This window comes from Microcoleus sp. CAWBG640 (assembly GCF_020883015.1).
GTDB classification, from domain to species: domain Bacteria; phylum Cyanobacteriota; class Cyanobacteriia; order Cyanobacteriales; family Microcoleaceae; genus Microcoleus; species Microcoleus anatoxicus.
Genome location: NZ_JAHRFC010000027.1, coordinates 1 through 57,671, shown reverse-complemented (window position 1 = coordinate 57,671; position 57,671 = coordinate 1). Strand labels below are relative to the sequence as shown.

The window sequence follows — 57,671 nt, the reverse complement described above, 5'->3', positions numbered from 1 at the left end:
CTGAAGTTTCCCTCTCGATGTAAGGAAGAAAATCGGGATTGGCTATTTGGTAAAGAAGACACACAGGGAGAATGGGAACGCCGGAAAGTCAAACAGCCAGAGGTTTCTAAATTGCGCCCAATTCAAGATCCAATAACCCCTTTAGGTTTGGCGAAGGATGCTAATAATCGAGGCTTAAATTTAAAAACAGCAGGGCAATTAATTGAAGCTAGAAAACACTTCGATCTAGCTATTAAAATTAATCCCGATAATGCAGCAACTTACTACAATCAGGCATTGATGTATGAAGAAGCGGGAATAGTCGATCGCGCTATTCAACTATATCAGGAGGCGGCATTCCTAGGATTTGCTGCTGCTTATTGCAATTTGGCCCGTTTGTACATTATTGAATATAAAGATTTTCATAAATCTGTTGAAAAAATCGGACACGGTTTAAAGCTGGTGGAAACCGAGAAAGTTAAGCATGACAAAATAGTCAAAGCAGGGTTGTTAACTTATCTTGCTTGGGCTTGGAAGGAACAAGGACGCTATGAAGAAGCTTTGGTTAAGTTGCAAGAGGCTGTTAAACTAGATAGCGTTCGGGGTTTAACTTATGGCATTATGGCTCAAGTGCAAGAAAATCTGGGGAATGATGCAGAAGTTGTGAAAGCTTGGAAAAAAGTTCTGGAATATGCTAAGTCGGATGAGCGAGATGAAGATGTTTACATTGGTAAGGCTCGTCAGCGTCTGAAGCAAATAAATGGTTGTAATTAAAGGTAAAGTGCGATCGCAGCGCGATCGCACTCTGACTAAAGAAACCGGGTTTTTGATTAAATTTGCGGGCTGCAAACTGTAGATTTTCTTAGGAAAACCCGGTTTCCGATACCCCATGGGGTCTATGAGTAATTAATCAAGGACATGGGTATTCATTGCCATCTCGATCGATACAAATTCGGGGTATCATGTTATTCGTGGCTGACCCAAAGGCGATGCGGGCGATGGAAGCACCTGAAACTGCCGCTAGTACCAGACTTATGTTGGCGAATGCGATCGAGCAGATGAGGAGGGGTGAAATCAATACTTTGCAATTCATACTCTTGTCTCCAACTCCACTAGATTTATGATCGCTAGCGTATTTGGACACCCCTATGACACTCAATATTACTCATTTATGACAAAAATCATGACTCCTGATGAACTGAAAGAAAAAATCGAAAAAAAGTGGTACTTTGACAAATTATTAGCCGCTTTGAATCAAGCTAAAAGTGTGGTGATGAGCGTAGATAAAGGAATGAGTACCAACAGAGTTTTAACCCTAGAAGAAGTCAAGTATTTATATGGGTTACTCGACCGCAAGACTCCTAGTGAGATAGCTAAAATATACGGTAAAAATAATATTGCCACAGTCAAAAATCAACTAACTCCTTTATATCGTTATCTCAAAAAACTGCTAAATTATAGCGATGCAGAAGACATTAGAAACATTAATATTCATGAGGAACTAGCCAATAAAAATTTTAGAATAAACCCATCTCAGCCACCAAGCCAAACCGATCGAATTTGGTGGCGCATTACTATAGATATTGACAATCCCGACAATTTGCAATTACAAGCAATTGTCCAGCGCCTCGGCTCCGTTGTAGAAAAACCTTTGATAGTACAGAAAATAGACCAAGGCAGTACCTTGATGGCTTTTGAAAGCGATCGCTCTGAATACGATCGCATAGAACAACTTTACAGATCGGGTCGCCTGGGCGAATTATTAAAAGTGACCGTTAGCGATTTAGGGCAAATTACGCAGGATTCGATGCTAATTTATGTGAGACAAATGTATGAAAATATTTTTGGTGAAGGCTATCAGCCCGTAGGCTTGGTATTAACTCGCAGTCAACGCAACCGATCGCGAGGGCCGAACCAAGAAAACTTAGAATCTGTAGAAAGAGCAAAACTGATTAATTTGGGAGCCAATCAATCCGTTAATTTGACGGTTGAACTGACACCAAAAGACGAAGAAATTGACACTAAAATATGGATTTATCCATCAGGAGATGCAGTTTACCTACCAGTTGATTTACAAATAACCGTGTTAGATGAATTGGGCAATCCCATTCCTCAATTGCACAAACAAACTGGCAGTACAGATAACGCTGTTTTACTCACCTTTAGCCTGGAGCCTGGAGAACGATTTAGTGTTAAACTCCATCTGGGAGATGCCAGCGTCACAGAAACTTTTTAATATAGGACTTACTTAAAAAAACCCGGTTTCTCTGAAAAATCGTGGATATATCCGAGAGATATTGAGACAGAAACCGGGTTTTTGGCCCCGCGTGCGTCCAAGTTCAAAACTGTAACAATTAAAAATACCCGCGCCACCTATGAAAAAACAAGTCATCCTCACCATCATGGAAGGAAGCTTTCAGCAAGGATTTCCGCTTAACTTGGAAATTCGAGAAGATTTAACGCCATTTAGCTTAATCTGGGGAGATGTTGGCAGACTCCCAGCCCTAGGTGATATTGAGATTCTTGATTCCTTGAGGGAGTGGCAGTCAAATTTTAAAAGGAATAATGACGACAGCATACCGCGCATCAAAGTTCAAGGGGAAGGAGCGAAAGTATTTAACAATATCGCCGCACAAAATCTGGCATCCAACATCAATCAATGGCTCAATTCCAACGAAAAATCCTGGAGAAAAATACTCGATGGATTGCAGCAGCACTTGCAGCCCAACGATGAGATTCGAGTTATTTTGCAAACAGACGATGCTAACTTGCGGAGACTACCTTGGCCGGCCTGGAATTTATTTTCTGAAACTTATCATAATTCCGAAATTTCTCTGAGTACCTTAACCGTTAAACCGCCAAGCTTTAAACCATCTGAATGTCGGAAATCAGCGGTGAGAATTTTAGCTGTTTTTGGCAATAATGACGGCATTAATATTAGTTTTGACCGTCAAGTATTGGATCGTTTAGCCGAACGTGGTGCTGAAATTACACCTTTAAACAAGCCCAAAAAAGCCGAATTGTTGGAGTGTTTGCGGGATGAAAAGGGATGGCACATTTTCTTTTTTGCAGGTCACAGTTCAACCCTGCCAGACGGTCAAATTGGTGAGTTTGAGATCGGCGATTCTGAGAGTATAAGTATTGACGATTTAAAAAATGCCATGAAAATTGCGATCGCCAAAGGGTTGCAGTTAGCAATTTTCAACTCCTGCGACGGCTTGGGGATAGCCAACCAGCTAGCAAAATTGTACTTGCCCCAAAGTATTGTCATGCGGGAAGTAGTAGCAGACGAAGCGGCACAAAAATTTTTACAGGATTTTCTCACAGCATTTGCCAATAACCAATCTTTGTACACATCAGTGCGGGAAGCGAGGCGAAAGTTGGAAGATGCTAAAAATAAAGAATTGCCTGGTATTAGCTGGCTACCAGTAATTTGTCAAAACCCCGCTGTGGAACCGCTAAGGTGGAAACAGTTGCTTAATTGGAAATGCCTGCACACTCTCACCGATCATTCAGATGTTGTTAAATCAGTCGCGATTAGTTCAAAGGAAAACATCATTGCTAGCAGCAGTTTAGACAAAACCATCAAACTTTGGAACCTGTGTACAGGAGAATTACTCCACACCTTCACCGGACATAGCAGTGCCGTAATTGCGGTTGCTTTCAGCCCCGATGGAAAAACCCTGGCTAGTGCCAGCAATCACGAGTTATTTGACGGCAGCATCAAGTTGTGGGATGTGGCAAATAAGACATTTAAACAAAGTCTGGGAAATGCCTTGGTAGCCCTGCGGACAAGCTGTTTAGCTTTCAGTCCCGATGAACAAACCCTCGCTAACGGTCACATTGGTACTACACTTATTGGCGCTACAATTGATATTTGGAATCTCAAAAAAAGTAAAATTGAAAAAACTCTCTGGGGACACGTTTGGGAAGTTAATTCCCTAGCCTTTAGCCAAGATGGACGTATTTTAGTTAGTGGTGGTTTAGATGGTGCTGTTAAAATCTGGAATTGCTACAAAGAAGAGTTGCTGCACACTCTCAATCGCCCAGTAGACTTTTTCGGTGCCTTAGCTTCCTGGTTCGATTCTTCTGTGGGAATAATTTGTTGTGTTGCGATTAGCCCGGATGGTAAAACAGTTGCAGCTAGCGGTTTACAACAGCCAATTCAACTGTGGAATACTGAAAATGGGAGACTGCTGCGTACCTTCACAGAACACTCAGATAGTGTTTATACTCTTGCCTTTAGCCCCGATGGTGAAACTCTCGCCAGCGGGGGTGGTGACAACAGGATTCGGATTTGGAATTTTCACACAGGAGAGTTATTGGAAACTCTGGAACATCTTGGCCCAGTCCAGTCTGTTGTTTTCAGTTGTGATGGCAAAACTTTGGTCAGTGGGAGTGCGGATACTACTGTCAAAATTTGGCGAGTTCCTGTTTAAGTCAGGAATTACCTACTCCAACCAAGAAACCGGGTTTTTTACCGCATCAGTCGTCTATAATCTAGTATTTTCGTAAAAAACCCGGTTTCTGGTCCATAGGCGATTTCTAACCGCAAGTCAGCTAAAAAATCTCCCCAACAATCATCCCCGCCAATATGACAAACCCTACCCAAACATTTTGGCGAAAAATCTGACCATAAACAGGTCTAGGAAGATCCGCATTTCGTAGTTGACTGTACTGCAAAAACCACAAAACCGCAGCCCCCAAAACAGCCAACCAAAAACCCATATGCAACTGTAAATTAATCCCCATTGCCACTAATAAACCCACTGTAGCTAAAAAGAAAAAACCCACAGCATTAGCGGCATTATCCCCAAAAAATAGCGCACTGGAATTCACACCTAAACGCAAATCATCTTCCCGATCGCTCATGGCATAAACGGTATCAAATCCCAAGGTCCATAGCACCACAGCACCCCACAGCAACCAAGTAGCTAATTCTAGTTTCCCAACCGTCGCACTCCAACTAATTAAAACGGCAAATCCCCAGGCTATTGATAATACTAATTGCGGGACTGGAAAGAATCTTTTTGCTAGGGGATAGCAGATAATTACTGGTACGGCGGCGACGCACAACCAGAAACTTAAGGGATTTAGATAAAAGGCGAGAATGGCCGCACAAACAAAGGAAATTAAAGCAACTCCGATCGCAGTTTGCACTTTCAGGGCGCGGGATGCTAGGGGGCGCGATCGCGTTCTTTCGACTTGGGGGTCAATATCCCGATCCCACAAGTCGTTGATGACGCATCCCGCCGCACTGGTGGCTAAGGTGCCAAGCACAATCACACCCACCAAGGTTGCGGGTGGCCTCCCGTGGGCTGCTAAAAATACCGCCCAGAGGGCTGGAATCATTAAAATTAGGCGTCCTGCTGGCTTGTCCCATCTCAAAAGCCTCACGATGGCTAGCAGTGTGGATTCGGTTGGGCGATCGGACTCGGTAAGCATTTCTATTTTAGATTGGAGATTTTTAATTTTTAATTTTATCAAAATTTAGGTGCCGATCGCCCAAGCTCAAGGCTGCGTCCAATGGAAAACCGGGAATCTCGAATAGGTGAAAGTCTGTAAATTCGTGAAATAATGAAAAATATCTGTCAACTCTGATACACTCCTATGGTTAATTCACTTGCTTCTGCGGAGTCAAATCGCATTATTGCTGCTATTGATATGGGTACTAACTCCTTTCATATGGTGGTGGCGCGCATCGATGCGAAATTGCCGGCTTTTACGATTATTGCTAGAGAAAAAGATACGGTGCGCTTGGGTGATTGTGAAACAAAAACAGGGTGTTTGAAGTCTGAGGTGATGGAAAGGGCGATCGCCACTTTGCGCCGTTTTCAAGGTATTGCCAAAACCTTCAATGCGGAACAAATAATCGCTGTGGCTACCAGTGCGGTTCGAGAAGCCCCTAATGGTCGAGATTTTCTCAAACAAGTTGCGGACGAACTAGACCTTTATGTTAGCTTGATTTCCGGCCAGGAAGAAGCGCGGAGAATTTATCTCGGTGTTCTTTCGGGAATGGAATTTAACAATCAATCCCAGGTAATTATTGACATAGGGGGCGGTTCTACTGAATTAATTTTAGGAGATAGTGCAGAACCTCGGTGTCTCACCAGTACCAAAATTGGTGCGGTTCGCCTCACTGGAGAATTTGTCAAAACTGACCCGATTAGCAGGGAAGAGTTTGCCTATTTGCAAGCTTATATTCGGATTGCGCTGGAAAGACCGATCGACGAATTGCGTGCCCAATTCAATGCTGGTGAAACTCTCCGTTTAATTGGTACTGCTGGCACCATCGAAACTTTAGCTGCAATTAACGCTCGCGAAAAGTTGGGAACCGTACCAAGTCCGCTGGCTGGCTATCAATTAAGTTTAAAGGATTTGCGCGATTTAGTCAATCGTTTTCGCAAACTTTCCTATGCCGAAAGGTTGGCAATTCCGGGAATGTCCGACAAGCGGGCAGAAATTATTCTGGCGGGCGCTTTGATTTTGCAGGAAGCGATGACGCTATTAGGGATGGAATTTCTCACGGTTTGCGATCGCTCTTTGAGAGAAGGGGTAATAGTTGACTGGATGCTGTCTCACGGTTTGATAGAAAACCGCTTGCGTTACCAAGGTTCAATCCGCCAGCGCAGCATTTTACACATGGCCCAAAAATATCAAGTTAATTTAGAATATAGCGAAAGAACCGCAGAATTTGCGCTCAATTTGTTCGACCAAACCCAAGGAATTTTGCATAATTGGGGAACCGAAGAACGGGAATTGTTGTGGGCGGCAGCAATTTTACACAACTGCGGTTTGTATGTCAGCCATTCGGCTCACCACAAGCATTCTTATTATTTAATTCGGAATGGGGAGTTGTTGGGTTACACTGAAACTGAGATTGAAATTATTGCTAATTTAGCGCGCTATCACCGCAAAAGTTCTCCGAAAAAGAAACATGAAACTTTTATGATTCTCCCCAGAAAGTATCGGATATTAGTTGGCAATTTACATCCTTTTTTGCGGTTAGCAGTCGCTTTAGATAGGAGACAAATTGGAGCAGTTGCTAACTTGAAGTGCGAGGTGAGACCGGAAGTGAGAGAGTTTCATTTACAACTAACACCGAAAAATAATGATGATGATTGCGCTCTTGAACTGTGGAGTTTAGATTACAAAAAACCTGCTTTTGAAGATGAGTACAATCTCAAATTAGTGGCAAGTTTAGAGCCAAATCTTGTGGTAGTTTAAGACCGGCTTCCTCAGCGCAGTAGAATCCCTGAGCCTAGTCGAATCCCTGAACGTAGTCGAAGGGGTTTGTTTATTCCGCTATAATTGAGCGATCGCGAATTTCAGCATAAAATACAACAATGTCAAATCCCTTACTTTCCCTCAACTACGAACCCGCCATCGAATCCCTCGGTGGCGACTATTTTGATGAAGTCCCGGCGGCCGATTTTCCCCAGCACATCCTCCGCTTTCGCAATGACCAATTATTGCCGAAATTGGGTTTAGATCCAGCACAAGTAACCGACGAACATTTCACCCAAGCATTCGGGGAATTTCACTGCGTCCGTCCCTTCCTCGCACTCCGCTACCACGGCTATCAATTTAACGAATACAATCCCAATTTAGGCGATGGTAGAGGCTTTTTGTACGGTCAAGTTCGCGGTACTGATGGCAGACTTTATGACTTTGGTACCAAAGGTTCTGGCCGCACACCTTATTCCCGGTCTGCTGATGGTAGACTTACTCTCAAAGGGGGAGTTCGGGAAGTTTTAGCGGCAGAAACTTTGCATAGGTTAGGAGTGCGGACATCTCGCTGTTTTAGTTTAGTTGAAACCGGAGAATCTTTGTGGCGGGGTGATGAACCTTCTCCAACGCGCTCGTCTGTCATGATACGTTTTAGTCATTCTCACATCCGGTTCGGTACTTTTGAAAGATTGCATTACATCCGTCGCCCGGATTTAATTACAAAACTTTTAGATTTTGTGATTGAATATTACTATCCTGAATTGCATTTAGCAGCCAGCACTGATGGTCTTGATCCAGGGGAAAAGTATGCACTTTTCTATGCTGAATTAGTCAAGAAGGTAGCCGAATTAGTTGCTCAGTGGATGGCGGCGGGATTTTGTCATGCTGTGCTCAATACTGATAATATGTCGATTACTGGAGAAAGTTTTGACTATGGACCTTTTGCTTTTATCCCGACTTATAATCCTAAGTTTACCGCGGCTTATTTTGACTATTATGGTCTTTATTGTTACGGGAATCAACCGTTTATTTGCCAGGGGAATTTAGAGAAACTTCAGAAACCGCTAGTTTGTGCGATCGCTCAAACCGATCTGGATGCTGCTTTGGCAAAGTTTGGCGATTATTATAATGCAGCTTATCGACAGTTGATGCTCAATAAATTGGGATTTGAGGAATTGCCGGAGGCTGATGCTGATGAGTTGTTGCAACTGACAATTAAATTGCTGGCGGAGTCTCAAGTCGATTATCAAGGTTTCTTTTTTGAGTTGCGAAAACAGTTCGCTCCCACTTGGCGAGATGATGCGAGTCAAATTTTTAGTGAAGCGGAACCGACGGATTTAATAGCACATTGGCGGCAGTTTTATTGTCACGTTTTGCAAACTTTGTCCTCCGACGATCTGGATCGAATGGCGGAAAGGTTACGCAGGTGCAATCCCGAACAATCGCTGTTGAGACCGACGATTGAGGCGGTGTGGGAGCAAATAGCTATTGAGGATAATTGGCAACCTTTTTATGAGTTGGTTAAGCGAATTCAAGACTCGTAAAGGGAATTGGGCGTTGTTGACGGTTGATCTCAATTCCGGTTGTATCGGAATGATTTAACCGCGAAGGCGCGAAGTACGCGAAGGAAGAGAAGAGAGAGTTTAATACAGGACGATGAAGAGAGGATTTGGTATGACTGTTGATTGTTTGCTCACCACCATGGGAGCATCCCGATTTTGTAATGGCTATAGCATGACCGCAGATAATTTATTAGTGATAACCAGAGATTTACAGCCGTCATGCTTCGCCCCTAGGAATATATTTGCACTCATTGAGATGCACCCACCACAATCAACAGACAACTAACTATCGTCCACTGACTATTTGAGTTTTTCTATCTCAAATTGTGCGTCTTTGTAACCGCCGGTAAGTCCTTGATCGAGAAAGATTTTTCCGGCTTTTTCATAGTCACTAATCGCTCCTGCTTTGTCTCCTAAAGAGCGACGCACAGCGCCTCTACCGTAGTAAGCCGCAGCATAATTGGGGTTGATCCGAATTGCTTGCACATAATCGGCGATCGCACTATTGTAATTATTTAACTGTTGGTAAATCTTGGCTCGATTGGCGTAAGCTTCAGCATCGTTGGGATTGATGCCAATGGCTGAGGTAAAATCCGCGATCGCCCCCTGTGGGTCTGCCCCTCCGTTGCGAGCTAAACCCCGATTACTAAAAGCATTATAATCATTGGGATTCATTTTCACCGCTTGAGAGCAATCCTCAATTGCTTTGGGATAATCTTTTAAGTTTAAATAAGCAATGCAGCGATTGTTATAAGGAACCGCATCCTCATCGCTCAGCGCAATGGCCTGAGTGCAATCGTCAATGGCGGCTTGATGAGCCGCCAAATTTAACTGGGTGCTGCACCGATTAGCATAAGCATCTGCATTCTTGGGATCGATCGCAATTACCTGAGAATAATCGGCAAAAGCTCCCTTATAATCTCCCAAATGAAAGCGAGCTCTCCCCCTACTGTACAAAGCTTTAGTATCTTGAGAATCGAGCTTAATTGCTTCTGTATAATCCCCAATGGCTCCCTGCAAATCTCCCCCCGCAGCGCGAGCTAATCCCCGCGAATGATAACCTTTAGCCAGTTGGGGCTGCAACCGAATCACCTCACTCAAATCTTGAATCGCCGTTTTGTAATCTTGTAAGTCCAAATAAACCACACCTCGCTCATAATAAGCATCAACATCGTTAGGTTTGAGACTCAAAACCTTAGTGTAATCCTCAAGAGCGCCTCGCTTGTCGTTAAAATCGTAGCGAGCTAACCCTCGGTTAAAATAAGCCTGAAAGTAATTAGGATCTAGAGCGATCGTCTGAGAATAATCAGCAATGGATTCCTGATACTTTTTCAAATCATAATTGGCATTAGCTCGCCGATACAAAGTCTCAGGATTGTTAGGATTGAATTTAAGTGACTGGTTAAAAGCCTCTACTGCCCCAGCAGCATCTCGATCGCGAGACTTGGCCACCCCCTGTTCGTAATATTCCCTAGCTTTCACAGGATTGGGACGATTCCAGTAATTGAACAGCAATATTAAACCTATTAGGGTCCCCAACCCAGCGAAAGCCAGCAACCAAAACCTGCTTCCCAAATTGAAAAAGGAGTTACCATAAGACCAGAATCTCGACTGAGACAGGCTGTTTTTTTGAGAATTATTTGCAGCATCGTGGCGATGTCTGATCTTGCTCAAAGCCTCCAAAACTTCCTCAGCAGATTGATAGCGCTTGCCAAATTGATGACAGACCATTTTGTCAATGATATTAGCCAAATTGTTAGAACATTGAGAGCGGTTGCGCCAGACAATTTCTCCGGTATGAGAAGGGCTTGGATCTTGCAATTTTGGCAAGTCAGTACCGGGCAATCCGGTAATAGCTTGGATAGCCATCATCCCGACTGCATAGATATCGCTGCTAAATTGTGGGTTGCCTTGAAATTGTTCGATCGGCATATAAGCCGGAGTCCCTGTCGCAATGGTTCTCGGAAATTCTGTATCATAGTCACTCAGATGAGTTGTAACTTCTTTTACCGAGCCGAAGTCAATTAAAACCAATTTTCCATCGGGTTTACGGCGGATTAAATTGGATGGATTGACATCGCGGTGAATCACTCCCTGAGAGTGGACAAAAACGAGAATTTCTAAGACTTCTTCTAGGAGGGATATCACTCGTTCTTCCGGCCAGTATTGACCAGCTACGATTTCCCTGTTTAGTGCTTGTCCCGGCACAAATTCTTCCACTAAATAGAACTGATTGCTGTCTTCAAAATATGCTAGTAAAAAGGGAATTTGATCGTGTTTTCCTAATTTTTCTAGAATTTCTGCTTCTTGTTTAAATAATCGATAAGCAGTTTTGAGAACTGTGGAAGTATTGCTGGGTGGTCGCAGTTGTTTGACTACACATTGAGGGTGGTTGGGGCGGCGAGTATCGACAGCTAAATATGTTTGTCCAAAAGCCCCAGAGCTCAGCACTTGGACTACGCGGTAACGTCCGTCTAGAAGTTGACCAACCATGTTCATATTGGTAAGGAGTAATGAAACAATTTTAGATTTGGGATTTGGGATTTGGGATTGGGAATTTGGGATTTTAAATTTATGGCTAATTTAAATCTAAAATCCCCGATCGGATAGGAATTGGTAAGGACTACAGTTAACAGTTAACTGATGAAGCATTTAGTTAAGTTGGTTAATTTGTGCTTGCGCGTCTTGAAAACCATCGCCTCTTCCTTGTTCTAGAAACAGCGTTGCAGCTTTCTGAAAATCTGCGATCGCCCCATTACGGTCTTTGAGTTGGCCACGGACGAGACCTCGACTGTAGAAAGCTGTAGCATTGTTGGGGTTGAGTTTCACTGACTGTGCAAAATCTGCAACCGCTAAATTATAGTTTTTCAGTTCCGAGTAAATATTACCGCGATTGCTATAAGCAACTGAATCACTGGGATTGAGCCGAATTGATTCGGTAAAATCGCTGATGGCACCGGCCTTGTCTCCCGAAGCGTTACGAGCCAATCCTCGATTGCTGTATGCTTTGGAATTTTTCTTGTTGAGTTCGATGGTTGAACTGCAATCTTCAGCGGCTTTCTGAAATTGTTTTAAATTCAGGTGAGCAATGCAGCGGTTATTATAAGCAGCTTCGTCTTTTGGATCGATGGTAATTGCTTGGGTACAATCTTCAATCGCTTTATCGTAGGTTGCTAAATTCAAGTAAGCGCTGCATCGGTTGGTATAAGCATCAGCTCGATCGGGCGCTAATTCGATCGCCTTAGTGTAATCTGTCATTGCTCCTTGATAATCTCCCACATTAAATCTCGATCGACCCCGACCATAATAAACACCAGCATCTGTGGGGCTAATTTGAATCGCTTGGGTAAAATCTGCCATCGCTCCTGTTTTGTCCCCAGCAGCCGATCGAGCCAAACCCCTGTTGCTATAAGCTTTAGTATCATTGGGATTCAAGCGAATTGCTTGGGTATAGTCTTCAATTGCCGCCGGATAGTCCGACAAATCGTAGTAAGCCAAAGCCCTTTGATAAAAAGCATCGGCATCAGTGGAATTCAGCCGGACTGCTTGGGTAAAATCTTCTAGAGCACCCTGCTTATTGCCTAGTTCCCGGCGGGTCAAACCTCGATTGTAGATGGCTTTACTGTGGCTGGGATTGAGTTTAATGGCTTGAGTATAATCCTCTATTGCTTGCTCCCGCGCCCCAAGGTCATAGCGAGCGTTAGCCCGCTTGTAGAAAGCTTCGGCATCGCTGGAATTCAGGGCCAGGGCTTGGGTATAATCAGCGATCGCACCTGTTTTGTCACCTTGCAGTGCCTTTTGTTGACCCTGGGCGAACAATTCCTGTGACCTCGCGGGATCTTGAGTCTGCCAATAGTAAATGAGTCCTGCTGTCAAGATTAAAGCGGAAAATGTTCCAGCAATACTGAGCAGGATGATTTGACTCGGCTTCAGAGGCGGTTGACTCATAGCTGGAGTAATGGTGGTTGGTAGCGGTGGCTCAACCTTGATTTTTCGTCTGATTTTTTTGAAGTCGGCTAAAACTTCTGCGGCACCCTGATAGCGTTCCTCAAAGTCGGAGCGCACCATTTTCTCAATAATATCTGCTAAAGCTACAGAACAATTTGCCCGATCGCCACCATTTATTTTCTGTTTCTGATTTTGTAAGGAAGCTAGTTCAAGATTTGAAAGTCCTGTGACAGCAACCAGAGCGATCGTACCTAGAGCATAGATATCGCTATTGTAGCGAGGGTTGCCTTCCCATTGTTCCATAGGTGTATATACTCTCTTGGCAACCATGGACTGTTTTTTCGCAACAGACCATTTAATTGAATTCGAGGAAGTTGGTAATGACAAATAACAATTAGCAATTTCCGGGTTCAGTTCCCCGTCTAAACGAAAGTCAGTTAACACCCATTTCCCATCAGACTGACGCCTAATCAGATTATCTGGTTCAATTCTGCCATGAATGAAGCCGTTCTCATGTATAAACACCAAAACTTCTAATACTTCCTCAAGCAAACCAATTACTTTTTTTTGAGTCCAAGGTTGACCTGGGATTAGTTCCGTGCTTAAAGGTTCCCCAGCAATTAATTCTTCAATTAAGTATAAACTTCGATTTTCGGCAACATAAGCCGATAATTCGGGGATTTGGTGGTTTTCCCCCAATTTTTCAAATTTTTCGGCGTTTCTTTGAAATATAGTTTGGACTGATTCAGGAATCTGCGAACTCTTACCGGGAAGTCGCATTTTTCTAACCAGGCATTGCGGAGAACCCCGACGGTGAGTATCTGCTGCCAAATAGGTGGTTCCCACCTCACTTGAGTCTGTGACTTTAATGATGCGGTAACGTCTGTCTAGAAGTTGACCAATCATGATATGCCCTCATCCCTGTTAATGATTGAATTTTCGCATAAAATCAGGAGAGTTAGTCGATGACTATAACATTAAAATTAGCATCAGTCTGCTCCCCGTAGCCCTTAGACATCTCCTAAAAACACAGTCAACAATATGAAGAAATAAGAAGCAAGAATATCCCTGGGGAAATGCAATAATAAACTTGTCGGATGCCTCAGACTTTCAATACAGTAATTAAAAATGGCTGAATCGTTAACAAAAGGAGGAACGATCGCTGCGATCGCCACTGCCATCGTCCCCCAACAAGGTAGCGTCGGCATTGTGCGAGTTTCCGGCTCCCAAGCTCTCAAAATTGCCCAAACTTTGTTTCGCAGTCCAGGAAAGCAAATTTGGGACTCTCACCGAATTATTTATGGCTATATCCACCACCCCCAAACTCAAGAATTAGTCGATGAAGCTTTACTATTAATTATGAAAGCACCGCGTTCTTTTACCCGCGAAGATGTGGTAGAATTTCACTGTCACGGCGGGATTATGGCCGTGCAGCAAGTCTTGCAATTGTGTTTGGAAAACGGAGCTAGATTGGCGCAACCGGGAGAGTTTTCCCTGCGAGCTTTTTTGAACGGAAGACTAGATTTAACTCAAGCTGAAAGCATCGCTGATTTGGTGGGAGCCCAATCTCCGGCTGCTGCCCAAAGTGCTTTGGCCCGGTTGCAAGGAAAATTGGCTAAGCCAATTCGTCAATTGAGAACAATTTGTTTAGATGTGTTAGCGGAAATTGAAGCCAGAATAGATTTTGAGGAAGATTTGCCGCCTTTAAACGAGGCTCAAATAGTGTTAGAAATAACTCAGGTTTTGGAGCAATTGTCAACTATTTTGGCCACAGCCGATCGCGGAGAGTTGTTGAGAAGCGGTTTGAAAGTGGCGATCGTCGGCCGCCCAAATGTGGGAAAATCCAGTTTATTGAATGCGTGGAGTAGGAGCGATCGGGCGATCGTCACTGACTTGCCCGGTACAACGCGGGATGTGGTAGAATCCCAGTTAGTTGTCGGCCCAATTCCAGTGCAGGTGCTAGACACTGCGGGAATTCGGGAAACGGAAGACAAAGTAGAAAAGATCGGAGTTGAGCGATCGCGCGCCGCAGCAAAGCAAGCCGATCTAGTATTATTGACAATAGACGCACAATCGGGATGGACAGAACAAGATTCAGAAATTTACGAACAAGTAAAACACCGCCAACTAATCATCATCATCAACAAAATCGACCTAGTAAAAACCACCCCAAAACTACCATTTTCCTCTGAAAATCACCGAATAGTCACCACCGCCGCCGCCCTAGATCGAGGCATAGAAGACTTAGAAACCGCCATCTTAGATGCCGTAAATTGCGACAACTTGCAAGCAGAAAACCTAGACTTAGCAATTAATCAGCGGCAAGCAGCCGTCATCACCAAAGCCAAATTTTGTATAGAACAATGCTTAGTTACGATTAGCGATAAATTGCCGTTAGATTTCTGGACAATAGACTTGCGTGGTGCAATTCAAGCCCTAGGAGAAGTTACGGGAGACGAGGTGACAGAATCAGTATTGGATAGAATCTTTAGTAGATTTTGTATTGGGAAATAAGGAACTCGGCGGTTGAAACCGCGACTATACAAACAAAGTCTGCCTCCGCAGACTAAGAAATCGAGAAAATAGGTAAATAGGTCATTGTTTTGCGACATACCAAAGTTTATTTGCACCTACCTACTTAGTTTTGGCAAATTCACCAAATATGGAAACACATTTTACCCTGACTATTTTCCAAGTCAGGGTTATTTTTTGATACCTATTTTTTCAAAACAAATATAGGACTTATACCAATTTAATGTGAAGTTGCACATATTTCGATCCCCCTAAATCCCCCTTAAGAAGGGGGACTTTGATCGGAATCTTGTCCCCCCCTTATTAAGGGGGGCTAGGGGGGATCGGATTCTATGCAGCTTCATAAAAAATTGGTATACGCGAAGGCCCAGAAACCGGGTTTTTTACCAAAATACTTCGTTCCAAACCATAAATTAAATGAAAAACCCGGTTTCTTTGTCGGAGTTTATAAATCTTATATATTCACCGTCAATTATTCGCGTCTACTCTAGATGGTGTTTATTTATGTGCAGCTACTTAACAACCAAAAAACAATCAAGATCGAGGCCTACCCAAAGTAGTAATATAAACCACTGCTTCATCAGCGGGAATTCCCAAAACCTCATTTACCTTATCATCAAAAAATCCGGCAATCCCACTCACACCCAAACGCAATTGAATCGCCGCCAAATTCAGCCGCTGGCCCAAATGACCTGCATCCATGTGCAAATAACGGTAAACGCGATCGCCATATTTAGCCACCGCCTTCTTTAAATCCGCCGTATGAAACAACAAAACCGCCGCATCTCTTCCTAATTCTTGGCCCAAGCACAAATAGTGCAACTCCCTACGGAAATTCTTAAACCTAATTTGTCGCAACTCTTGAGCTTTCGGAGCATAATAATAACAGCCTTCTTCCAGACCATTCACGGCAGATACTGCTACAAAAGTCTCGATTAAACTCAAATCGAAATAGTCAGGATAACCATCTAATCCTTGGTCTGTGTAGTGGTGTGGCTGATAAGTAAAATCCAGCAGGGCTAGCAGTTCTGCTAAGCTCAAGGAAGCACCTGTATAGGAACGAGTAGAACGCCGTTTCAGAATTGTATTCTCTAAATTATCTAAGTGAAATCCCCAACTAATCGAAGGAGTCACCGTCGATACTTTAGTACAAAATGGGAAGTTATATTTATCTTCTATTCCCTCTTCAATTTCATTCAATTTCCAGCCATCCGTACCTGTCGTATCTGAATCCAACTGTGTAGCTTGATGGAGGTATTCTAGCAGTTGACCTTCGGGAATGTGCGGGTAATTTGTGGTGCTTCTTCCAGGTAAAGCTGTTCTGAATCTTGGTAAGTTTTGGTTGATATCTAGCAAGTCCGCTACAGCAACTACACAGATTGCTCCTTCTTGCTTGGAGTCGATGTAAAGCAATTGATTGATGGCTTCATCTGCGAATCCTCCAATCAGGTGAGGTCGGTAATCATTGAGTGCCGCAGCTAATTCGATGTTGCTCAATAAATGACCTGTGTCTAGGAAAATTCGTCTATAAGCTCGGTCTTCGTAGCGCCAAGAAGAACGGAAAAAGACATTCGTAATTGCAAGTGCCAATTTGGTATCTTCTAAGGCTGGCGACCAAAAACAAGCCGCTTGCAGAGCCAGCCAAACTTCGCTATCCCAAAAGTGGACTAGGGAATGAGTTCTCGCTTGATAATTGTAAAGTCCGGCTGGCAAATACTTAGTGCCACGGGAGATTAAATAAACCTCTGCGGGGTAAAGCCCCCCAGCCGACGGTGCCGATCGCAAATACAGCGGGCTCCCATCCATGGTGGACACTTTGGCCGTTAAACCGTAGCTGCACAACAGGAAGTTGGACAATCGATACCACCAACTGCTATCAGAATCTGCCGGGGACTCCTGTGAAGTCTCTTTGAGATAGGGCTTGAGGTCAAAATATGCTCCTATTTTATATTCTTTGAAAGGAACAGGTTGCTCTTCCCAGTCTAGCTGTCTGCTTTTGGCAGCAATGGTTTCAGGGTCATATTTTGTCCGTTGGTGGTAGTGCTGAGCAATGGATACTGGAGTTTCTGGCATAGTCAGAGTCGGAGCCTCTTTGGTTGCTAATTTGATCTTGACATTACAAACTACTTACTAGCAGCGTATAAATGGACAAATATAAAAAAAATCTTAGAAAAAAAGCGATCGTTGTTACACAAGCTTAACATAAAGAAATCAATAAGTATAAATACGCATAAACAAATCCATTAATTATTCTAATGGATGGGCAGCACTGGCTGTAGTCATAAAGGGGTAAAAATGCAAAAGCTAAGCGCTAAGGAATTGCTAGCTCAGTATTCTGAGGGAAAGCGAAACTTTGACGCCGTAGATTTAAGTGAAAATGACTTGTTTGAAGCCGATTTGCAAGAAATCAATCTTTCTGGCGGCAACTTGAGGAAAAGTTATTTACCCTACGGAAATCTGACTCAAGCTAATCTTTCTCAAACTCAGTTTCAAGATGCTGAATTGGGTGACACTCAACTTTATCAAGCCAATTTGTCTGAAGCGAACTTGTCCGGTGCTAATTTGTCAAGAGCTAATTTGCGTCACGCGAATTTGCAAGGTGCGAATTTACAGAAAGCTAATTTGCAAGGTGCGGATTTGTACAATGCAGATTTGAGTTATGCTGATTTGAGAAATGCTGATTTAAGCAGAACTAATTTGGAAAATGCCAAATTCACTAAAGCTCAATTAGCTGGGTGTAATTTATTTCGATCGCGTTTGGGAGATTTATCTGATGCTGAGTGCGATCGCACTACCATTGGCCCAGAAGGATATTAACCTGTTTGAGGTAACAAGGGCGATCGGGGGTGCATCTGTATTTGGCAAATATATTCGTAGGGGCGAAGCATGACCGCTGTAAATCTCTGGTTATCACTAATAAATTCTCTGGGGTCATGCTATAGCCATTACAAAATCGGGATGCTCCTGGCGATGGGGGCGATGGGGGCGATCGCTCTAAATTTCATAGATTTCTAATGGTAAATTATCGGGGTCCCGAAAAAAGGTAAACTGCTTTCCTGTAATCTCGTCGATGCGAATTTCTTCCACATCGATATTGTGAGATTTTAAATCAGCAATAGATTGTTTGATATCCTCAACTGCAAAAGCTAAATGCCTTAAACCGCAAGCTTCAGGATTGTTGACCCTTGCAGGAGGATGAGAAAAGGAAAAAAGCTCGATCGCCCCGCCGTTTCCCAATTGCAAATCTAGCTTGTAGGAATTTCTCTCGGCTCGGAAGGTTTCTTGGATGATGGAACACCCCAATACTTCTACATAAAATTTCTTAGAGGCTTCGTAATCAGAGCAAATAATCGCCACATGATGTATACCCGTGATTTTCATAGTTAAAAAATTAGCCGATCGCCTGTTTAAGATACCACAGCATTTACCATTATATTTGACCTTAACAACCTGCGACGTAACCGCTCCCAAATTAAGAGCGATCGCCTTTTATTTTCTCTACTATAAATTTTAATCCATAAATTTTTATATAAATAGGTACGAATTTTGATAAGATTAAAGGTTTGCAGTCAATTACAATATTTTTACCGCAGGAGACAACTACTATGGCCCGTATGTATTACGACACCGACGCTAACCTAGACCTATTAGCCAACAAAACCATTGCGATTGTCGGTTATGGCTCCCAAGGACACGCCCACGCCCTCAACCTCAAAGACAGTGGCATGAACGTGATTGTCGGCTTGTATCCCGGTAGCAAATCGGCAGCCAAAGCAACGGCAGCCGGTTTAACGGTTCACCCCGTAGACAAAGCAGCAGCAGCCGCTGACTTCATCATGATTTTGTTGCCAGATGAAGTACAAAAAACCGTTTACAAAGAACACATTGAACCCCATCTTTCCGCCGGAAAAGTTCTCGCCTTTGCCCACGGTTTTAACATTCACTTCGGTCAAGTTGTGCCCCCAGCCGATGTAGACGTAGTAATGGTTGCTCCCAAAGGCCCCGGACACTTGGTGCGACGGACTTACGAACAGGGAGAAGGTGTTCCTAGCTTGTTTGCAATCTATCAAGATGCTTCTGGTCAAGCGCGCGATCGGGCAATGGCCTATGCTAAAGGTATCGGCGGCACCAGAGCAGGCATCCTCGAAACCACCTTCCGCGAAGAAACCGAAACCGATCTTTTTGGCGAACAAGTAGTTTTGTGCGGCGGTTTAAGCGCCCTGATCAAAGCTGGATTTGAAACCTTAGTTGACGCCGGATACCAACCAGAATTAGCTTATTTTGAATGCTTGCATGAAGTCAAACTGATTGTTGACTTAGTAGTGGAAGGAGGACTTGCCAAAATGCGCGATAGCATCTCCAACACCGCAGAATACGGCGACTTGACTCGTGGTCCCCGCATCGTCACCGATCAAACCCGCGCTGAAATGCGGAAAATTCTCAGCGAAATTCAATCTGGCCAATTTGCCCGCGAATTCGTTCTGGAAAACCAAGCTGGCAAACCAGGATTTACTTCTATGCGCCGTCAGGAAGCAGAACATCCTATCGAAGAAGTCGGCAAAGATTTGCGCGCCATGTTTAGCTGGTTGAAAAAGCACTAAAATGTGAAAGATTAGGGGCATCAGTTATAGGTTGTTAGTTAGTTATTCTGGGTTATTTGTTATCTATCGTTTGTGATTAGTTAGTTATTATAATAACAAATAACTAATAACCAATAACAACTAACCAATAACTAATAACCTATAACCTAGCCCCAATCCCTCTGCTCCCTAGCTCCGTAAGGATGTCTCACTGAATCCCAGTTAATATAAATCCTGTTTTGTCCTCAACGGTTGGGACTAGGGCTTTTTTGCAGTTGATCGATATCCCGTTGTCTTTGCTGGTTGAAATCCTTGGGTTTGAGCCATGATGGCCACAACCCGACTACGAATTTTCGACTTGTCACGCTGGCATCCCTTGCGGGTTTGGGGAGAAAAGTCCAACTGTCACCGTAGATGATAAACAGTGCTGTTACCAATAGTAACAGCGGGATGAAGTTTCTTTTAGCCATAGCAATTTTGGAGTAGACTTTTTCAAAGTGCTTGATATATATATTTTGCCCTTTAACAGCCAGAAAATATCACTAGGGTGTGCCTGCCCAGTTAAAAATTATGTTTTCTAAGTTAAAACTGAGAAACTCGATCCTGATTGGATACCTTTTACCAATTATTTCTTTGATAGTATTAAGCCTATTTACTTATAAGATGGCAATGCGGAGAGAAAACTTGTCAGCAACTGTCAGGCGTTCTCAAAATACTATTATCAGCGCCGAACGTTTAAATAGTGGCTTCTCTAGAATGCTCAGAAATGTGAGGGGAGCCGTGCTGTTTCCCGAAGATCCAAGCTACATAACCAGCTATGAAGCTGGATGGAATATTTATTTAACTTCCTCATCCGAATTACAAAATATTCTGACTAATCCTCATGAAAAAGAGGAATTTGAACGCATAAAATCGGAAATAACAAAGCTTGATATTAATTCTAGAAAAGTGTTTGATTTGTTAAAAACAGGTAATAATTTATCTGCTAAAAATCTCACAAGTTCCCTGAGATCAAAAGAAATTGAATCAGCACAAGAACGGCTGCTGGCAGAACAACAAGCCTTGTTAGACGCAGCGTACAAAGCAGAACAAGACGAGACTACGTGGCTGTTTACTATCATTGTCATCGGTACTGCTTTGTCTGCATTGACTTCTTTGAGGCTGGGTTTTGTCATCGCCTCTAAAATTGTCAGAATTATCGATCTAACAGCCGTGGCGATCGCCGATTCTGCGGTGGAAATTGTCGCTACAGTCGAACAGCAAGAAGCCATTGCTAGTCAGCAGTCAGCCGCAGTCAATGAAACCAGTGTGACAATGGAAGAGTTGGGGGCATCCTCCAAAACTACGGCAGGGCAAGCAGAATCAGCAGTAAATGGAGCACTTAAAGCATTAAATTTAGCTGAAGGAGGAACCGAAGCAGTAATCCGTACTTTAGAAGGAATGACTCTATTAAAAGAAAAAGTAGAAGCGATCGCAGCCCAAATTCTACAATTAAACGCCCAAACTAAACAAATTGCAAATATCGCATATTTAGTCAGCGAATTTGCCAGCCAAACGAATATGCTAGCCCTAAATGCAGCAGTAGAAGCCGTCCGCGCCGGCGAAAACGGTAGAGGTTTTGCAGTGATTGCAGGAGAAATTAGATTGTTAGCCGATCGCAGCAAAGAATCAGCCGAAAACATCAACAACCTCGTCACGGATATTCAAAAAGCGATCAATACTACAGCGAAAGTAACATCAGAAGGCACGCAAACCGTAGATGAAGGAATGCAGCTAGCTCAAGGTACAGCCAAAGCCTTCAGCGATGTAGCAAATGCCATCAACAACATTGCAGTTAGCACTCAACAAATTTCTTTGACTGCACAGCAACAAGCATTAGCAGTGGAGCAAGTAGTGGAAGCCATGAGACAAATTAATCAAGGTTCTACACAAACCAACAGTGGGGTTGCTCACACCAAATTTACCACTCAAAATCTTAACCAAGCGGCGCAAAATCTCAAACAGTATTTTTAGTTATTGGTTATTGGTTATATCAAATCCGGTAGCATCGTCCTGTATTCATCTCTCTTCTCTTCCTCTGTGTTCTCTGCGCTCTCTGTGGTTAAATCCTGACTATGCAACCGGAAATGATATTATTTATTATTTGTTATTTGTTGTTGGTTGTTGGTTATTAGTTATAGCGGTTCTCAAGCTTTGTTAGGTAAACTTCTACTACCCTTCGACTCAGGAGCGAAGGGCAGCAGAATTTCCCTAGGCCCTACTTATTCTGCTCCATAAAACTTTTTACAATTGCATTAGCTTCCGGGGGAATCTCTGTCACCAGTCGCACCGGAAGTGCTGGTGTAGAAGCAAATTGGGCATAATCTGGTGTTAAAAAAACTGCATACTTATCAGCATCCGCCGTCATTTGAGCAGCCATCGCCAAACTTACAGCTTTAATATAGTTGCGAATACTAACAGCTTTTTCCCCGACTACTTCATCACCGGTAATCACTGTACTCGGCTTACCAACTTGATCTAAAGTTGTACTGGGGTCTTTCACACTTAAATGCGTTGCGCCTACAAACCCAACTAGCCATTTGGGAGAGGGGATTTGGGGAAATCCGACAATTTGTTCGACTAACGCCGGAGTGGTTTTATCGGCAGAAGCAGCAACTATTAATGTGGGAATTTCTATCTTACTTAAACCTGTTTCTCCAAATAACAAAGAAGTCGTAGGATTCATGGCGATCGCCCTTTTAATTCTGGGATCGCGCAATTGATAACGTTCCTCTGGTAATCCGGCGGCCGCGCACTGAATGCCTTCGCCCAAACTTAAAGTAATCAAATCCGCCTGACACCGCTGTTTAAGACGGCCCAATTGCATCTCGGCACCGGCCAAGGACAAAGCAGTTGCGCCACCGAAGGAATATCCAATTACCATGGATTTGTCGATCGCAATTTTTCCCTGCAAATTAACATCTGTTTTGTTCAATTTTGCCAATTCATCGAGGACAAAACTGATATCCTTGGGACGGTTCAAAAACTCTTGAGGAGCTATCAACCGCGATTGACCAACAATCGCAGCATTAGTGTTGGCTTCATTGCTTCCGGGATGTTCCAAAGCTGCTACCACATAGCCGTGAGACGCCAAATGTTCGGCTAAATAGCGCAAATCTGTACGCACAGAACCCAAACCGTGAGAAAACACGATCGTCGGCTTGTCGGCTGTGGCGGCCTTCGACCAATAAACATCAACGGGAATACGCCGATCGCGCGCGGTATCATTTAAATCTAGCTTAAGTACCTGCACTGCATTCGGGCCGGCTTGGCTAGCATCAAAGGGCAGATTCAGCGCTGCTTTATTGGCTCCTAACTGAGGTGCGATCGCCGCCATAAACCGTTGAGTTTGCCAGAAACCAGTATTCAAATTGGCCAACACCGCAAAAGCGCGATCGAGATCCACTACTACCCGTCGCCCCGGATAATTTTCAATAAAACTCAATACCGACAAACCTTCAGGCTTATTTGCTCCCAAAACTAAGGCCGCTCGTAGTGCTTCGACACCCGCACCGTCGCGCCTAGGTATGACAGTGGTGAGATCTGCGAGAATCGCAGTACCAACGCGAGTATTCAGCAAGCTGCTGAGCCCCACGATATTCAGGGGAATTTTGGCTTTGAGAGCTCCAAAGATTTGACTCCGTTGTTCCGAGGAGAGGAGATTGGCGTAACTTTGAAGGCCATCCGGGACTTTTCCGGTTTCCACGAGCGATCGCAAATCCGCCACCGATATGGAAGATTCTAAAAAACCTTTGCGAACCACAACCGTTTGGGCCGCTTGTGCGGGGGCAAAAGTGCCACTGAAAGTGCTCATGGCGATAATGCTAATCATACTTGCCAGGGACGACAACCACTTACATCCTAATTTGTTGCTCATTTTTACTCGCTCGTAATTGTTAATAATATATCCACAATCAGAATACTCTCAAAACTTTTCTGATTCTGGCAAAAGATCGCTTTTGCTCGATCGAACCCGAGAGCGCCACCCCTGCAACTGTAGCAATCGTAAAATGAATTTTTTCCTTACACTCACATAAAATTTATACTTATTATACTTAAGTAATACTTTTTGAGATATACTCTTGGCTGCTACTTTCAATATAAGTTATAGTTGATACTCCCAGCTTACTTAGGCTGTTTGACTTAGGTAAGATAACAAGCTCGATCGTACTCATCTCACAGTCACCACTTTAACAGCTATGCAAATACTTCCGGGCTACCGCATCAGCGCCTCAATTTCTGAAGGCTTCAATACCAGCGTCTACCGCGGCATTAGAAACTCAGACGAACAACCAGTAATCATCAAAATTCTCAAGGCAGAATTTCCCACCCTAGAACAAATTACCCGCTTAAAACACGAATATAAAATCACTCAAAATTTGCACATTGAAGGTATAGTCAAAGCCTACAGCCTCGAAACATATCAAAACCGAATAGCTCTGATTTTAGAAGACTTTGGCGGAGATGTCCTCAGCCATTCAACAAAACTTAATTTACCAGCCTTTCTAAAGATCGCCGTTCAACTAGCATCAACACTCAAATCGCTGCACAGAAACAGCATCATTCACAAAGACATAAAACCATCCAATATTATCATCAATTCAGCCACAGGAACCGTCAAGATTACCGACTTCAGCGTTGCTTCCCGCCTCAGAAAAGAAAACCCGCAACTCAACAACATCAACTTAGTAGAAGGTACTGTCGCTTATATGTCTCCCGAACAAACCGGGAGAATGAATCGCACCTTAGATTATCGCACAGACTTTTATTCCCTAGGTGTCACATTTTACGAAATGCTGACAGGTAAATTACCTTTTAACAACAGCGATATTTTAGAAATTGTGCACTGTCACATCGCCAAACAAGCCATACCGCCCGAAAAATTAAATCCAGAGATTCCTCAAGTTATTTCCGATATTGTCATGAAGCTGTTAGAGAAAAATGCTGAAGATAGGTATCAAACTGCCCAAGGGCTGAAAGCCGATTTAGAAAATTGTTTTAATTCACTACAACAGGTTGGAGAAATTGTCAACTTTACACCGGGACAATTAGATAGATCGGGACAATTATTAATCCCTCAAAAACTCTACGGGCGGGAAGCAGAAGTCGAGCGGCTGCTAGCTGCTTTTGACAGAGTTAGCGATACTCCGCAACAGCCAATAACTCAGAATGAGAATTCAGAACCAGCCTTAAAAATCGGATCTGGTAGAAGCGAAATCCTATTAGTTTCCGGTTACTCCGGCATTGGCAAAACCGCGATAGTCAATGAAATTTACAAGCCGATCGTCCGGCAGCGAGGTTATTTTGTCAAGGGCAAATTCGACCAATTCAAGCGCGACATTCCCTATGCAGCTTTGATTCAAGCTTTTCAGTCTTTAATCTGGCAGTTACTGACAGAAAATACAGACAAACTGGAAAATTGGCGACAAAAAATATCAGCAGCTTTGGGCGAGCAAGGTAAGGTAATTGCTGGGGTAATTCCTGAAGTTGAGCTAATTATTGGCAAACAGCCAGAAGTACCGCAACTAGGGCCGGCAGAAACTCAAAATCGCTTTAACCAAATCTTCAAAAAATTTATCAGCGTCTTTACTACGAAAGAACATCCCCTCGCCATCTTTTTAGACGATTTGCAGTGGGCAGATGTCGCATCGCTGAATTTAATGCAACTGCTGGTTAGCGATGCTGAAAGCCTACATTTGCTGTTGATTGGAGCATATCGCGATAACGAAGTTTCTCCGACTCATCCGCTGGTGCACGCGATCGCCGAAATAGAAAAAACAGGCACTCCTATTCACAATATTGTCCTGCAACCGTTAGATTTTCGCAATGTCAACGAGTTAATAACTGATACCATCGGCATCTCTCAAAATGACGCTGAAACACGAGAATTATCTCGTTTCCAGGCAGAGACTGGTAACGCAGAAACCGGAGGCTATGCCTCCAGAATTGACGAGGCAGAGCCTCTATATCTTCATTCCCAGGCTGAGCTTGGGAACGAGAAAAAAGTGAAGCTACTAGCTGAGTTGATCTTTAATAAAACTGGTGGAAATCCATTTTTCTTAACGCAACTCCTGCAAGCACTGTATCAAGAAAAACTGTTAAGATTTGAATTTGACAGCGGCAATTGGCAGTGGAATTTAGAGGAAATTCAGGCGATCGGAATTACCGACAAAAACGTAGTAGAACTAATAGCCAGTCGCATCGAAAAACTGCCGGAAACGACTCAACAAATTTTAAAATTGGCTGCTTGCATCGGCAACATATTTACTCTAGATGTTTTGTCTGTTGTCAGCAAAGAATCACCTACTGTGACAGCTAGCGAACTCTGGCCCGCACTGCAAAGCGGATTAGTCCTCCCCTTGAACGATGCTTACAAAATCCCCTTAGTTGGAGACTGGGAATTGGGTGATTTCCGGCTGCTTGCTGATTCGCGATCGCAAATTTCCTACAAATTCCTGCACGATAGAGTACAGCAAGCAGCTTACTCTCTCATCCCCGACAGCGACAAGAAAGCAACTCACCTAAAAATCGGTCAACTGCTGCTACAAAATGGCGGGCACAGTTCGACTTCGCTCACTGACCGCGGGGGCGCAGCCCCTACGGCATCTGAGCTCGCAGAAAATGTCTTTGATATTGTCAACCAACTGAATATCGGCGTTGAATTCATCACCGAAAAAACAGAAAAAGATGAACTGGCAAAACTCAATCTCATAGCTGGCAAAAAAGCCAAAGCATCAAACGCTTACGAAGCCGCTGTCAGGTATTTGAATGCGGGTTTAGAATTGTTGGCGGCTGATAGTTGGCAGACTGATTATCAGTTGACGCTGAATCTTTATGTAGCAGCAACCGAAGCAGAATATCTCAATACTAACTTTGAGCGATCGCAATATTTAGCCGATGTCGTTTTGCAACAAGCTGTTAGCGTACTCGACAAAATTAAGGTCTACGAAATCCAAATCCAGTCTTATATGTCTCAAAACCAGATGCTAAAAGCCATTGATACTGGTTTAAGAGCTTTGGAAATATTGGGATTTTTCCTGTCGGAAATCCCCCCAGAGGGGCTGGCTGGAATCAAGTTACCTCAACTTGAGGAACTAGACAATATTCCAGTAATGACTGATGAATATCAGTTAGCCACAATGCGGATACTTTCGGTTATTCTTACTCCTGCTTTTGCTGGAAAACCAGAATTATTCCCGCAGATCATCTTCACAATGGTGGATCTTTGTGTTAAATATGGTCATTCAGCGCTTGGGGCGATCGCCTATAGTTGGTATGGCTTGCTGCTGGCTGGGGCCTTAGGAGAGATAGACGCGGGATATCATGCTGGAAAGCTATCATTAAAGTTATTAGAGCAATTCAATGCTAAAGAATTCAAGTGCAAAATCTACCACTTATTTAACACTTTTGTCCGCCACTGGAAAGAACACGCTAGAGAAACAATTCCACCTTTAATGGAGGCGATTCAAAGCGGTTTAGAAACAGGAGATTTAGAATTTAGCAGTTATAATGCTTTGAACTGTTGTTCTTGCCCATTTTTGATTGGTGAACCTCTGGAAAATGTCAATGTTAAACAAATAAAGTACCTCGAATTATCGCTCAAACTCAAACAAAATATATCGAGTGAATTGCTATCGATTTGGGGACAAATTATTTTAAACCTGATCGGGAAATCCGAGAGCAAATCTCAGTTAATAGGTGACAGATTTAATGAAGTCGAAAGCTTGCCTCGGTTGCAAGCCACTAACAATTATATGTCACTTTTTACAGTTTATTTTGCTAAAATGCTGCTTTCTTACTTGTTTAAAGAATCGGAGCAAGCCCTGGCTAGCGCATCTTTAGCAGCAGAATATGCAAAAGCAGCAGTTGGCTTCATGATGATTGGTACCCACAATCTTTACTATTCGCTGGCACTCTTAGCTGTGTACCCAACTGCTGACAGCGAACAACAACAACAATACTTGATGCAAGTGGTGGCGAACCAAGAAAAAATGCAAAAATGGGCGCACCATGCCCCCATGAATTATCAGCACAAGTATGACCTGGTTGAAGCAGAAACAGCCAGGATTTTGGGTAAAAATTGGGTAGCAACAGAGTATTATGACCGAGCTATTGAAGGAGCAAAAGAGCAGGGATACCTCCAAGAAGAAGCCCTAGCCAACGAACTAGCAGCCGAATTTTACTACTCTTGCAATAAAGATAAAATCGCTCTAGTTTATCTCACAGAAGCCTACTACGGTTATATTCGCTGGGGAGCGATCGCCAAAGTTAAAGATTTAGAAGCCAGATATCCGCAATTAGTTGCCCAAACCCTCAACCAACCACCTAAAAGTAGCAATGTCAGTGCGATCGCTACGACAACTACTACTAATAGCAGTTTGGGAAATGCCTTAGATGTAGGTACTTTTATCAAAGCATCTCAAGCCATTACCAGCGAAATTGTATTGGACAAATTGCTAGCTAGCTTAATCACAATATTGTTAGAGAATGCCGCCGCTCAAAAAGCAGTGTTGATGCTGTTCAAAGGGGATAGGCTATTGATAGAAGCCACCTGCACCGCCGAAAAACAACAAGCCACTGTTTTGCAATCTATTCCTGTGGAAAACAGCCTGGATTTGCCAACTTCGGCTGTTAACTATGTTGCCAGAACCCATCAAAATTTGGTTTTGCACGATGCGACATCGGAGACTTTATTTAACACAGATGCGTACATTGTCAGCAACCAACCAAAATCAATTTTGTGTGCGCCTATCGTCAATAAAGGTCATCTTACGGGCATAATTTACCTCGAAAATAACTTGGCTGCGGGTGCATTTACTGCTGAGAGATTGCAAATTTTAAATTTGTTAACCGCGCAAGTTGCCATTGCTGTAGAAAATGCCCAACTCTACGCCAGAGAGCAAGAAAAATCCCAGCTACTCGAACAATCTTTGCACAAATTGCAGCAAACTCAAGCTCAACTCGTGCAAACGGAAAAAATCTCTAGTTTGGGACAGTTGGTAGCAGGAGTTGCTCACGAAGTCAATAACCCTGTTGGCTTTATTTCTGGCAATCTCCACTACGCCGTCGCAAATATTAATGACTTGATTAATTTTGTGAATCTTTATCAGGAACACTATCCGAATCCAGTAGCGGAAATTGTCGAAGCAGCAGCCGAAATCAATCTCGATTATCTGATCGCAGATTTGCCGAAAATGCTGGCTTCGATGAAGCTAGGAACCGATCGCATTCGCGAGATTATGCAATCGCTGCGGAACTTTTCGCGAATTGACGGGAATCAGAAACAAGCAGCCGATATTCACGCTGGAATTGATAGCACGTTGATGATTTTGCAGCACCGCTTGAAAGCTCAACCCGATCGCCCTGCAATTCAAGTGATTAAAAAATACGGCGATTTGCCTTTAGTTAAGTGTTACAGCGGACAACTGAATCAGGTATTTATGAATTTGCTGGGAAATGCGATCGATGCTTTGAATGAATCTAATGCCGATCGCACTTATGATGAGATAGAAAGTTGCCCCAATACGATCGAGATTCGCACTTGTATTCAGGAAGGTACGACACTCGCCATCTCGATTGCTGACAATGGGTGTGGGATGACACCAGAAGTGCGATCGAAATTGCTGGAACCATTCTTTACCACAAAACCAGCCGGAAAAGGTACCGGATTGGGATTATCTATTTCGCAGTCGATTGTCGCCGAAAAGCACGGAGGCATACTTAAATGTAACTCAACACCGGGAGCAGGAACCGAGTTTGTAATTGAAATTCCGCTCTCTGACTCGATTAGTTAAATCGTTTCCGGCTGCGCCGGAATGATATAGAGGATACGGCACTGCCGTTTCCCTGCCGCCGCAAATAATACCGTAGGGACACGACACTGTCCATTGGTGTCAACTTAACGTCAAACCGATAGTCCGACAGGGGTTTAAACCCCTGTCTCAAAGCTAAAGTCCTCTAAAAGAGGACTAATGAGTTGAGATTCTTCTCTTCAGTCCTCTTTGAGAGGACTTTCGCTATTAGACAGGGGTTTCAACCCCTGGCGGACTTGATGAATGACTAACGGACTTGGCGGGCTGACAGCTTAAGTTGACACCAATGGACACTGTCGTGTCCTAATTTCAGCAACTAACAATTCCAAGGCTAACGGATTTGATATTAAAACTCACTTAAAATCTAAAACCGGGAAAGGTTTCGCCGCTTCCATCTGTGCCGCTAAAGCAATTAAAGTAGCTTCCGCCGCCGGCCGACCGATAATTTGAATCCCCACAGGCAAACCGTTACTATCTAAAATAGCCGGAAGTGCGATCGCCGGTTGGCCACTAGCATTAAACGGTGGACAGGGAGCAATCCAATTAATAATATTAGCCAAAGTTTCTTCACAACTCAAATCCGCCCACTCACCAATCTGAATCGGCGAGTGCATATAAGTCGGCAAAACTAACACATCAAATTTTTCAAAGAATCCCACAATCCGCCGTGAAACTACCTGGATTTGATGCACAGCCCGCAAATATTCCCCAGCCGAAATAGATCTTTCCAATAGCCAGCGATTCATCGGTTGCAAAACAGTGGCTGGTATGCCACTTGCAGCCGCTCCAGTCTGCCAAATCGCTGTAAACGGCTCGATCAAACCTGTAAAATCTGGGCATCCAGGTTCGACATCGTGACCCAAATCAGTGAGTAATTTGACGGTATCGAGTACGGCTTGTTGACATACATCCGAAGCCTCGCCCACAGGGAAAACAGAGGTGGAAAAAGCAATTCGTAACTTGCCTAACTTTTGACTTGCTGACTCTAAAAATGTGGGACTTGGATCTGGAAGCCAATAAGGATCGCCGGTTGTGTAGCCTGACATGACATCCAAAAGGGCGGCCGCATCTGCGACTGTGCGGGCTAGAGGGCCATTGGCAGAAATGCCGCTCAGAAAATCTCCTACAGGGGCCCAGGAAACTCGTCCTCGCGAGGGTTTAATGCCTACTAAACCGCAGCAGGAAGCGGGGCCTCGAACTGAACCGCCGCCGTCTGAACCTTGGGCGATCGCGCATAAGCCTGCTGCTACAGCCGCCGCTGAACCTCCGCTGGAACCTCCGGGCGTATATTCTGGGTTCCAGGGATTGCGCGCTGGGCGGAAACCTGGGGGTTCGGTATAAGGTAATGAGCCAATTTGAGAAGTTGCTGTTTTGCCGAGAATGTTAAATCCGGCTGCTTTGATCCGCCATACTACTGATTCATCGTAGGCTGAGATATTATCGACAAGAGCCTGGGTGCCATAGGTACAGGGAATTCCGGTAACAGGTGTTAAGTCTTTGATCGCGATCGGCACTCCGAAGAATGGTGGTAATTCTTGTGGTTTGTTGAAGCCAGCTAGTTGTTCGGTTTGAGCTTTGGCTAGGGCTTGAGCCCGATCGGCTGTGACTGTAAAATAACTGCCTAGTTTGGGGTTGAGGCGATCGATTCGTTCCAAGTACAGATCCACAAGTTCGATCGGCGAGATCTCGCGATCGCGAATCAACTTTGCCAATTTCAGAGCAGGAGTAAAAGCCAAATCAACAGAATTCATCTGATTCAAATCCTTAAGATAGAAATATCGGTAATAATTTATAGCTGGCAAAAGTATAGTCATTTATAGACATGGGAGGCTTCACAGTCCCTCCCCCTTCACTTTTACTTTGAGCGGATTAACCCGCCTCGGCTGAACTACGCAGCTCTCTATCCCATCGCTGAAGGCATTTGGGATTGCTTTTCTGAGGATGTTGTACGAAGCGTTGATATCAGAATTAATTAACTGACCCGTCGATGTTTTGTACAAACCCCGCTTAATCCGCTTACCAGTGAACACAGGCTCTTTTTCGGTTTTTCCATACACAGGAATTGGGTCTAAACACAGAAAATTGGCCCGTGAACTATAGGATTCTTCCTGCACAATTACCTTGATTCCCGCCAGCCGAGCTTTGTATTCCAACATCTCAATTAATCGAGAGTGAGGAATGTTGACAAAGTTTTGAACGGTGTTCCGTTGATTTAATGATGTGCCTCTGGGTCAGTTGCATTTGAGACTTCCGTTCTTTGGGCTATGCGTATTCCTTGTTCAACACTCACAACAATATAATACCATTATTGTTTATAATTGCTTATAAACTCAATGAAGTTTTACAATACCGATCGCGATCGCATTGGACAAAGGGAAGAATATTTCCGTTCTGATACCGCAGTTTGGCTCCCTCTTGAGATAGACTAATATGAAAAGTTAAGCTTTTGTGTAAGACACGCACAATCGCGTTTAACATTCCCAGACTTCCACAAATCATTCGCTCAACTAAGCCTTTTCGCCAACATTTTAGGTAGCGCATATGACACAACAGCGTCCGCCAGCTCCTCGCCCCCCCGTACCTGGTGCTCCACCACCCCCAGGTATGCCACCCCGCCCTCCAGCTCCCGGCATTCCCAAAACCGGAGGATTGCCACCAGCACCACCACCAGCGCCACCATCGCCTCCTCCTGCGCCAGCATCCGCCCCGCCTCCGGCTGCACCAGCCCCCCAATCCTTTGCGCCATCCAAAGAGTCCAGCTCAGGAAACAATGGACAGCCGAGTTTGAGAGAACTCGTTCTGCGAGCCAAAGAAGAAGGCATTTCTGACTTGCACTTGGGAGTCAACGAGATCCCCCGCTTCCGCAAGCGCGGTGAAATTACTGATGCGGGCTATCCCCTAACTGATTTAGATGTCTTCATGGGTTGGCTGCGGGAGTGCATGACTGATGAAGAAATTGCCTACTTCCAGAAAAACCTAGACTTTGACGGCGCCTTCGACTTTGGTTTCGTCCGCATTCGGATCAGCGCCTTTGACTCTTTGGCCGGCCCTGCTATGGTATTGCGACTTATCCCAGCCGAAATTTTGACAATGGAGCAATTGAAGCTACCAGAGGTATTTCGGAAAATATGTGGCTATCACAAAGGTCTAATTTTGGTGACAGGGCCCACGGGTTCCGGTAAGTCCACCACGATGGCTGCCATGATTGATTACATCAACAAAAATAATTCTCACCACATTATTACCATCGAAGACCCTGTAGAATTTGTACACACCAGTCGAAAATCTTTGATCAAGCACCGGGAAGTGGGCCGACACACCCTCAAGTTTATCAACGCCCTGAAAGGGGCTCTGCGACAAGACCCCGACATGATGCTAGTAGGGGAAATTCGCGACAGAGAAACAGTGGAAATTGCCCTGAAAGCTGCCCAAACAGGTCACTTGGTAGCGGGGACGTTGCACACCAACAGCGCTGTCAAAACCCTGAACCGGATTCTGGATATGTTCAATTCCGAAGAGCAACCCGCTCTGAGGGTTTCGATGGCTGAATCTCTATTGGCAATCATCGCTCAAATGCTGTGCAAAACCACAGATGGCAAGCGGGCTGCCTACCACGACGTTCTGATCAACACTGACGTGGTTAAGGAATACATCATGAAGGGGCAGAATGAAGAAATTAACCAAATCATGATCAAAGATACCTATGAGGGTATGACGACGATGAATAAGTCTCTCTACGAGCTATATCAAGAAGGTCGCATCACCGAAGAGATTTGTCTCGAACAGTCCCCATCTCCTAACGAAATGGCCCAAATGCTTAGAGGTCGTGTCTAAAAATAGAGAATTAACAGTTAACAGTTAACTGTTAATTGTTAATTGTTAACTTTTATTGGTGTACTTCATTGAAAGCCGATCGCCCACCCTTGCCCCAAATTTTCAAAGGGATTGCACTTTTTACACCTGGTGGAGATTTAATCTACTGCATAGACCCATGCAAGCAAACTCGGTGGCACTTGCAATTGTGCGTAGCCCTACAATCCATACTTGGTTTGTCGGAACCACCACATTTTTTAGTGCCTTGCTACACAGCCACTGTTGACTGTTGGCTAGATCCGCGCGATCGGCAGTTGCGAATTGCCGCTGAAGCCTACCCACCTGTGATGCGACACCAAACGCTGCTAAATGCGGTTTTTGAGACTGGTGATTTGGTTTGGCACCCCCGTGTGGAAGAAATGTGTGAACCCATGGCGATCGCTACTTATCACAAAGAATTCCCCGAACTTTGGGAGAATCATGACCTAGTTATACATTGGAAGAACGCAGAATCTCGATCGGAATTTCGCAGTTCCGGCATGGTATCTCCTTCCCTATTCCCAAAGCCACAGCAAACCCAGATTCCTCTACCCACTGAACTTACCGAACAGTCAGAAACTCTAGGCTATGTGCTGCGGTTGTTTGTTTCCGGCAACAATGCTAATACGGAACGAACTCTCGAAACCGTACACCAATTGTTAGAAAAAGCCCTGCACTATCCCTATACCTTAAAAGTAATTGACGTTTTTAAGCATCCCGAACAAGCCGAAAAAGATCAGATTTCTGCTACTCCTACTTTGATTAAAGTTTGGCCAAAACCTGTGCGACGTATTGTGGGAGAGTTGAATGATGTGGAAAAAATCATGCGATTGCTCAGTTCTTCCGAATTTTAAATTTTTGTCCCCATCAGGAGTAAGGACTTTATTCCTGATGGGCTAAAAGCCGTAAAAACAGAATAAATTCCTCACTACAAACTTAGTATAATTGTTAGATCGGTTTGCCAAGCAGTGAGGTACTGCCAAAGGCGCGATCGGGAACACAAACATCAGGAGCGCACAAACCTCGGAAATCCAAAGTTTTCACTTCCAGAGTATTTAACTCAACTAAACGAATAGCATGATTATTTGTATCAGCAATAAACAAATGAGGTCCGATCGCGCTTAATCCTGAAGGTTCAAACAAGCGAACACTGATACCTTGACCATCAACATGACCGGGAGTACCATCTCCAATCATAGTTCTGCATATTCCGCTCCGGTGGTCTATGCGCTTAATTTTGTGATTGTAAGTATCAGCAATCCAAAGATAATTTTGAGCGTATTCCACACCCAAACAGTGCTGCAATCTTACCTCATCAGCACGACCATCTAGATCGCCAAAACCAAACAAGTCACCACTACCACAGACAGTTCGCACTTGTGGATTTTCATCAATGCCGATCGCCCTAATCGAACTAATTTCGCTATCAGCAACAAACAACTCCAATCGATCCGTAGCCAGCCCACTGGGCTGAGAAAAAGCAGATTCTGCCAGATTCCCATCAACACAGGATTCTCGCCCATTACCCGCATAAGTACCAATAATTCCCGTATCTAAATTCATTTCCCAAATTTGGTGCGAGCCCGCCATTGCAATAAACAGCCTATGTCCAACTCTTTCCAAATCCCAAGGCGAATTCAACTTTATTTCTAAAGCCTTACCACTCTGCGGTACAATTTCGTGACTTTGTTCACCGTTACCAGCAATAGTTTGGACTTGACCAGTAGTAAAATCAATTGTTCTGAGAGCGTGATTTTCCGTATCAGCAACATAAAGAATCTGACTTTCTGCATCAAAAGCCATTCCTTGGGGAGCAAAAAACTCAGCTTCTTCAAAGTTACCATCAGTTAAACCCGGTTTCCCAGTACCGATGACGTGCAGAACCTCACCTTCGATGGTGCTGACCACAATCCTATGGTGTCCTGAATCGGCAATAAACAAGCAAGAACCGACTAAGCTTTGTATGACAGAATTCGCAGGTCCTGGTTCTATAATTTCGTCTAGACATTCACTATCCTCCGTCATTTCTCCCAAAAGAGCCTCATGTTGATGAAGCTGTTTTGCCTCAGTTGCCGTAATTGCAAATGCCAGCACTTTACCAGGAAAAGCCAGAGGTGTGGACAGAGGTTTGCGCTGTTTTTCTAAGCTGAAACTGAGGGATTCAAAGTTGATGGCATTTTTCTCTTTGTATTCCTCAATTAATTTGCCAACTAACTCATCAAGTGCTGCTCTATTACCTTCACCAGAAACGTAACCGATGACATAACTTTCTGGATCGATTACCATTAAAGTCGGCCAAGCACGCACAGCATAATTCTGCCAAATTGTCATCTCGCTGTCTACAATTACGGGATGTTCAATATCGTAGCGGAGGATAGCTTGGCGGATATTTTCCACTTCCTTTTCATTATCAAATTTGGCAGAATGAACGCCGATCACCGTGAGGGAATCAGGGTATTTTTGTTCGAGGTATTTTAAGTCTGGGAGGACGTGCAAGCAATTGATGCAGCAGTATGTCCAGAAGTCAAGGATGACGACGCGGCCTTTGAGGGATTCGAGGGAGATGGGTTTGTCGGTATTTAACCAGGGGTAATTCGTGGGGAATTCTGGTGCTCTGACGCGAGGCATAGATATCTCCTTGGTAGTGCCTGAGTAGTTTTTACACTTCTGTGAACGAACCTGACGGTCAACTGAGTACAGTTAGACCGCAGGCTTCTTTTTCCTTTTTTGCAAAGGCTTTTTTGAGTGACGGAGTTCCCCCGCCACTTTCGTAACTCAGGCCAATCTTTCTGATCAGCTTGGCTGAATTTTCATCTCGATCCAAAGATTCTCCACATTGACAAGAATGCCACCGATCCGACAATTCTTTCAAAGGTAAGCATAGCTAGTAATCCCCAAGTCAATACCAAGAGCATTTTTATCAGTCGGTTGAATTTCTGCAACCGTCAAGTGAGTTGAGATCGTTGCTAACTGGGGTTTTGTGGGTTTGAGGCGGTATTTGTACGTTAGTTGCATGGAAACTTCCTTTTTTTCGACCAGACCACAGTATAATTAGTGTAGGCCTAAAACGCAACACCTACATCAAAAGAAAGAAGTACATTGAGAATCAAGACGCTCCCGAAGATTGATTTGTAGTAGGCAAGTCTAATTGTTGGTGGCAGTTAATTTAGCGAGAATTTTGGGAGGATGGGGGAAAAGCCCATCGAACACCCCTGGAAGCACTCCTACTCCGGGAAACTCCGTGGTTTACCTGATTTGCCCATCGACCATCCCCACAGCACCCTAAAATTAAATAAACAGCAATTTTTGATTGAATTATCAATTTAAATCAGATTTATGCGATCGAGAGATATTAGCAATTTTGTGAAATAGTCCTGAACGCACAAAATCCGGTTTCTTCCCAAAATAGTCGTTTTTTCGATAAATATTGAGGAATTAACCGGGTTTTTCACCGCCGTGCGTCAGTCCTGTTCAAGATGGCATCTTCAGGGGGCGATCGAAAATAAGGATGCGTAGCAGCTTATAGTAGCTAGGTACTCGCTGGGTAGGAAAAGTACACGGGCGATCGGCCTCGACAGCATAGCCTTCTAGTACGATTAATTACAGATAAAATCAAAAGGAGTGGCGAACATGAGCAGTACCAGCAATTCAACGGAAATCAAGTTCGGAACAGACGGGTGGCGGGGACTGATTGCCCATGACTTTACTTTTGCTAACGTGCGTAAAGTGACGCGGGCGATCGCCAGTTATCTCGAAACCGCTTACACCAAAGACCGCCCAGTGCTAGTATCCTACGATACCCGCTTTCTGGCAGACGAGTTTGCCCGCACTGCATCGGAGGTACTGGCAGATTTGGGGTGGACAGTGAAACTGGTCGATCGCGATTGCCCCACACCAGTTATTGCCTACAGCGCCAAGCACTTAAACTCCGCCGGAGCCCTGATGTTCACGGCTTCACACAACCCCGCACCTTACTGCGGCATCAAATACATCCCCGACTACGCAGGCCCGGCCACCCCGGAAATTACCGATACAATTGTGGCAAATATTGCTGGTGCGTCTGATGCCCCAGCCAAAGGCAGCCACAACGATAAAATTTCAAGTTTCGATCCCAAACCCGAATATCTCAAGTTTCTGTATACCTCGATCGATGTAGAACGGATTCGATCGGCTAAATTAAAAGTCAAGTACGATGCCCTCTATTCGACTTCTCGTGGCTATCTAGACGAGGTTTTGGAACACTGCGGCTGCGATTTAGAAAGTTTTCACACCTACCGCGACGTGCTGTTTGGCGGCGGAATGCCGGAACCCAAGGGCGAACAGTTGGTTGAGTTAGTAGAAGCTGTTAAGAAAGATGCCGCGGATTTGGGCTTGGCCACAGATGGCGATAGCGATCGCTTTGGGATTGTGGACGAGTTAGGCAATGTCTTGACTCCAAATACTGTGCTGTTGCTGCTAGCGCGTCACTTGGTGAAAAATAAAGGCCTAACAGGGGCGATCGTCCGTACCGTCGCCACTACCCACTTGCTAGACAATATGGCCGCCAAGTACGGTTTAAAAATCTACGAAACCGCCGTGGGTTTTAAATATATCGGCCAAAAAATGCGAGAAACAGCGGTACTCATCGGCGGCGAAGAATCCGGCGGTTTGAGCGTGTTGGGGCACATCCCCGAAAAAGATGGGATTTTGGCTGATATGCTGGTCGCAGAGGCGATCGCCTACGAAGGAAAACCCCTTTCTCAGCTAGTGGAAGAAGCCATCCGCGAAGCCGACGGCCCCTTGTACAACCAACGTCTTGACTTGCACCTCGATGATGCCCACAAAGCAGCCGTTTTAGCCTTTTTCACTAATAACCCACCCTCGGAAGTAGCTGGTATTGGCGTCAAGGAAATCGGCCGCAAAGACGGAATTAAACTCTATCTTGAAGATGGTGGCTGGATACTTTTGAGACCTTCGGGGACTGAACCGTTGATGCGGGTTTACATGGAAACAAATTCTGTGGAAAAAGAAGCCAAAATCGCCGCCCACATGAAACAGGTAATTTCTGAGTTAGAACCTGTTTAAACTTCAATTTCTTTCAACCCAGACCCCTTACCCCTGGGGTTTGAGAACGAGAGGATTTAGGTAATAACTATAGCTGCAAGGTGTGCTACACACTTTACTAATTGAGGACTTACGCATGGGGTACTAGAAACCGGGTTTTTTACAAACAGTCCTAGAGACAAAAAACCCGGTTTATTTGAAAAAACGTCGCTCTCTGGTCTGAGATATTGAAGCATAAACCAGTTTTTCTACAAAAATCAACCTCAAAATTTCGGATATTCCCTTGACTTTTCCGAATCTCTTGTGGTATATTATTTAGTAATTTAATAGGGGCAAAAATAAAAATTTGACACAGATTTCGATTATAAAGCAAGTGTATTAGCTTAATTATAAATTTGTCATATCCAATCCGGTAGCATCGTCCTGTATTCATCTCTCCGATCTCCCTCTGTGTTCTCTGCGTTCTCTGTGGTTAAATAATTTCCATGCAACCGGAAACGATATCAACCGTTATATGAAAACAATTCCTTTAATCGCCATTAGTTTTTTACTAGCAATTTTGGTCAGCGCGATCGGTATTATCTCAGTCCAAAACGCCACCCCAGTATCCCTAAACTTTACCTTGTTCCAATCCATACCAATGCCCGTAGGAGTAGTCTTAGCTATCAGCCTGAGTGTGGGACTCCTAGGAGGTGCAATTCTCCAACCGCTATGGATGCTTTCGGCTTCAGAACCAGTTACTGACAGAGCCGAACTAGAGGAAGATATCTGATAACTTGGGATCGAATTATAAAGGCTCAACTAAGCAGTAAACCTGACCGTCAATTAACAGCCTCGTAATTCCCTTAGCTTGCAAATAAGGTGCTGTTTTTTGTAGCATCTTGCCATCAGGAATCTTAAAAACTCTTTGATGGCGAGTAGCAAATCGCCTAGCTACTCGGTGGTTGTCAAAAACGGACAAAGTTTTCTCGCGAAATTCTTGGGGAGGAATTTGACCCAGTTCGCCAAAAGCTTTCAAGGGTCTAGTGATTAATTCCCCAGATCGATCGACTACCAAATAACAAATTTTGGGAAGAGGCGCGAGGCTAAAAGGTAAAATTTGAATCAGGGTGTTTCCCCGAAGCTGGAGAAAGTCACCGGACGATCGCAAACCCAGCAAACTTGCTTCTAACAGAGAGTCATCCTCATCGACATCCTCACCATCGAAGTCATCTAAATCATCATCTAAATCATCCTCATCTAAATCATCCTCATCCTCGTCGAAATCCCTAAAATCTTCACCTCCGAGAAGTCCTTCTGCTGGCACTATTACCTTTAATTCCCCAGTCAGATCCACGTAGTCACTGCGATCGACACGATTCTGGTGCCTGACTTCCGATGCGCCAGCAACATCCACATCTGAGTAAAGATGACCTTGCTCCGCGATCTCAGCAACTGGGGAGGAGGCTGATAAAGAGGGCTGTGGGATTCTCTGTCTCAAATTGGTGGGTATTGATGGGGCAACACTTGGAGATAAAGGATAGGAGTCACTTACAGAGGAGGACGAGTCCACTTTCATTGGGGTATCTTGAGAAATAATTGGGCGATCGGGTAAACGCTTTTGTTTTTGCTGGACTAAAGATTCGTATTCCCGCTCAGACAAAGCACTCTGAAGGATGCGTCTGACTGTAGAACTGCTGACCCCGTAGTGCTTTGCCAGAGTGATAGTATTCTCGTCCGACTGTCGGTACAGCCTGATGATTTCGCGTTTATCTGAATCGGAGAGTTTAGTGGGCGTCATGCCAAGTTTTCCAGCAAAAAGACTTGTTCAAGGGCAGGCTAAAGGTCAACCAACTCTGAATTTCGGTTGTTGGTTAATTTGAATCTGAGAAATGTTGGCCACGGCTACAAAGCTTTTGTATCCAAAAAGTTTGCCAACAATCCTCAAATATCAAATCCTTAAGCAGCCCGCCTACTGCGCCTGCTTTGGCGAGAACGGGTTGAGATATCATGTTCTAGGACAGCTCCTATGCCGAACAAGATGGCGCTGAAAACAAAAAATACTTCCAGCAAACTGCCACTTTGATAACTACCCTCAGCCTGAGTATCACGCCATTTAAAGTACATATCTGCGATGTACAGCGAAAAAGTTGCAGCAGCAATCATCCGCCAAGATTGAGAAAAACGTCCTCCCCAAAATGCCAGCAGCAATGCTGTGGCAATAATCAGTAGAAAAACGTCCCCCACAATGTAAAACAGATTGATGGCATAGGCATAGGGTGACAGTTGCTTGTCTAGTGCCATCACCCATCCCGGAGCTTTAGTTTCTGCTGCTTCTGTCTCCTCTGGTGCCGACTTAGCCACAGAGGATGTCGCTCCTTTAGCCTGTGACGTAGACGAGTTTTTCAAAGCAGGAGCTTTCGCTGTTGACTTAGTTGAGTCAGGTGCAGTTTCTGTCACTACTTCCTGAGTCGATGCTGGTGCGAGTCCTAGCTGTGCTCTCCAAGAGTCAGGTGCTGCCACCCAGATAGCTATCACAATACCCAAGGCAGCTATTGCCGATAACAAACCCCATTGCCAAATTTCTAGATTCAGCCGTTTGGAGGTAACAGCTATCACCATGCCGCCAATCAGTACCACGTAGCTGCCTAGATAGAAGGCATCTGCTGGGGACACATCGGGGCTGACCTCAAAATAAAGCTCCCAAATGCCAAATAGCACCCCTGCGATAAAGTAGAACAGCATCCCCAAACCAATGCCCAGCCAGACGTTGCGTCCGCTAGCCATGTGAGGACTTTTCCAGTTTCTAAAACAAACTATGGCTGCTCCGAGGTAGGCCCCGCATTCAAAAACATAGGTGCCGATCGAGTACCAAAGAGGCAAGCCCTCTTCTTGGGAGGGGGGAACGCTGAACAGTAAAAAAAACAGCAGCGCCATAACAGCCCAGACAATGCCTAGAATGACTAGGGTCTGAGCTGACAATAAAGATGGAGATGTAGATGACTTTTCTGAAGTGCTACTCATAGGGATTCCAAAAGACCTAACTAGCAGTTCAATTGCCAGAGAGTAGGTGGCAGCCAAACCGAATTAACAATTTGGTCGCAAATACAAGTTGGCAATCCCAGCTACATATCGCCTACCGCCTACACTGCAATTGTCTAAGCTGCTCTGTAAAACCTATGCAAATCCTTAACAGGGTTAACTGAACAGGCTTGCTGTTTACTTCTTGCTTTGTAGTCTCCAGATGACTCAAGAGAAATTAGTCTACTCCACAAGCAATCTCGGCAGAGCTTGCCGTTCGCTCCGAAGGAATCGGAATCAAAATTCCCGCAAACCATCCTTCGATATTTTTTGCCGCATTTAGATCCCGGTCTTCAGTATTTCCCAATTGTCTAAGCAATTGTCTAAAATTTTTAGCCTGCGATCCACAATTTGTTGAGGGCGGATTGTTTGAGCCAATCGATAAACTGATTGCGCTCCTGTGTTGGCATATCTTCCAGCACGTCCCTCACTCCCTCAGCAAAGTCGGTATTGCCAAAATATGATTTCCCCAAGCGGTGCAGCTCTTGTAACAATGTCTTAAGATGCTGCTCTTGCCAAGGGGGTAGCTTCAGACCTTTTAAGGGGCTAACGGTGAGCCAATTTTTGATCGCATCAGGGGAGTCTGCCTGGGGGAAGTTTCCCTGTTGAAATACCTTGGCGATATCTTTCTGAAACGATGTGGCTTGCCTTGCCCCTAGGAGGTCTTCTACATCAAAGTAAACAGCTTGGAGAAGCAGTAAACAACCCTGTGCGAACAGGGGTGGTTTTGCTGCGTCATTACCTGTCGCTTCTTCAGCGACAAGCTGGTCTAGACGAACCTTACCCCAGACGCTATATCTATCCGGCTCTTCCAGCAGAACGCAGGCTTTGCCTTTGTTGTCGGTTAAGTCCCGCCACAAGGCTCTAGCGTCTTCAGCTTGTTTGCCGTTGAAAGCGCTGATTAGGCGGAACGTCTGCCCCTGATAATTGAGAATAGGGATTTGCTGATCCCGTTTTGGATGTTGAAAATTGGTGATTTCAACATCCTGCCGTTTCAGAATAAACATGACACTGCGATTTGACTCCTGTCATGGCCGAGGTGCTGTGCTTGATAATAGTCTGTGACCAGTATTTCTATTGGTGGACGATTTGGATCGGTTGTTTTTGAGCTGCATTCCAACTCATCTCTACACCTTACCTCAGTTCTTGTCCTGCGATCGGCTTTTATTGTAAATTAACTATCATGCTATTGGCTTGGCGGTCTTTTCAGACTTTTATGAAATGTTTACTTGCCCGATCGCACACTGTCACGATACAATACTCCTGTTAGCCAAATTCTAGCTAAATTTTGGTTTTTTTGATTTGGGTGCGTAACTCAGGTGGATAGAGTAGCTGCCTTCTAAGCAGCGAGCCGTAGGTTCGAGTCCTACCGTACCCGTTAAATAAAACCTTTACACAGCAATGCTTTGAGCCGTTCTTTGCCGAAAAGTAGAGAGCGGCTCAAACCTTATTTGTTGTGCGTTTGTTGTGCATTTGTTTCGCATTTGTTTCGCATTTTGTTTCGCACAACAAATGCGAAACACCGCCTATCTGGGTCAGGTAGTATCCCGGCATCCTGTCGGTAGACACAGGTTAACTCTCCAAGCCAAGTATTTCTAAGAACATCTCCACGTCGGTCAAGTCAGCCTTAGACTTTTTGCGTCGCGCCTTCAACTGATTGAGCAAGTCGGCCGGCTCTGGAAATTCTGCGACGGCCGGAACCCAACCCCTAATTCCCCATCGGTGGACCCCGATCGACCATCATGGGACAATTTTTCGATGGCAATACCATAAAAAAGTTTAATTGTCAATAGTTAAATCAACTGAACTGAAGATAGCAGAAACAGGTTGTCCGGCGAGTGCCCTTCTGAGGTTATCCTTATTGATCTGGCTAGTTATTGAATGAAACACTTGGATATGTTCGCAGCAACTTTATTTTATATTCCCCCAAATTTAATACTATTAGCGCCAGCCACAGGAATGGAAACAATGATGACATCGGAAAATACGGCAACTATTGTCCTACTATTAGTTGCTGTAGGAATCCTAGGTAGGGGTTTTTATCGCGCCAAACAAGAAGGCAAACTAGGGATTTTAGCTTGGTTGCAGTCAGTAGTGCTGATGACTCCCTGGCTGTTGTTTTTTGGTTTGTTCTCTGCTGGCATTTACCTAAATCTAGTGGCGGTATTGTTGATGCTAGCAGTATCAACCGGATTGTACATTTATCTGGGCAGGGAACTGCGATCGGCTGCGGGAGATAGAGTGTTACGATCGCGCGCTGATACTCCCGATGCTAGGGAACAAAAGTCGGTCAACGATGGCAATTTGGCCCCAGAGTCCCCGCCGGACTTCCCCACACAACCAGTTAAAACTGTAACCTCATCCCCCAACACTAATCCATTAGAAATCATTCCGGTTCCCGCCGAAGACTTAAAAGCAATTCAAGGTATCTTTGGCATCGATACTTTCTTTGCCACAGAAACAATTCCCTATCAAGACGGGTTGATTTTAAAAGGGAATCTGCGGGGAGATCCAGAACAAGTACACTCGCGGTTGTCGGCAAGTTTACAAGCCAGACTGGGTTCGCGCTACCGACTGTTTTTAGTAGAAAATCAAGACGACAAACCGGTAGTTATCGTCCTACCCAGCGACAACGACCCCCAGCCAAGTACCCTATCTCAAAAAATCCTAGCAGTGGTGCTGCTCGTAGCAACAATTGCTACTACATTAGAAACCAGTGGATTGCTCCGGGGTTTTGACTTCTTTAGTTCGCCAGCGAGATACCCAGAAGTTTTACCCATTGCAGCAGGAATTTGGGCGGTTTTAGGCTCTCGTGAAATTGCTCGCCGAGTCGTAGCAAATCGGTATCAGATTAACTTGAGTTGGCCATTTTTTATACCAACTTGGCAAATAGGTTCTTTTGGGGCGATCGATCGTTTTGAGTCCCTGCTACCTAACCGCAAAGTGCTATTTGACATCTCCATGGCGGGGGAAGCAGCCGGGGGAATAGTTGCTCTATTGATGCTGGCAGTCGGTTTGCTACTTTCTCACCCCGGCAGTTTGTTTCAAATTCCCGCAGAATTCTTTAAGGGTTCGGTTTTAGTAGGAACTTTGGCAAAAGTGGTTTTGGGTTCCGCTTTGCAGCAGCAGCTTGTGGACGTTCATCCTCTGGTGGTTATCGGTTGGTTGGGCTTGGTGATTACAGCGATTAATTTGATGCCAGCCGGACAGTTGGATGGCGGTAGAATCGTCCAAGCAATCTACGGCAGGAAAACTGCTAATCGCGCGACTTTGGTGACTTTTGGGGTATTAGCGATCGCTTCTTTAGTTAATCCTTTAGCCCTGTATTGGGCGCTGGTGATTCTGATTTTACAGCGGAATTTAGAGCGGCCATCCCTCAACGAGCTAACTGAACCTGACGACGCTCGCGCAGCATTGGGTTTGTTGGCTTTGTTTCTGATGATTGCTATACTTTTGCCGTGGACTCCAGCTTTAGCTGGGCGTTTAGGTATTGGCAACTAGGTCAAGTTCAACTTAAAATCCCAATACAAGGTAAAGACTGGGCAATTAAACAAGCTTGGTGCGTAGTTCACGGGAGTCAGTAGAGGTGCTTTGATAACGCCTTTGAAAGTCCCTTTGTGGTCTTAGTCAAGAATCCCCCTGATTCATCAGTGGGGAGTATCAACTAATGGAAAATCTCACAATTGGTTTAAACTTAATGTATCGAGTAAAAATCACTTATCTAAGCATCTAGGGTAAAGTTATGGCTAATCAACTTCCTCCTGTATTGGTAACTTTTGATGCAGATGTTTTGATGGCTGGCAGAACCCAAGTGTGGCAAGAATATGCCAAAGTGGGAAGTTGCTATCTCCCGGAAGTAGTATATGACGAAATAGATTATTTGACAGGGAAAGCAGTAGAAAAATCTCAAGAGCAAGTAGCTAGGGAGTTTATGCGCTTTTTTGCAGACAGTGGCTGGATTGTAACTGATGCTCAAGAAACGCACAGATCCCTAGAACCTTCGATTAAAAATCAAAGCACACAAGCAATGCTAGTCGTTGCAACGGCTCAGTGCGTTTACGGTTTAGCTCAGGAACACCCAGACGCACTCGTAGTGTTTGTTTCCAACACCCAGCCTCTACTCAAACGAATAGCTTCTGTAGGAAGTACAAATCTCTGTGGCATTACCGGGGCCATGATGTTAAATTGGGCCAGGAAGGGGGAACGTCCAGCGGCGGCAACTCAACAATTACAAAGTTTGATGCGAACCCTTGCCGAACGCAAATCAAATCAGCGGAGCCGCAGTAGAATTGAGGAAAATAGTATCAACCAAGCTGGGTCTTCAGCTAGTAAATTAACGGGGACGCGCAGCAATTTTGAAATGAAGTCGGCTAGCAGTTATGTTAAAACGAATAAAACGCCTTTTACTGAAAATCTTACTTCCAGTTCGCGTCCGAGAAAGCCGCCTCGCAGTCGGGAGGAACCGAGAGAAATGGCGCCGGCTGTCTATCGCATGAAACACATTACTGCTCCCAAAAAAAAGGGTGACAGTTTTATTTCTAACACGATCAATTTTTTGGGAGCCTTATTTTTCTTGATGGTAGCGGTGGGTATTTTGTGGCGGGTGTTTGATGTTAAAGGTTTTAGAAAGACTTTTGTTCCAGCCCTACCAAAGCCGTTGCAGCAATTTGTGAGGTCGATCGATCCTCGGTAAATGATATCCTGACCGCAGCAAATAGTTAAGATCCAACTAAATCACCGATAGGAGAGTTGCGTAAATTGAGATTTTTTGACCGTAGATGCAGGCTAGATGTAGAGATGTTTCAATAATGCTCAAGTGGAACGATATATTGAGTGGATTGGGATTAGTTTCGGCTGGCTTTGTATGTGCTGTAATATTTTTTATTCTTCTTCCATTCAGAGAGTACGATTATCCAGTACCGCTTTGGGTATTAGGAATGATGATTGCTCTTGGTACAGCACTTACTACAGTAATACATTGGGTGCTGTCTTCATCGTTGCTAAATCTGTGGACTAGGGCGAGTGGATTATTGGTTTGTCAGTTAGTGGCGATCTTGTTTGGTATGGTGTTTCTGGAAGATTCCCTGGTGCTGCCAAGTTTTTTATTTTTCGTAACTCTTATTCTAGGAATTACCAGTATTTATAGCCGTTTTTCGCCACAAAAAATACTGTTAATTCTGGGTTTGTGTACGCTATTTTTTATGGCTTTAATGTATTTATTTTTGATTGGTGGCTATATCCTGAAAGGCAAAAATCCGTTTTATGGTTCTTCCCAGCAGATGCTGCCACTTTTGAATCAAAGGGTAGAAATTCGCACTGATAATCCCGATCGGTTACAGTGGAATGGCAAACTTGGGGAACTCACGCATATTGGCCGTTATGAAGTGACAGTGAAAGTAGATGCTGTTGGAGATGAAAAATTGATATGGCCCTATGTCTATGTTTGGTGGCAGGATATCAAGGCTGCTCCTCAAGAGAATTTGAATTAAACTGCTAATAGTATTAGTTTAAAGCCGGTGTTGCTCCTTCTACAGGACGGACGATGGCGGGTTTATTGATAGCTTGAGGCTGAAATAGTGCTTTCAGCGCTGCGTCCAGATTTTCGGCCATGACAATGCGGTTTTCGTAGGCAACAATCACTCTTACTAAAGTGGGTAAACTATTGCGCTCGGCTTCTAAGTACAAAGGTTCAACGTAGAGTAAAGATTGTTCGATGGGAATTACTAATAAATTTCCTTGAATTGCTTTTGAACCTTGGCGATTCCACAGAGATATTTGTTCGGAAATAACTGGCTCTTGGTTGATTAAAGCTTCTATTTGTTCTGGACCATAAACTAATCGCTGTTTGGGAAATTGGTACAGTAGCAATTTTCCGTAATCGCCCTCATCGGATCGCCCCGCAATCCAAGCAATTAAATTGTTCCTACCGACCGGGGTAAAGGGTAGTAACAAAATAAATTCTTCTGATTTTTCGGTCGGCAGTTTTGTAATCAAATAATAGGGTGCTACTGGTTGCTGTTGGCTGCCGTAAATTTCATTGGGAATTCGCCATAAATCCTCTCGATTGTAAAATACTTGAGGGTCTTCCATGTGATAGGTTAACAAGCGTTCGGATTGAACGCTCAATAAATCTGCTGGGTATCTGAGATGTTTGCGGAGAGCCGGAGGCATTTTGTCAAGAGGTTTGAAGAGTCCTGGAAAAATAGCCATCCAACTGTTGACTATAGGGTCTGAGGGGTTGGTAACGTAGAAGTCTACAGAGCCGTTGTAGGCATCAATGACTATTTTTACCGAGTTGCGGATATAGTTAAATTCATTTTTTCCGGGATCGGAATAGGGATAACGATCGCTGGTAGTGTAGGCATCGACAATCCAGTAAAGGTAGTTGGGATAATTCTGATTGAGTGAGGGGGAAGACTGGATATTTTTGGTTGTTTTCTTGGCTGCTTTTTCTCGGAAATTAGTTTGACTAATCTGGGCGTTGACTACTACTAAGTAGGGGTCTGAATCGTAGCGCAAAAAAGGAGCGATCGCTCGTACTCTTTTGTTAATATTTCGGCGGTACAACAACTTAGTTTTTGGTGTAAAGTTGCGGGTGAAAGCTATTTGCCAATTTTTGAGATAATTAGCAAATAACCAGCGTCTCCACAGAGAGTCTATGGCAATTCCGCCTTTACCACTGTATGTATTGTAAACATTGTCTTCACCGCTGGGGTAGTCGAATTCTTTAACTTTGGTAGGTGCCATCACGTCGGTATCGGTGACTTCGCCGTAATAAATGCGGGGGTGCCCGATGGGTATACTGGCTCGAAGGCGATCGCTAGTGATGTCTAAAGCCGTCTCCCCCCTCGCTTCGACTCCAATATCTTTGACAAAATAATCTGGTAAACCGCCGGCACCGATAGTATTGACGGGAGAAAGAGTAAAGCCATAACCGTGAGTGTATACCAGGTGTTCGTTAACCCAAGTTTGAGCTTCGGGAGTAACTGCTGTGTAGTCTAATTCTCTAGCGGCGAGAATGACTTGTTGGCTGTCGGCATCTTGTTTTTGGATTTTTGGGTTTTTAACTGTGTAGCGATCGATATCAGCATCTAAGAATTTATAATAAGGTCTAATTTGTTGCAACTGTCGGTTGGTTTGCAGTAGTGGCAGTTTGTCCCACAGGCGGATATTGCTGATGGTAAGCTGATTTTTTTCCAAGTCTGTATAGCTTAATTTACCTTCTGGATCGAAAGTTTTTATTTCGATTTTATTGAGGTCGAATGCTTGTTGAGTAAAGGTAATACTTCTCTGAATATATGGTCTTTCTTTGGCTATTTCGTTGGGGTTGACAATTAAAAATTGGACGATTACTGGCAGTAAATAAATTAAGGATAAACAGCTTATAACCAAACTAAGGACAATGGATTTAAAGCTGTTACTTTTAATTTTTAATTTACCGACTGGCCAGAGCATAAAAATTGCGATAGCGATCGCCATAACACTGGCCAATCCATAGGAGGGCAGTCGCACTGTGACATCAGCATAATTAGCCCCGTAAGTAACGTCTCCCCGCGAGTACAGCAATTCGTAACGAGCTAGCCCATAGAGGAAGGCGATGGCTAGCATCAAAAGTGAGCCTAAGCCATACAAGTGTCGCTGCTGCGATCGCGAAAACCTCAAAAATCTTCCTTGACTCAAGCTGTTTGGGGATAGTAAATAGGTGAAAGTGCTAGATACTAAACTATACAAAAGTACAACAGTCAGTGAGAAGGCACACAATTCTAATATGGGCAGAATAAATACATAAAAGCTAAGATCTTGATTAAAAATAGGCTCAGTGATGTTAAAGTTAATGGGGTGGAAATAGAGCAAGACTTTTGTCCAGCGACTGGCGCTAATTATCCCGATCGCCAAACTGAGAAAAATGGCGAGTGCCCGCAGCCAAAAATCCGGCTTAATTGTCATGGCTAACATCAGTCCCAGCAGTAAGCCCAACTGCCACCAATGAGAAAATAACTGCACACAGAGCTGCCCGATGGAGTCAAATCCCAAATTAATTGGCCCGGCAGGCACTGCGCTGGCTATACTGAAATCGGCGAGGCTAGCTGCTGCTAACAGCCCGCAATGAATTACCATCAAACCTGCGATCGCGCTTAATCCGAATAACCACAACAGCAACCAGGGAAATGCCTGTTGAGGTTGAGACAAAGATAATTGATAATTCTGCTCCGTTTTTGTGAGACTTACTGAAGCAAATAACGCCCCCAAATTCGGCGACTTGGTTTCCTCAGTCGGATGTTTGAGGCGACGGGCTAAAGCTAAATTCCCCATCAAAAAAACAGCAGAAATAGCAGTGGGAATTACCCCCAGCAACCCTTGAGTTTTCAGCCTCAACAGCAAAACCTGAAGATATCCAACTTCCTGAAACCACAGAATTTCTGCTACCAGGCTGGTAACTAACTCCATCACCAGCCCTAGCCCCGCAATCAGTAGAATTATTTGATAAATCCGCCTGTTCAAAGTCATCATCTTCAACTTCTCGCCACTATCAATATTTGCCGCAGTTCATCGGGGTGAATTTGCGGTTAAAAAGTTCCTTTTTTTATTTTTTCAATAAGTATAGAGTGCAAATTTTCTGTTACTTTCAATAACTGCTCGGCCCTAAAAAATAAGGATTAGCTATTGACTTTGGGGATTTTTTTATGGTATATTTTAAATAATGGGAGTGGTGGCAAAAATAAAAAAATTGCCACCACTCCCATTATCTAATAATAGGTTATCACTTTGGGAAAGTCAAGCGTTTAAGCTTAAAAAAATGACGTTTTTTTTTAAATTTAATGCAAAAAAAATAAGCATGAAAACCAGAGGGAAATAATCCCCAGGCAGAGCCTGGGAATTAGGGCAAAAAATCAACTAGCTATACTGCTGATTGACATCCACATCCAAATTAAACAGTGTTTGCAAAGTCTGCATTGCTTGTCGCCGTGCCTCAATATCTTGCTGAGCGCGTAATTGCACCATTGGATCGTGTAAAATTTTATTCACAATCCCTCTTGTTAAAGATTCAATCACATCTTGATGTTTCTCGGAAAACTCTGAACCTAAACGCGATAAAGCTTTTTCTAACTCTTGTTCCCGAATCAATTCTATCTTATCGCGCAAACAGCTAATAGTCGGAACAGTTTCCAGGCTGCGCCACCAAACATCAAAAGCTGCTACTTCTTGTTCGAGTATGCCCTCAGCTTCCATTGCCATTTTGCGGCGGGTTTCGTGATTTTGAGCTACCACAGCTTTTAAGTCGTCTACATTAAACGACTTGACATTGGTTAGCTCTTTTACATCAGAATCGACGTTGCGGGGGACAGAAATGTCCACTAACATCAAAGGGCGATCGGGTGCTAAGACAGTTGCTAATTTAGCTTTATTTAAGAGTGGATCGGTAGCAGCGGTGCTGGTAAAAACCAAGTCGGAACTAGCAATTACCGACATCATTTCTGAAAGCTGATATAAATGTAATGGGGCATCTTTAAACAGGCTGGCTAATTCTTCTGCACCACGGAGCGATCGATTGACGATCGCAATATGGCTAGCTCCTTTGGAAAGCAAATGCTGCACCAAAAGTCGGGACATTTTACCCGCACCGATAATCGCAATCCGGCTGGTTGCTAAATGCTGACCTTTGAGTTGAGCCAGTTCCGCCGCCGCCGAAGAAATGGAAACCGCACCGGTACCAATACTGGTTTCTGTGCGAACACGTTTCCCTGCTGTCATGGCTTGCTTGAGCAAGCGCTCCAAAATTCGACCTACACCTTTATACTGCTGAGCGAGTTTGTGAGTTTGTTTCACCTGAGCCAAAATTTGCCCTTCTCCGAGAACCAAACTGTCAAGGCCAGAAGCAACTCGCATGAGGTGCATTACCGCATCTTCGTGCAGTAAGATGAACAGGTGAGGTCGCAAAGACTGTAAAGGAACTTTACTGAATTCTGAAAGGAATTGAGTAACTTCCCGCACACCAGGTTCCGACTCGGTGGTAACAATATAAATTTCTAAGCGGTTGCAAGTGCTGAGAATAGCAACCTCTTGAATATGTGGGTAGCTACGCAATTGGGCTATAGCCCCTTCAATCTTCTGTTCTGGAATGCTCAGTTTTTCACGAACTTCAACCGGCGCTGTTTTGTGGCTAAGACCTACAACTGCAATATTCATATCTGTGATTTGTCACTATTTTTTTTTACTGGTCAACAGTCACCTGTCATTAGTGTTTAGTTTATCCTTAATTGCTAATAACTGGTGACTGTCAACACTCAACTGTCAACAAGCCAACAGCTTAATGTTGGCTATTAACACTCAAAAGTTAACAGCCAACAGTCCACAGGCAAAAGCCAACAGTTAACTGTTAATTAATGACTAATTTAATTGCAGAGATTTCGGCTGGTCAAACATATGGATTGTATCCACAAACCGAGCAGTCTTGGACTGAGAAGAAATTACCAAACTTTCAGTACGAGCGCCGCCACCAAAGAAGCGAACTCCATCCATCAGCGTTCCGGGAGTAATTCCGCAAGCTGCAAACAGAACTGTTTCCCCCGATGCCAATTCTTCAGCATTGTAAATCTTGTCTGGGTCTGTGATGCCCATTTCTTTAAGTCGAGCGATATTGCTCTCTTTACTTTCACCGATCAAACCAGTTTTTACAACCGCCGGATCGTAAATCAACTGCCCTTGGAAGTGACCGCCCAAACAGCGCATTGCTGCTGCTGAAATCACACCTTCCGGTGCTGCACCAATACCCATAAGTGCGTGGATATTAGAACCAGAAAACGCGCAAGAAATTGCTGCTGAGACGTCGCCGTCGCTGATCAGTCGAACTCTTGCACCCGCTTGCCGAATTTCATTAATTAAATCTTTGTGCCGGGGGCGGTCCATCACCACTACCACCAAATCCTCAACACTGCGGCCGAGACAATCAGAGATAATTTTGAGGTTTTGGGTCGGTGTCTTACGAATATCTACATGATTTTTGGCAGCCGCAGGAGCAGCTAATTTGTTCATGTAGAAATCGGGAGCAGCAAACAAACCACCTTTTTCGGAGATTGCTAAAACTGCCATGGAACCGTTTTGACCGTAAGCCACTAGGTTAGTACCTTCGCAGGGGTCAACAGCGATGTCAATCTCGATTAATTCATCTATGTTGCAGACATCTTTAGCATCTTCGCGGGTACAAATACCCACTTGCTCGCCGATATAAAGCATGGGTGCGTCGTCGCGTTCCCCTTCACCGATCACGATGCGACCGCGCATATGAATTTTGTTCATCCGCTCGCGCATGGCTTCTACAGCCACTCTGTCGGCTTCATCTTTCTCGCCTTTGCCCATCAATCGAGCTGAGGCGATGGCTGCCTGCTCTACTACTTCGATAATCTCTAAACCGATTGCATTGTCCACGAACTATATCCTCCCAACTGAGTCCTGCGTGCCTTGTGCTTTTTTTGCACTCCCAGCAATCAAGTTTATCAGAGGCGGGGATCTGTGCGAGCGTAAGTCTTGAGTTAGTTTGTGTTAACTTTTGCTTCTTACAGACCCGACAGTGGGAAATTGATCCACAGGAGAGTGGGAGAGAGTGGAAAAACCTGAGCCATCTTGGGCGATCGGATTGACCGAAAATTTGGGTGCAAGCCCCGTCCTTTTAGGACGGCTTTAATTAGACTTCTTGAAAAAGCGTTTCAACGTTTGCTCATGGTTGTGGTAGAATCAGGTAGGAGGATAGAGCAAATGTTTCATTTAGTCTACGAATTCAAACTCAAACCAACGGCAGGACAAATAGCAATCTTTGAAGATTGGCTAGAACAATGCCGTCGCGTATACAACTACGCATTGGCCGAGCGTAAACATTGGTTTGAGTCTCGTAGTTGTCGAATTAACGCTTGCTCTATCCGATCTGAGTTCATCATTCGGGCCGAAACAAAACGACCAACTTATGCAAGCCAGTGCAAAAATTTAACTACGGCTAGGGCAAACATACCCACTTTGGCTGCCGTCCAAGTACACGTCCTACAGCAAACACTGAAAAGGCTTGAAAAAGCGTTTGTGAGTATGTGGGAACAAAAACACGGTTTCCCCCGCTTTAAGAAAGCAGGAACAATGCGATCGTTTGTGTTCCCACAATTGGGGGTTAACCCCGTCCAAAATCAAGCGGTGAAGCTTCCTAAGATTGGTTTGGTTAAGTTTCATCAATCACGTCCTATCCCTGATGGTGCAACGATTAAGCAAGCAAGGATAGTCCGTAGGGTTAGCGGTTGGTACGTGATGTTAACCCTACAATGGGACGTTTCAGTACCCAATCTAATGCCCCACGGTGAAGGTATCGGAATTGATGTGGGACTAACTAATTTTCTAGCAACTTCTAACGGTCTTTTAGTCAAGCGCCAAAGATTTTTTCAAGACGCAGAACGCAAGCTTAAATTGCTGCAACAACGTGTCTGTCGTAAAAAACTAGGTTCTAACAATTGGCGTAAAGCTCAAAACAAAGTCGCCAAACTGCATGAATACGTTGCTAACAGTCGGAAAGATTGGCATCGTAAATTATCTCATCAAATCTGCCAAAATGTGGGAATGATTTTCGTTGAGGATCTGAATCTGATTGGGCTGTCTAGGGCGATGCTAGGGAAACACTGCTTAGACGCAAGCTGGGGTCAGTTCTTCACAATCCTAGAGCAAACTTGTTGGAAATATGGCGTGTACTTTCAAAAGGTAAGCGCTCATAAGACGAGTCAAGTTTGCCCCAATTGTCTAGCAGAGACAGGAAAAAAACAGCTTGATGAGCGTACTCATTCATGCTCGGACTGCGGCTATACAACGGACAGAGATGTTGCAGCCGCTCAAGTAGTTCTAATTAGAGGACTTGCAGCCGTAGGGCATACGGTCAAGATGCTTGCTGAGGGTAAATTCATTGGAATCCCTGCGAATCAAGAATCCCCTCGCCTTTAGGCAGGGGTATGTCAACAAGCCGTGCATTACGGTGAATCCTAACTTGGGCGTGGAATATGTGGCTCGGTTGTTTGCTAATACGCGCATCCGATCGCAGAAGCTGGACAAAACGGCTTTTGATGAGTATTGCGAGGAGAATCCAGACGCGGCTGAAGCTCGGATGTACGAGAGCTAGTACCTAGCTAGCGATTAAGTTGTTTACCGGGCTGTAATTGGTGTATTTTTGTCCATCAAACCCGGTTTTTGGCTATCCCTGCGTAAGTCGCGATCGCTCAAAATTCGACAATTACGGGGGCGTGGTCGCTGGGTTTGATCAGTTTCCTAGGATTAATATCTATGGTGCAGTTTTTGGCTTTTTCATAGAGAGACAAGCTGAGATAATGGTGGTCAATTCTCCAGCCTTTGTTGCGAGGAAATGAGGCGGCGCGATAGTCCCACCAGCTATAGTGGCCACCTTCTGAGGTGAATTTACGAAAGGGGTCACTCAATCCTAATTCTATGATTTCTGTGAGTGCGAGGCGCTCTGGGACTGATAAGCCGGCGGAGTTAGCACAAGCTTTGGGGTCGTAAATATCTCGATCGCCCGGAACGATATTAAAGTCTCCACAAATGCACAAATGAGGTGATTTGTCAAGAGTAATTTTCAAGTATTTGTGTAACAATTTCAGCCAATGTAGCTTGTATTCATATTTCTCGGAACCCACTTCTGAACCGTTGGGAACATACACGGAGATAATACAAATATCGTCGATGATGCCGGTGATGAGGCGTTTTTGTTCGTCAAAAGTGCCGACGATTTCCTCACCGAGAATGGGTGAAAATCCGGCGCTAACTTGCTGCATGGGAACTCGACTCAAAATCGCCACACCATTGTAGGATTTTTGGCCGGAGATGTAACAGTGGTAGCCGATGTCGAGAAAGGGTTGCAGAGGAAAATCTTTGTCTATAACTTTGGTTTCTTGCAGACACAAAACTTCTACAGGGTTTGCTTGCAGCCAGTTAATGACGTGTTCGATGCGGGTGCGGATTGAGTTGACGTTCCAGGTGGCGATTTTCACGATGATAGTTTAAGGTACGCAAGTCTAATCTGCAATGGCGATCGACTGAACGCTTGGTTTGAGCTTTCAGAACAAAAATATAATATCACCTCCTGTACCATCCTGAGTTAAGAGGGGGTCCGCCCTGTTCCAGAACAATTAAAGGTGCTTGTGGGGTCTCAACCCCCAGATTGAGCAACCTCTACTTCGGAAATCAAATTCGGCAAAGTTGAATAATCTAAGTACCTCAACTGCGACAGGGCCTTGCTTGTGTTAGATTGAGCGTAATTATTGTGAACTCTTCTCCTCCGGCGCGTCAGACAAATGGTTATTACAAAACGAGGGCTTGTTCTAAGTGCAGCAGCGGTGGTACTCACTGCTGTAACTCTTGCCAACACTGGTTGCAGTTCTAAATCTCTAGCTTCTTTTAGGGGTAGTCCCAAAGAGTTGGTTGATGAAGTTTGGCAGATTATTGACAAAAGTTATGTTGATGGTACTTTTAATCAGGTTGACTGGAAAGCAGTACGAAAGGATTATTTGAACCGGACCTATAGCAGTGATGAGGATGCTTATAAGGCCGTGCGGGAAATGCTCAAAAAGCTCGACGATCCTTATACTAGGTTTATGAACCCGCAAGAGTTCAAAAATATGCAGGTTGACACTTCTGGAGAATTAACAGGAGTGGGAATTCAGTTGACTCAGGATGAGAAAACCAAGAAATTAGTGGTGATTTCGCCCATTGAGGATAGTCCGGCTTTTAAAGCGGGGATTCAAGCAAAAGATATTATTAGTAAAATCGATGGCAAAATCACTGAGGGGATGGACACGAATCAAGCGGTAAATTTGATTCGCGGTCAAGCTAATACTGAGGTGACACTGACTATTATCCGTAATAATAAGGAAATAGAATTTAAGCTGAAACGGGCGAAGATTGAAATTCATCCGGTGCGCCATTCGGTGCAGAAAAGTTCGATGGGTGAAATCGGCTATATTCGCCTGAATCAGTTTAGTGCAAATGCGGCATCGGAAATGCGATCGGCCCTTCAGGATTTGGAAAAGAAAAAAGTGACAGGCTATATTTTAGACCTGCGTTCCAATCCGGGCGGGTTGTTGTATGGGAGTATTGAGATTGCTCGGATGTGGCTCCAAGAAGGTACGATCGTCTCTACGGTCGATCGAATCGGCGAGACGGATAGACAAACTGCCAATAAAAAAGCGATTACTGACAAACCCTTAGTGATACTGGTAGACGGGGGTTCTGCTAGTGCTAGCGAGATTCTTTCGGGTGCTTTGCAGGACAACAAACGGGCGGTTTTGGTGGGAACAAAGACCTTTGGGAAAGGTTTAGTGCAGTCGGTACGTGGTGTGGGAAATGGTTCGGGTTTAGCTGTGACGATCGCTAAATATTTTACTCCCAGTGGGCGGGATATCAACCACTTGGGCATTGAACCGGATGTGAAAATTGAACTCACCGAAGCTCAAAAAGAGGAATTGAGGCGCGATCGGGATAAAATCGGTACGAATGCAGATCCGCAGTATGCGAAAGCTTTGGAAGTTTTGACCAAGAAAGTGACTGGTAAAACAGTAAATCAGAAGGCTGAGTCGAAACCGAATGCTGCGCCACCAAAAGCGAATGCGGCCCAGGCTAAGCCGAGTTCGGCACCGGCTAAATCCAAGTAAGTAAATCCATCTAATTAAACGTAAGATACAGGTGGCTAAAAAGCTTGCTGTATGAGCATTGTTCACCTCTATCTTCTTCCTTCTTCCTTCTTCCTTCTTCCTTCCCCCCTTGGGGGGGGGCAGGGGGGGTTCTTCTTCCTTCTTCCTTCTTCCTTCTACTTAGTTGTTCACAAAAACTTGCTGTCAGAAGCACTAAAGTCCTCATTGCAAACCTGGTGGGTATTGATACTCCCCACCGATGAATCGGGGGGATTCTTGATTAAGACCACAAAGGGACTTTCAAAGGCGTTAACAAAGCACCTCTACTGACTTCTTTGAGACAAAGCCCCAAAGTTGCCGCTACTTTTC

37 protein-coding genes, 1 tRNA gene and 3 pseudogenes (1 of these 41 running past the window's edge) are annotated in these 57,671 nt (G+C 44.4%); 22 read left to right on the top strand and 19 right to left on the bottom strand.

Features of this window, described 5'->3' with window-relative positions; genetic code table 11:
- From AAFP11_RS15515 to AAFP11_RS15500, 4 genes are all read left to right on the top strand, one after another.
- Positions 1 to 753, top strand: partial view of a tetratricopeptide repeat protein gene (locus tag AAFP11_RS15515; protein WP_341737880.1) — the 3' portion only. 345 nt of this gene lie to the left of the window's left edge; 753 of the gene's 1,098 nt are visible here — the last part of the coding sequence; its start codon lies off the left edge, out of view; the stop codon is at positions 751 to 753.
- 188 nt (positions 754 to 941) lie between these two features.
- Positions 942 to 1,103 (top strand): hypothetical protein, encoded by a 162-nt coding sequence (locus AAFP11_RS15510; protein ID WP_341737879.1) that lies wholly within the window; start codon positions 942 to 944, stop codon positions 1,101 to 1,103.
- A 47-nt stretch (positions 1,104 to 1,150) separates the two neighbouring features.
- The gene (locus AAFP11_RS15505; protein ID WP_341737878.1) at positions 1,151 to 2,215 is read left to right on the top strand and encodes a DUF1822 family protein; all 1,065 of its coding nucleotides are present in this window, start codon (positions 1,151 to 1,153) and stop codon (positions 2,213 to 2,215) included.
- A gap of 139 nt (positions 2,216 to 2,354) precedes the next feature.
- Positions 2,355 to 4,418, top strand: coding sequence for a CHAT domain-containing protein (locus AAFP11_RS15500; RefSeq protein WP_341737877.1), 2,064 nt, complete (start codon positions 2,355 to 2,357; stop codon positions 4,416 to 4,418).
- 121 nt (positions 4,419 to 4,539) lie between these two features.
- Here the strand turns inward: AAFP11_RS15500 and AAFP11_RS15495 are convergent, their stop codons facing one another.
- Positions 4,540 to 5,424 (bottom strand): 4-hydroxybenzoate solanesyltransferase, encoded by an 885-nt coding sequence (locus tag AAFP11_RS15495; RefSeq protein WP_341737876.1) that lies wholly within the window; start codon positions 5,422 to 5,424, stop codon positions 4,540 to 4,542.
- Between the two features lie 165 nt (positions 5,425 to 5,589).
- Between AAFP11_RS15495 and AAFP11_RS15490 the strand changes: the two genes are divergently transcribed.
- Positions 5,590 to 7,206: a Ppx/GppA phosphatase family protein gene (locus tag AAFP11_RS15490; protein WP_341737875.1), complete on the top strand. Its 1,617-nt coding sequence runs from the start codon at positions 5,590 to 5,592 to the stop codon at positions 7,204 to 7,206.
- Positions 7,207 to 7,325: 119 nt separating this feature from the next.
- Positions 7,326 to 8,753, top strand: coding sequence for a YdiU family protein (locus AAFP11_RS15485; RefSeq protein WP_341737874.1), 1,428 nt, complete (start codon positions 7,326 to 7,328; stop codon positions 8,751 to 8,753).
- Between the two features lie 318 nt (positions 8,754 to 9,071).
- Here the strand turns inward: AAFP11_RS15485 and AAFP11_RS15480 are convergent, their stop codons facing one another.
- A complete protein-coding gene (locus AAFP11_RS15480) occupies positions 9,072 to 11,264 on the bottom strand; it encodes a tetratricopeptide repeat protein (RefSeq protein WP_341737873.1) in 2,193 nt (730 codons plus the stop codon).
- 159 nt (positions 11,265 to 11,423) lie between these two features.
- Positions 11,424 to 13,625: a tetratricopeptide repeat protein gene (locus tag AAFP11_RS15475; RefSeq protein ID WP_341737872.1), complete on the bottom strand. Its 2,202-nt coding sequence runs from the start codon at positions 13,623 to 13,625 to the stop codon at positions 11,424 to 11,426.
- 222 nt (positions 13,626 to 13,847) lie between these two features.
- Here AAFP11_RS15475 and mnmE point away from each other — a divergent pair, with 222 nt between their 5' ends.
- On the top strand, positions 13,848 to 15,233 hold the full coding sequence (gene mnmE / locus AAFP11_RS15470; RefSeq protein ID WP_341737871.1) for a tRNA uridine-5-carboxymethylaminomethyl(34) synthesis GTPase MnmE: 1,386 nt from the start codon (positions 13,848 to 13,850) through the stop codon (positions 15,231 to 15,233).
- A 552-nt stretch (positions 15,234 to 15,785) separates the two neighbouring features.
- Here the strand turns inward: mnmE and AAFP11_RS15465 are convergent.
- A complete protein-coding gene (locus tag AAFP11_RS15465) occupies positions 15,786 to 17,324 on the bottom strand; it encodes a SagB/ThcOx family dehydrogenase (RefSeq protein WP_341737870.1) in 1,539 nt (512 codons plus the stop codon).
- 222 nt (positions 17,325 to 17,546) lie between these two features.
- On the opposite strand from AAFP11_RS15465, the gene AAFP11_RS15460 reads away from it, so the two are divergent.
- Positions 17,547 to 18,068 (top strand): pentapeptide repeat-containing protein, encoded by a 522-nt coding sequence (locus AAFP11_RS15460; RefSeq protein WP_341737869.1) that lies wholly within the window; start codon positions 17,547 to 17,549, stop codon positions 18,066 to 18,068.
- A gap of 177 nt (positions 18,069 to 18,245) precedes the next feature.
- On the opposite strand, the gene AAFP11_RS15455 is transcribed toward AAFP11_RS15460, so the two are convergent.
- Entirely contained in the window at positions 18,246 to 18,632 is a 387-nt protein-coding gene (locus AAFP11_RS15455) for a VOC family protein (protein ID WP_341737868.1), read from the bottom strand.
- 224 nt (positions 18,633 to 18,856) lie between these two features.
- On the opposite strand from AAFP11_RS15455, the gene ilvC reads away from it, so the two are divergent.
- Entirely contained in the window at positions 18,857 to 19,852 is a 996-nt protein-coding gene (ilvC, locus tag AAFP11_RS15450; protein ID WP_341737867.1) for a ketol-acid reductoisomerase, read from the top strand.
- Between the two features lie 224 nt (positions 19,853 to 20,076).
- Here the strand turns inward: ilvC and AAFP11_RS15445 are convergent, their stop codons facing one another.
- A complete protein-coding gene (locus AAFP11_RS15445) occupies positions 20,077 to 20,301 on the bottom strand; it encodes a hypothetical protein (protein ID WP_341737866.1) in 225 nt (74 codons plus the stop codon).
- Between the two features lie 199 nt (positions 20,302 to 20,500).
- On the opposite strand from AAFP11_RS15445, the gene AAFP11_RS15440 reads away from it, so the two are divergent.
- Positions 20,501 to 21,844 carry a methyl-accepting chemotaxis protein gene (locus AAFP11_RS15440; RefSeq protein ID WP_341737865.1) on the top strand — a complete coding sequence of 448 codons (1,344 nt, stop codon included), beginning with the start codon at positions 20,501 to 20,503 and terminating at the stop codon, positions 21,842 to 21,844.
- A gap of 244 nt (positions 21,845 to 22,088) precedes the next feature.
- On the opposite strand, the gene AAFP11_RS15435 is transcribed toward AAFP11_RS15440, so the two are convergent.
- Positions 22,089 to 23,747: an alpha/beta hydrolase gene (locus AAFP11_RS15435; protein WP_341737864.1), complete on the bottom strand. Its 1,659-nt coding sequence runs from the start codon at positions 23,745 to 23,747 to the stop codon at positions 22,089 to 22,091.
- Positions 23,748 to 24,069: 322 nt separating this feature from the next.
- Here AAFP11_RS15435 and AAFP11_RS15430 point away from each other — a divergent pair, with 322 nt between their 5' ends.
- Positions 24,070 to 29,664, top strand: coding sequence for an ATP-binding sensor histidine kinase (locus tag AAFP11_RS15430; protein ID WP_341737863.1), 5,595 nt, complete (start codon positions 24,070 to 24,072; stop codon positions 29,662 to 29,664).
- Positions 29,665 to 30,035: 371 nt separating this feature from the next.
- Here the strand turns inward: AAFP11_RS15430 and AAFP11_RS15425 are convergent, their stop codons facing one another.
- Together AAFP11_RS15425 and AAFP11_RS15420 are read right to left on the bottom strand one after the other, a co-directional pair.
- Entirely contained in the window at positions 30,036 to 31,433 is a 1,398-nt protein-coding gene (locus tag AAFP11_RS15425; RefSeq protein WP_341737862.1) for an amidase, read from the bottom strand.
- 59 nt (positions 31,434 to 31,492) lie between these two features.
- Positions 31,493 to 31,877: pseudogene (locus tag AAFP11_RS15420) on the bottom strand (zinc ribbon domain-containing protein); the annotation flags it as partial.
- A 346-nt stretch (positions 31,878 to 32,223) separates the two neighbouring features.
- Between AAFP11_RS15420 and AAFP11_RS15415 the strand changes: the two are divergent.
- Together AAFP11_RS15415 and AAFP11_RS15410 are read left to right on the top strand one after the other, a co-directional pair.
- Entirely contained in the window at positions 32,224 to 33,516 is a 1,293-nt protein-coding gene (locus AAFP11_RS15415; protein WP_341737861.1) for a type IV pilus twitching motility protein PilT, read from the top strand.
- Between the two features lie 68 nt (positions 33,517 to 33,584).
- Positions 33,585 to 34,388, top strand: a complete 804-nt coding sequence (locus AAFP11_RS15410; protein WP_341737860.1) for a circadian clock KaiB family protein — start codon at positions 33,585 to 33,587, stop codon at positions 34,386 to 34,388.
- 94 nt (positions 34,389 to 34,482) lie between these two features.
- Here AAFP11_RS15410 and AAFP11_RS15405 read toward each other — a convergent pair whose 3' ends face one another.
- The 3 genes and pseudogenes from AAFP11_RS15405 to AAFP11_RS15395 all read right to left on the bottom strand — a co-directional run bounded on the left by AAFP11_RS15405 (position 34,483) and on the right by AAFP11_RS15395 (position 36,549).
- Positions 34,483 to 36,162, bottom strand: coding sequence for a thioredoxin-like domain-containing protein (locus AAFP11_RS15405; RefSeq protein ID WP_341737859.1), 1,680 nt, complete (start codon positions 36,160 to 36,162; stop codon positions 34,483 to 34,485).
- A 58-nt stretch (positions 36,163 to 36,220) separates the two neighbouring features.
- Positions 36,221 to 36,403 (bottom strand): annotated as a pseudogene (locus AAFP11_RS15400) (RNA-guided endonuclease TnpB family protein); the annotation flags it as partial.
- Positions 36,403 to 36,549 (bottom strand): hypothetical protein, encoded by a 147-nt coding sequence (locus AAFP11_RS15395; protein ID WP_341737858.1) that lies wholly within the window; start codon positions 36,547 to 36,549, stop codon positions 36,403 to 36,405. The gene AAFP11_RS15395 and the pseudogene AAFP11_RS15400, both read right to left, overlap by 1 nt.
- A 615-nt stretch (positions 36,550 to 37,164) precedes the next feature.
- Between AAFP11_RS15395 and AAFP11_RS15390 the strand changes: the two genes are divergently transcribed.
- Positions 37,165 to 38,598, top strand: coding sequence for a phosphoglucomutase/phosphomannomutase family protein (locus tag AAFP11_RS15390; protein WP_341737857.1), 1,434 nt, complete (start codon positions 37,165 to 37,167; stop codon positions 38,596 to 38,598).
- 493 nt (positions 38,599 to 39,091) lie between these two features.
- Complete coding sequence (locus AAFP11_RS15385) at positions 39,092 to 39,349, top strand: LapA family protein (RefSeq protein WP_341737856.1); 258 nt, start codon at positions 39,092 to 39,094, stop codon at positions 39,347 to 39,349.
- 15 nt (positions 39,350 to 39,364) lie between these two features.
- On the opposite strand, the gene AAFP11_RS15380 is transcribed toward AAFP11_RS15385, so the two are convergent.
- The 3 genes from AAFP11_RS15380 to AAFP11_RS15370 form a co-directional block, all read right to left on the bottom strand.
- Positions 39,365 to 40,357, bottom strand: coding sequence for a hypothetical protein (locus tag AAFP11_RS15380; protein WP_341737855.1), 993 nt, complete (start codon positions 40,355 to 40,357; stop codon positions 39,365 to 39,367).
- A gap of 158 nt (positions 40,358 to 40,515) precedes the next feature.
- A complete protein-coding gene (locus AAFP11_RS15375; protein WP_341737854.1) occupies positions 40,516 to 41,580 on the bottom strand; it encodes a hypothetical protein in 1,065 nt (354 codons plus the stop codon).
- A 389-nt stretch (positions 41,581 to 41,969) separates the two neighbouring features.
- Positions 41,970 to 42,644, bottom strand: a complete 675-nt coding sequence (locus AAFP11_RS15370) for an Npun_F0813 family protein (RefSeq protein WP_341737853.1) — start codon at positions 42,642 to 42,644, stop codon at positions 41,970 to 41,972.
- A 297-nt stretch (positions 42,645 to 42,941) separates the two neighbouring features.
- Here AAFP11_RS15370 and AAFP11_RS15365 point away from each other — a divergent pair.
- The 4 genes from AAFP11_RS15365 (at position 42,942) to AAFP11_RS15350 (ending at position 47,126) form a co-directional block, all read left to right on the top strand.
- Positions 42,942 to 43,015: transfer RNA gene (locus AAFP11_RS15365), tRNA-Arg, on the top strand.
- A 590-nt stretch (positions 43,016 to 43,605) separates the two neighbouring features.
- The gene (locus AAFP11_RS15360; RefSeq protein WP_341737896.1) at positions 43,606 to 45,138 is read left to right on the top strand and encodes a site-2 protease family protein; all 1,533 of its coding nucleotides are present in this window, start codon (positions 43,606 to 43,608) and stop codon (positions 45,136 to 45,138) included.
- A gap of 241 nt (positions 45,139 to 45,379) precedes the next feature.
- Positions 45,380 to 46,330 (top strand): PIN domain-containing protein, encoded by a 951-nt coding sequence (locus AAFP11_RS15355; protein ID WP_341737852.1) that lies wholly within the window; start codon positions 45,380 to 45,382, stop codon positions 46,328 to 46,330.
- A gap of 115 nt (positions 46,331 to 46,445) precedes the next feature.
- Positions 46,446 to 47,126 (top strand): hypothetical protein, encoded by a 681-nt coding sequence (locus AAFP11_RS15350; protein WP_341737851.1) that lies wholly within the window; start codon positions 46,446 to 46,448, stop codon positions 47,124 to 47,126.
- A 13-nt stretch (positions 47,127 to 47,139) separates the two neighbouring features.
- Here the strand turns inward: AAFP11_RS15350 and AAFP11_RS15345 are convergent, their stop codons facing one another.
- From AAFP11_RS15345 to glpX, 3 genes are all read right to left on the bottom strand, one after another.
- Positions 47,140 to 50,145, bottom strand: a complete 3,006-nt coding sequence (locus AAFP11_RS15345) for a UPF0182 family protein (protein WP_341737895.1) — start codon at positions 50,143 to 50,145, stop codon at positions 47,140 to 47,142.
- Between the two features lie 387 nt (positions 50,146 to 50,532).
- On the bottom strand, positions 50,533 to 51,825 hold the full coding sequence (locus tag AAFP11_RS15340; protein WP_341737850.1) for a glutamyl-tRNA reductase: 1,293 nt from the start codon (positions 51,823 to 51,825) through the stop codon (positions 50,533 to 50,535).
- A gap of 201 nt (positions 51,826 to 52,026) precedes the next feature.
- Positions 52,027 to 53,064 carry a class II fructose-bisphosphatase gene (glpX, locus tag AAFP11_RS15335; protein WP_341737849.1) on the bottom strand — a complete coding sequence of 346 codons (1,038 nt, stop codon included), beginning with the start codon at positions 53,062 to 53,064 and terminating at the stop codon, positions 52,027 to 52,029.
- Between the two features lie 327 nt (positions 53,065 to 53,391).
- Here glpX and AAFP11_RS15330 point away from each other — a divergent pair, with 327 nt between their 5' ends.
- Both AAFP11_RS15330 and AAFP11_RS15325 read left to right on the top strand, forming a co-directional pair.
- Positions 53,392 to 54,606, top strand: a complete 1,215-nt coding sequence (locus AAFP11_RS15330) for a transposase (RefSeq protein ID WP_341737848.1) — start codon at positions 53,392 to 53,394, stop codon at positions 54,604 to 54,606.
- Positions 54,607 to 54,616: 10 nt separating this feature from the next.
- Positions 54,617 to 54,781 (top strand): annotated as a pseudogene (locus AAFP11_RS15325) (CP12 domain-containing protein); the annotation flags it as partial.
- A gap of 97 nt (positions 54,782 to 54,878) precedes the next feature.
- On the opposite strand, the gene xth reads toward AAFP11_RS15325, so the two are convergent.
- Positions 54,879 to 55,664: an exodeoxyribonuclease III gene (gene xth, locus AAFP11_RS15320; RefSeq protein ID WP_341737847.1), complete on the bottom strand. Its 786-nt coding sequence runs from the start codon at positions 55,662 to 55,664 to the stop codon at positions 54,879 to 54,881.
- Positions 55,665 to 55,967: 303 nt separating this feature from the next.
- On the opposite strand from xth, the gene ctpC reads away from it, so the two are divergent.
- Positions 55,968 to 57,323: a carboxyl-terminal processing protease CtpC gene (ctpC, locus tag AAFP11_RS15315; RefSeq protein ID WP_341737846.1), complete on the top strand. Its 1,356-nt coding sequence runs from the start codon at positions 55,968 to 55,970 to the stop codon at positions 57,321 to 57,323.
- Positions 57,324 to 57,671: the final 348 nt, after the last annotated feature.

What these genes read in the sequence shown, in the direction of transcription:
- AAFP11_RS15495 (WP_341737876.1), bottom strand. Translation starts at nt 5,424, where the DNA reads ATGCTTACCGAGTCCGATCGCCCAACCGAATCCACACTGCTAGCCATC.
- AAFP11_RS15475 (WP_341737872.1), bottom strand. Translation starts at nt 13,625, where the DNA reads ATGATTGGTCAACTTCTAGACAGACGTTACCGCATCATTAAAGTCACA.
- AAFP11_RS15485 (WP_341737874.1), top strand. Translation starts at nt 7,326, where the DNA reads ATGTCAAATCCCTTACTTTCCCTCAACTACGAACCCGCCATCGAATCC.
- AAFP11_RS15430 (WP_341737863.1), top strand. Translation starts at nt 24,070, where the DNA reads ATGCAAATACTTCCGGGCTACCGCATCAGCGCCTCAATTTCTGAAGGC.
- AAFP11_RS15405 (WP_341737859.1), bottom strand. Translation starts at nt 36,162, where the DNA reads ATGCCTCGCGTCAGAGCACCAGAATTCCCCACGAATTACCCCTGGTTA.
- AAFP11_RS15445 (WP_341737866.1), bottom strand. Translation starts at nt 20,301, where the DNA reads ATGGCTAAAAGAAACTTCATCCCGCTGTTACTATTGGTAACAGCACTG.
- AAFP11_RS15505 (WP_341737878.1), top strand. Translation starts at nt 1,151, where the DNA reads ATGACAAAAATCATGACTCCTGATGAACTGAAAGAAAAAATCGAAAAA.
- ilvC (WP_341737867.1), top strand. Translation starts at nt 18,857, where the DNA reads ATGGCCCGTATGTATTACGACACCGACGCTAACCTAGACCTATTAGCC.
- AAFP11_RS15385 (WP_341737856.1), top strand. Translation starts at nt 39,092, where the DNA reads ATGAAAACAATTCCTTTAATCGCCATTAGTTTTTTACTAGCAATTTTG.
- AAFP11_RS15330 (WP_341737848.1), top strand. Translation starts at nt 53,392, where the DNA reads ATGTTTCATTTAGTCTACGAATTCAAACTCAAACCAACGGCAGGACAA.
- AAFP11_RS15425 (WP_341737862.1), bottom strand. Translation starts at nt 31,433, where the DNA reads ATGAATTCTGTTGATTTGGCTTTTACTCCTGCTCTGAAATTGGCAAAG.
- AAFP11_RS15340 (WP_341737850.1), bottom strand. Translation starts at nt 51,825, where the DNA reads ATGAATATTGCAGTTGTAGGTCTTAGCCACAAAACAGCGCCGGTTGAA.
- AAFP11_RS15480 (WP_341737873.1), bottom strand. Translation starts at nt 11,264, where the DNA reads ATGGTTGGTCAACTTCTAGACGGACGTTACCGCGTAGTCCAAGTGCTG.
- AAFP11_RS15395 (WP_341737858.1), bottom strand. Translation starts at nt 36,549, where the DNA reads ATGCAACTAACGTACAAATACCGCCTCAAACCCACAAAACCCCAGTTA.
- AAFP11_RS15465 (WP_341737870.1), bottom strand. Translation starts at nt 17,324, where the DNA reads ATGCCAGAAACTCCAGTATCCATTGCTCAGCACTACCACCAACGGACA.
- AAFP11_RS15460 (WP_341737869.1), top strand. Translation starts at nt 17,547, where the DNA reads ATGCAAAAGCTAAGCGCTAAGGAATTGCTAGCTCAGTATTCTGAGGGA.
- AAFP11_RS15350 (WP_341737851.1), top strand. Translation starts at nt 46,446, where the DNA reads ATGCTCAAGTGGAACGATATATTGAGTGGATTGGGATTAGTTTCGGCT.
- AAFP11_RS15435 (WP_341737864.1), bottom strand. Translation starts at nt 23,747, where the DNA reads ATGAGCAACAAATTAGGATGTAAGTGGTTGTCGTCCCTGGCAAGTATG.
- AAFP11_RS15455 (WP_341737868.1), bottom strand. Translation starts at nt 18,632, where the DNA reads ATGAAAATCACGGGTATACATCATGTGGCGATTATTTGCTCTGATTAC.
- AAFP11_RS15370 (WP_341737853.1), bottom strand. Translation starts at nt 42,644, where the DNA reads ATGTTTATTCTGAAACGGCAGGATGTTGAAATCACCAATTTTCAACAT.
- AAFP11_RS15440 (WP_341737865.1), top strand. Translation starts at nt 20,501, where the DNA reads ATGCGGAGAGAAAACTTGTCAGCAACTGTCAGGCGTTCTCAAAATACT.
- AAFP11_RS15345 (WP_341737895.1), bottom strand. Translation starts at nt 50,145, where the DNA reads ATGACTTTGAACAGGCGGATTTATCAAATAATTCTACTGATTGCGGGG.
- AAFP11_RS15380 (WP_341737855.1), bottom strand. Translation starts at nt 40,357, where the DNA reads ATGACGCCCACTAAACTCTCCGATTCAGATAAACGCGAAATCATCAGG.
- AAFP11_RS15355 (WP_341737852.1), top strand. Translation starts at nt 45,380, where the DNA reads ATGGCTAATCAACTTCCTCCTGTATTGGTAACTTTTGATGCAGATGTT.
- AAFP11_RS15390 (WP_341737857.1), top strand. Translation starts at nt 37,165, where the DNA reads ATGAGCAGTACCAGCAATTCAACGGAAATCAAGTTCGGAACAGACGGG.
- mnmE (WP_341737871.1), top strand. Translation starts at nt 13,848, where the DNA reads ATGGCTGAATCGTTAACAAAAGGAGGAACGATCGCTGCGATCGCCACT.
- AAFP11_RS15360 (WP_341737896.1), top strand. Translation starts at nt 43,606, where the DNA reads ATGATGACATCGGAAAATACGGCAACTATTGTCCTACTATTAGTTGCT.
- ctpC (WP_341737846.1), top strand. Translation starts at nt 55,968, where the DNA reads ATGGTTATTACAAAACGAGGGCTTGTTCTAAGTGCAGCAGCGGTGGTA.
- AAFP11_RS15510 (WP_341737879.1), top strand. Translation starts at nt 942, where the DNA reads ATGTTATTCGTGGCTGACCCAAAGGCGATGCGGGCGATGGAAGCACCT.
- AAFP11_RS15490 (WP_341737875.1), top strand. Translation starts at nt 5,590, where the DNA reads ATGGTTAATTCACTTGCTTCTGCGGAGTCAAATCGCATTATTGCTGCT.
- AAFP11_RS15415 (WP_341737861.1), top strand. Translation starts at nt 32,224, where the DNA reads ATGACACAACAGCGTCCGCCAGCTCCTCGCCCCCCCGTACCTGGTGCT.
- AAFP11_RS15375 (WP_341737854.1), bottom strand. Translation starts at nt 41,580, where the DNA reads ATGAGTAGCACTTCAGAAAAGTCATCTACATCTCCATCTTTATTGTCA.
- AAFP11_RS15500 (WP_341737877.1), top strand. Translation starts at nt 2,355, where the DNA reads ATGAAAAAACAAGTCATCCTCACCATCATGGAAGGAAGCTTTCAGCAA.